The sequence below is a fragment of the Brevibacillus sp. NPDC058079 genome (genome assembly GCF_042885155.1).
Taxonomy (GTDB): Bacteria; Bacillota; Bacilli; order Brevibacillales; family Brevibacillaceae; genus Brevibacillus.
On record NZ_JBHVSO010000016.1, the window covers coordinates 57,672 to 99,995 of the forward strand.

Genomic DNA, 42,324 nt, shown 5'->3' on the forward strand with positions numbered 1-42,324 from the left:
CGTGACGCGTATCGCGCACGGCTTGCCAGTCGGTGGAGATTTGGAGTATGCCGATGAAGTGACGCTGACCAAAGCATTGGAAGGCAGACGCGACCTGTAGGTCCCCTACACTCCGCTCCTCCTTCTTCAGGTTCTCGCCACTTTCTCGGTGCTGAAAGGACGACTTTTTAAATATCATCCTAGAGTACGATAAAGATAGAAAAGAAGACGGGGGCTGCCTGTCTTTTTTTCGTTTCGAGAGGAGGATACAGTATGCCGGTTATTCGTATGGAATTTTTGATAGATGCTCCGCGACAGGTCTGCTTCGATGCTGCCAGAAGCATTGATTTGCATATGGAATCGACCGCCAGCACGAAGGAAAGAGCGATTGGAGGAGTAACGAGCGGACTGATAAACCTGGGGGAGACTGTTACTTGGGAAGCCATTCACTTCGGTATCAAGCAGAATTTGACGGTGAAAATCACAGAGATGGAGGCACCGCGCTATTTCGTGGATGAGATGGTTTCTGGCGCATTCAAACGGTTTCATCACACGCATGAGTTCATTCCGATAACGGACAATCAGACGAGGATGATCGATATTTTTGACTACACATCTCCGCTGGGTGTTTTGGGGAAGCTCGCGGATTGGTTGTTTTTGGAGGCATATATGACGCGGTTTTTGCGGACGCGCAATGAATATCTCAAGCAAGTAGCAGAAGTGCAGATAAAAGCTTTGCCATCCTGATAGAAATGCCGGACTTTTTTGAATGGACGAGACATACAGTGAAATAGGAGCGTGAGGAGATGCTGACAGGACCAGGACTGTCGCTTGCGAGTGGGATACGGCGACAAAAGTCCACTCCATGGGCGATCATGCTGTTTATTGGGTATTGGCTCATGTTTGCTGCGGAGTTATCCATGATTCGTTTTCACAAGGGTGAAGACGGGAAGTGGGTCGCTACCACTATCGGGCAACCGGAGGTATGGCTAGGATTACTTGCATTTGCAGTGACGGTATTTAGCTTCATTGCGACCGTTGGTTTCATTGTGAGCTTGCTAAGAGAAAGACGGCAGAAGACGTCATGGCTATGGCAATACGACGATCTTTCAGGGAATGATGTGCTGCATATTGTAGCTTGGCTGCATGTGTTTCAAACGGGCGTACTGTTGTTGTATGGGTTTTTACTGGAAGGTACCTTCTTTTCCACCGGTACGATCGGAGGGATATTGGAATCAGCTATTTTCCAACTGTTCCTGTTGATTTTGATTCCGTTGTGGTTTCGTGGACGACTGGGGGAAATCGGCGTTCGCCGACCTGTACGACTAGGCCGGATGCTGTTGATGCTCGCTGCTCTGTTTCTTTTGATTGCACTGGTGCTGGATGCGGTGGTGACTAACCCGATTGCGGACTGGTTTGGACTGTCTCTGTCATCAGAGCGAGAGCAACAGATCGAAAAAGAGATTGTGCAGGCGAAAGAAACGGACATTTTGGCGGCGCTCACCTCACTTTTGGTCATTGGCATATTGGTTCCGATTGCGGAGGAGATTTTGTTTCGCGGCGTGATTCAGACCTATCTGGTTCAGAGAATCGGGCCCATTATGGGTATCTTCCTGAGCAGTCTCTGGTTTGGGCTCCTGCATATGGATCTCGCTTTGTTCGCTCCACTTTTTGTCATTGGACTTTTACTCGGATTCGTTCGACATCGGTACCAATCGATCTGGGGAGCAGTTTTGTTGCATGCAGTGAACAACATGACAGGAGTACTTTACTACTTTCACTGAGGGGGAAGCTTGCAGGTGAGTAGGTGGAGAAAAAAAGCGCGGTTCGTGGTGGAATGGAATGATGCGAGCTTGGATGCAGCAGTCAATCAGGCCCGAATAGACTGGCAGCATGCTCGCCATCTTGCGGAGATCAGTGAACCGGATGGCGGCTTGGATGATGTCATTTATTATTTGCATGTGACCGAAAAGCGGTATATGTATTTACTCGCGCAAGCAAAGCGCGAGAGGAATCGCCAACAGGCATAGGAGGAAAAGCCGATGACTACAGGGTGGGTTATAGCACTGATTGTAGTTGGAATTTTGCTGGTGATTGCCGCCAGCAAATCTGTCACGGGCCCGATCAGGTGGATTGGATTTGGGATCATGCAAGTCGTGATTGGCGCACTATTGCTGTTTTTCACCAATCTGGTTGGAGAGTTGGCTAACTTCCACATCCCGATCAACCCGGTGACGGCTCTGCTCGTCGGACTTCTCCGTTTGCCTGGATTGGCAGCGTTGATTGTCATCAAGCTATGGGTTATGTAGAGGTGTATCGATTCGGTTATCCATCGGTAAGCAAAAAAGCAACGCCGCGATCCTCGTATTTCACCCGGCTACGACTTGGCTGACGAAAGGAAGCAAGGAGGGCGAGGAGGCGTGGCAGCGCAACGATCAGCGTTCCGGTGATCAAGGTGAGCGCGTAACCTTCCGAAAGCCACACATAAGTCCCTGCTGCTATCGCCATACTTCCCACGATTATCGTGAGCTCACCGCCCCGATAGACAGATAGCGGGATGGGAAGTGGATAGCCTGCACCCCACCACGGAGAAACGAGCATATCAGCAGTTGTCTTTGGCTTATGGCTGCGTAGAAGGGCATACAGTCGAAATAAGACCAAATGACAGATTGGTATCACGGGTAGAATCGCTAACGTCACAATCAGCGTATAAGCGGGAACTTGTAGCATGAATGAGTGCGAAATAAGGGACAAGCCTATTAACAACAGTTGAAAAAGGTAGCCGACAAATCGCCAACGAAAACGATAGAGCAGCTTGTAGCTATAGATCGTATGGGCGGCGGTTTCCTTCATGAGAAGTCACTTCCTTTTACAGCGTCTGGATGAATGAAAGTCTGCGTTTCCATTATCGCACAGTCGCAAATCTTGAGAAAGCTTATACAACGAATGATATAGGCCGTTTGTCTAGCATGACTGGACTGACGGCTTTTTGTTATGGGTAGGATAAAAGGAATGATATGGAAACCGATTCGGTAGGGCGTGATGAGGAGGGAAGGGAAGCGTGAGGCTATGGGTCATTTCAGAGGAGGTCGTAGCCAGATGCGGCAATGAGCTTGGAGCGTGTGGGATTGAGCTGACTGTTTACCAAACAGATTTCTCAGATGAAGTCGCTGATGGATTTCTGCTGACAAAAGAGAGTGATGGCAAGCTTTTGCAGGGAAGGATGCAACAGCTGGGAACGGGGCCATGGCTCACACTTGTCTATGGTAGTGACGTGCCGTACGGCTGGGCGAATACTTTACATACCCAATACAAGCACAACGGAGAGCATGAGGTCATTCGCATGGCGTTATTTACCCACGATCGTGCTTTGCTTGGAGGGGAATCCAATGGGAGGTGGATGCGGTTCCTCTGTAAGCAGCTCGCTCGCTATTCACTGGTGACGATGGTTTGCGGGATGCGCGAAGTGGATGAAGCGCTTCGGCAATTACCGCGCTATTTGGCGTGGAAGGAGCAGTTTTACATTGAACTTGGTGCCAGCTGCGATGAGAAAGGGATTTCTTTGCTGCAAGTTAGTCGCGCGCTCGGTATGGATAAACGAGTCGGTCAGGGCTGGCTCTACCCTTCCCGCCAAGACTCTTCCCGTATAGTTCGATGGCTCGAAAAAGAATGCAGGCTCGTTCTACAAAAAGCGAATATACAGCGGATCGTACTTTGGGGAAAGGATTCGTTATGGGAGCATATGTCTTCTGACTGGTTGGCTGAAAAAGACGTTGCGGTGTACATGGGGGAGGACAAGCCAATTCCGAACAAAAGGATGACGGGTTGGACGCTGTACGATTCGTGGCAAGATGCTGTAAAGGATGCAGATTTGCTCGTGATCGGAAATGCTGCGGGTACGACCATTGCTGAACTGCCGTTACCCGAGCTGGTTAACGTGATGAGGCAGTCCTACGTCATTGATGCGGCAGCTTGTTTCCCTGTGCAGGAAGCCCAGTCCTATTTCCAAGCCTACCGAGCTATCGGCGAAAACACGAACGTTTGGGAATGATGCTGATTATAATGGGGTATAATGGTTGATATATTGAGGAAAAGGGCAGGCGTTTTCACTATGGAAAAAGTTGCTCAGCGATGTATCGTCTGTGAACAAGAGCAGAATGACGGAATCGCCATTTGTGAGCAGTTTATCTGTCAGCGGTGCGAACAGGAAATGGTCAATACCGATGTACAGGATGAAAAGTATCCATTTTTTATTCATCAGATGAGACGCATTTGGTTGCGAAAAGATGCGTGAAGAAAGAAGGCATCGGTGCATTCCGGTGTCTTTTTTTTGCTGGACTCATGCATGTCCAAATCATGCTAAAATAGGGGAATAAAAATAAAGGACGTGAGTCGCGCGTGTTGGAGAGAGATGTTGAATTTCGGGAGCGACAAAAGCGAGCGCCCCTTTATGAACAGCTTGAACGGCACGCCAAGCATCGGCCGCATCCGTTTCATGTGCCAGGACATAAAATGGGCCACAGCTTTGACAACCATGCCAAAAATCGCTTTCAAGACATCTTGGAGCTGGACGTAACGGAAATTAGCGGGACAGATGACCTGCATCAGCCACAGGGTGTCATTGCAGAAGCGCAGGCTTTGGCGGCGCAAGCCTTCCATGCGGAACAGACCAAGTTTTTGATCGGAGGCAGTACAGTAGGAAATATCGCCCTCATCATGACGGTATGCAGACCGGGCGATAAGATTCTCGTACAACGCAATTGCCATAAGTCTGTATTCAACGGCATTATGATGGCGAGAGCAACCCCGATCTTTTTAGTACCTGCCGTCGATTTGGCAACAGGAGTCGCTGCGGGTGTAAGGCGCGAAGATGTAGAGCGTGCGCTGCTTGCACACCCCGATGCCAAGGCAGTTTTTTTGACGAATCCGACCTATTATGGAATGGGTATCGATATGGCGAAAATGGCGGCTACTGTCCATCGGTTTGACGTACCGCTTTTGATAGACGAAGCTCACGGTGCCCACTACGGGTTCCATCCTGCCTTTCCGCGTTCTGCAATGCAGGAAGGTGCGGATGCTTCGGTCCAATCGACACACAAAATGGGAACGGCGATGACGATGTCCTCGATGCTGCATATTCAGGGAGAGCGGATTGATCGTGAACGGTTGTTCCGTCATCTAGCCATGCTTCAATCTTCCAGTCCATCGTATGTGCTAATGGCCTCACTCGATGTAGCTAGGCGTCATCTGGCGCTTGCGGCGACCGAAGAGTGGAACAGGTTGTTGCCGCTTTTGGACAAGTTTCGGGAGCGACTCGATCGACTGGAGTGGCTGGATTGGCCGCGACTGTCCACGAACAGCGTATACGCTACGCTTGACCCGTTGAAGCTGTTTTTCCATTTGCGAACGGCCCGATTCAGTGGGTTTGAGTTGCAGAAATGGATGGAAAAGCACGGGATTTTCTCGGAGCTGGCGGATGACTCTCATGTACTCCTCGCAGCCTCGACAGGAACATCCTCCCGTGACCTGGACGCCTTGTGGAAACTGCTTGAATCGATGGCGCCACAAGTAGAACCGGGGGAGGAACGCATACTTTTGACGGGAGTCGTATCTTCCCATTATTTGCGCGAGCAGGCATTGCCGATGCATGAAGCCGTTGACTGCCCGAGGGAGTCGATTCTTTTGGAGCAGGCTCTGGGACGAATTGTGGCAGAGATGGTGATTCCATATCCGCCAGGGATTCCAGTGCTGGTGCCAGGCGAGCGGATCGATGAAGAAAGTCTGGCGATGTTGAAGGAATTGGCGAGAGGACAAACGCGATTCCATGGCGTACAGGACGACCAGCTACAAACGATACAGGTTTTACGATAATCTAAGCAACTGGCCTGCTACAACAGGGGTGGAAGGAGTATGGAAGTGGCAACAGGAAAGAAAGGCCGATTTATTACGATAGAAGGCGGAGAAGGGGCCGGGAAATCTACCGTCATCGCCAAGCTGTACGAAGAGCTGAAGGCGCGGGGAGTCGATGTACTTTTGACTCGTGAGCCCGGTGGAATTGATATTGCTGAAAAAATCCGGGAAATTATTTTGAATCCGGCCCACACGCAGATGGATGAAAGAACTGAGGCTCTCTTGTATGCGGCAGCACGTGGCCAGCATTTGGCGGAAAAGGTGTTACCTGCTTTGGCAGAGGGCAAGCTGGTACTATGCGACCGTTTTATCGACAGTAGTCTCGCCTATCAAGGACATGCGCGGGGATTGGGTATTGATGCTGTCTACCAGATTAACCGATTTGCTGTCGGTGACTGCATGCCGGAATTGACCTTGTTCTTTGATGTGCAGCCCGAAATCGGATTGGCGCGGATTAATGCCTCCCGTGGGCGCGAAGTGAATCGTCTCGATCTGGAAGGGATGCGTTTCCATGAGCTTGTTCGGGAAGGGTATCAGCTGGTTATGGAACGCGACCCAGAGCGCTTTGTCGTCATTGATGCCGAGCAGCCGATGGAACATGTATATCAATCTGCTCTACAGGCACTGTTAGACAGATTATAAGGTTCCCTGTACCGCAGGATGACGTACATGCTGTATAATATGTTTAAGCGAAATAACGTACCAAGCCTACGTGTTTTTCATACAATGAAGAAGTCAAATTGGGAATTGATCATGGGAGAAAGGGTGATAGCCGATGAAAATGGTAGTTGCGGTCGTCCAAGATAAAGATAGTGGTCGTCTGTCTCAACAACTGGTGAAAAAAGGTTTTCGTGCTACGAAGCTGGCTAGTACGGGTAGCTTTTTACGCGCCGGTAACACAACTTTTTTGATCGGTACGTCTGACGAAAGCGTGCCGGAAGTAATCGACATCATTGCGCATAATTGCAAATCCCGCAAACAAATGGTCACTCCCGTCTCTCCGCTCAGTAATGCTGTAGACTCATTCATGCCATATCCGCTGGAAGTACAGGTGGGTGGTGCGGCAGTATTCGTATTGGATGTCGGAGAGTTCCACTCATTTTAACGTGGTTCCTTCTCTCTTTTTTCGTAACTTTCGTATATACTTGATCTCACGGGGATAAACCCTGTATTGGATCGGGCGACGGAGGTGGCGATATGAAAATCAGTGATGGGTTACGGCCTAAACTGGACTTGATTAAAACGACGGATTCACGCAAGAATCCTCAACTGGAAAAGCTGAATTTTGGCACGATGATTCAAGGAGAAGACGAACGTATGTCTCAGGAGAAGCTTACCCGGCTACTGACAGACATAGACAGGCAGGGACAGATTCTTGCTCGTTCCCGCGCCGTTCGTGACTTCTATGCTTATAAAAATCTCGTCAAGCAGTTCATGGAAGAGGCTGTGAAGTTCGGTATTGCCTTAGACGATAGACGAGGAATGAATCGACGTGGTCGCAGTAGGCTGTACAAAATCGTCAAAGAGGTGGATGCAGAGCTGCTCAAACTGACAGATGAGCTCTTGAGCGAGCAGGCACCAACGATTGATTTGTTAGCTAGGATTGGCGAAATCCGCGGCATGTTGATCAATTTGTATTTTTAGTGGGTGTGAAACCATCATGACATGGACCCGTTTTTCTCAGCAGCCACGAGCACAAGAACTGCTGTATCATAGTTTGCGCAACGAACGACTGGCACACGCCTACTTGCTGGCGGGTCCCAAAGGTTCAGGTAAAAAGCAGATGGCCCTGCATCTGGCGAAGTCCCTTTTTTGTTCGGAAAGGGAGGCAGACGCCTGCGGGGCCTGTGTTACATGCAGGCGCATAGAGGGTGGTAATCACCCGGATGTGTTGTTTATTACGCCTGATGGGGCTTCGATTAAAATCGACCAGATCCGTTCGCTGCAAAAAGAAATGGCGATGCGCGCCGTCGAGTCATCACGCAAGGTATATATCATCGAGCACGTCGATAAAATGACGACACAGGCTGCCAACAGTCTGCTCAAGTTTCTGGAGGAACCGCCCGCTGGTGTACTGGCCCTGCTTTTAACAGAGCATAGCCATGCGATTCTTCCTACGATTTTATCTCGATGCCAAATCGTTCAATTTTCACCACTTTCTGCAGAATCGATTGCGGAAAAGTTGCGTGCAGAGGGCGTTTTGGCGGGAATGGCGCAGGTTGCTTCCCACATTACGACAAATGTGGAAGAAGCCATGACACTCAGCCAATCAGAATCGTTTGCACAGCTAAGAAATCTAGTGATACAATTGGTGCAGGAGTGCAAACAGCGCAATTCATCTGCACTCTTAACGATCCATGATATGTTGCAAAAGAGCGACAAAAGTAAAGAGGAACTACCCCTCTTTTTAGATTTGCTCATCCTTTGGCTGCGCGATATCCTGTATTTGCAAGTAGGCAGGCATGCCCATCTCATTAACAGCGACCAACAGGATGTGCTGCAAGGACAAGCACTGGTATGGACAAAAGCTGAGCTCTTGCGTGGGATAGATTTGGTCATGGAGACGAAAAATCGGATAGAGCGAAATGCCAACGCACAGTTGGCTCTTGAGCGGTTGGTTCTTCAATTCCAGGAGGGATAACCCTTGTACGAGGTTGTTGGGGTCCGCTTTAAGAAAGCGGGCAAAATATATTACTTCGACCCTGACCGACTGCCGATTGAGCAAGACTGCACCGTCATCGTTGAAACGGCGCGAGGGGTCGAATTTGGCAAGGTCGTCATTGGCAAAAAAGAAGTGGCTGAGTCTGATGTCGTATTGCCGCTGAAAAAGGTCATTCGGATGGCAGACGAGCGAGATGCAAAACAGGTGGATGAAAACAAGCAAGCCGCCAAGAATGCTTTTGCTGTATGTCAGACGAAGATCAAAGAGCACAAGCTCGATATGAAGCTGGTCGATGTGGAATACACGTTTGACCGCAACAAGATTATCTTTTATTTTACCGCTGACGGTAGGGTTGATTTCCGTGAGCTGGTAAAAGACCTCGCCTCCGTATTCCGTACCCGAATTGAGCTTCGCCAGATCGGTGTGCGTGACGAAGCCAAAATGCTCGGCGGGATCGGGCCTTGTGGCAGGTTGCTTTGCTGTTCGACGTTCCTCGGCGATTTCGAGCCTGTCTCGATCAAAATGGCCAAGGACCAAAATCTTTCGTTGAATCCAGCTAAAATCTCTGGTCTGTGTGGCCGGTTGATGTGCTGTTTAAAATACGAGAACGACAACTATGAAAGCTCGAAGGATGAGATGCCGGACGTCGGCAAATTGGTCACCACCCCGATGGGGAATGGACGAGTCGTTTCCGTAAACGTACTTGATCAATCTGTCCAAGTAGAGCTTTCAATCGACAAACGTGTCACCGAATTCGGATTGGATGAGATTGCGATAGGTCTCCCCACTTTTGAATAAAGCGTGGGGGTAGGGGAGAGGTGAGCTAGTGGACAAACGGGAAATCTTCGTCAAGATGGCGAGTATTGAAGAACGTATTGGTGACCTTTATAAAGAAATTGGTGAACTGAAAGACGTCATCGTTGTTTTGATGGAGGAAAACGCCCAATTACTCGTTGAAAACCAGCACCTTCGCACCCGACTAGACAGGAAAAAGACCGGCTCCCAAGCAAAACAAAAGGGAACAAGCCCTGTCGCGAAGGAAAAAGCCAAAAAGGCAGTGGTTGGAGAAGGATATGACAATCTCGCTCGTTTGTACGCGGAAGGATTTCATATCTGCAATGTGCATTTCGGCAGCCTGCGAAAAGAAGGGGATTGCCTGTTCTGTCTCTCATTCCTGAGCGGCGGCCCTCAAAAATAAGCGGTGAGTAACCAGCACCACATGAAAAAGCGACCTGGGCCACGTGTCAGGTCGCTTTTTTCCGGATAGGAATAATAAGACAAGAACAAAAGGGAGTACGAGCCGTAGATGGAACCTGTCACCAACGTGCCGCTTTACGAAACAGAGCGCATCGATGATTTATTGACACATGAAATGAAAATAATCCAAAGCCACGAAGTTTTTTGCTTCTCGATGGACGCGGTTCTTTTGGCGCGATTCGCATCGGTGCCAAAGCGCGGAAAAGTATTGGATATGTGCACGGGCAATGGAGCTATACCGCTCATTATGACCACGCGTACGCCAGAAGCCAGTTTTGATGGAATCGAAATTCAAGATCGTTTGTTCAGTATGGCAAGCCGCAATGTGATATTGAATGGTTTGAACGAACGAATTACGATGCATCATGGCGATGTGAAGGATGCGGTGTCGTTGTTTGGGCACGGGAATTTCGATTTGATCACGTGCAATCCGCCGTATATGCCTGCGACCAGTGGGGAGAAAAACATCAGCGAGCACTTTGCGATCGCCCGTCATGAGATTATGCTGTCCTTGGAGGATGTCATTCGCGTGGGGAGCCAGTTGCTAAAAAACGGCGGGAAGCTGGCGCTCGTGCATCGATCCACACGTTTGATTGACATCGTTTCGCTTATGCGCCAATATGGCATCGAGCCGAAACGGATGCGTCTGGTTTATCCGCGTAAGGAAGCAGAGCCGAATATGGTTCTGATCGAGGGAATAAGGGGTGGAAAGCCGGAGCTGAGAATTCAGCCGCCGCTGATTGTGTATGAAAATGGAGAGCAATACTGTGAAGAACTACAGGAAATCTATTATGGCAGACGAGATTCCCTCGAGTAAGAGTCACTATGTCTACATCCTCTCCTGTGCGGATGGGACACTCTACACCGGATATACGACAGAGCTGATCCGTCGCTTGGCTGCTCATAATGAAGGAAAAGGTGCCAAGTACACGAGAGGACGCGGGCCAGTGGAGTTGTTCTATTGGGAAGAAGGAGCAGACCGTTCCTGGGGACTCAAGCGTGAAGAGAGCATCAAACGATTAACGCGCAAGAAAAAAGAAGAATTGATTGGAGGGGCCTCCGAATGAATGTGCAACGCAGTTTTGCGTCAGAAGAAGCAGGAGTCCTTTATTTGGTGGCTACACCCATTGGCAATCTCGATGATATCACGGTGCGGTGTCTAAATACGTTGCGTGAAGTCGATGTCATCGCGTGTGAAGATACGCGCCAGACCAGAAAGCTGCTGAATCATTTTCAAATCGAAAAACGTACGGTCAGCTATCACGAGCATAATAAGGAAGCAAGTGGAAATGGGTTGTTGCAGTGGCTTGCCGAGGGCAAGAAAATTGCCTTGGTAAGCGACGCTGGCTTGCCAGCAATTTCCGACCCGGGTGCTGAGCTAGTACGAGATGCGACCGCAGTGGGATTTTCTGTCATCCCCGTTCCAGGTGCCAATGCGGCATTGACAGCTTTGATTGCTTCTGGTCTTCCTACTGATCGCTTCCTATTTTGCGGATTTATGGGACGCGAAAACAAAGAAAGACGCGAAGAGCTGGAACGACTGAAGCGATATCCAGAAACGCTGATTTTTTATGAAGCTCCCCATCGAGTGGAAAAGACGCTTGCTGCCATGCGGGAAGCGTGGGGGAATCGGCGAGCTGTCCTGGCGAGAGAGCTGACAAAGCGCTACGAAGAATTTGCGCGCGGGACATTGGATGAGCTGCTGGAATGGCTCAGAAGCGGCGAGGTGCGCGGTGAGTTTTGTGTCATTGTCGAAGGGAACACAGGGCCGTTGGAAGCGGAAGTCGATGATACATGGTGGCAATCGCTGAGTATCGTGGAGCACGTGGATCATTACTGTGCACAAGGCATGGGGAAAAAGGAAGCCATCAAGCAAGCAGCCGATGATCGAAACGTATCCAAACGAGATGTTTACAACGAATATCATCGTGAATAGAAGGTAAGGAATGAGCGAAGCTGGCCGATACGGTCGGCTTTTTTCTTTTCGTCATCTCGACGGGTACGTGAATACGATGGTAAGGGGCGCTGCCGGTGCTTTCGGAAGGAATGGAAGGGGGATCAGCAGTGAGTATTCGTGATTCTCGTTTTATTGTGAACACAGACGAAAAAGACGATCACTTCATATTTACGCTGCCGGTTACATGGAACAGTAGACCGTACGAATATGCATGGGCCAAACAGTTTGCCAATCCGAATGACGTTGTGCTTGATTCGGCAAGCGGGATATGCCACCCATTCAAATTTTATTTGGCTGATCATTGTCGAGAAGTACACGCTTGTGATCTCGATAATCGGATACTATCTAAGGAAGCGATCTATCAAGATATTGTGGACGTATTTGGGAAAAGGGTAGCAGACAGCTTGCCTGCGCATTATTTTGACGGTATTCATTATTGTCGAGCCAATTTGACCTACTTGCCGTACTCGAATCAAAAGTTTGATACTGTATTTTGCATCTCTGTTCTCGAGCATCTCGAAGACCCGATTATGATGCAAGCATTTCGCGAATTTCACAGAGTGTTAAAAGACGATGGGCAGCTCGTACTCACTTTTGATTACCCACTGATCAATTTAGCTCGACTGCAACATGTTTTGACAGAGGTTGGGCTACAGTTTTCTGGCGATGTATCCTTTGAAATGCCGGCAGATGTGGTCTATTCTGATTTGTATGCGCCTAGGCTGTTCTTCTTCCGAGCGCTGTTGAAGAAAAAATAGCAAACAAATAGCCTTTGTGAGGCTCGTCCCACAAAGGCATGTTTATGTAATCAAATGATATTAGCGTTTAACAGGCATTTCTGTCAGGCAATCTTGGCACACAATTTTACCTTTAAAGTGAGATACTTTGTCAGCGTTTCCACAGAAGATACATGCAGGCTCATACTTTTTCAGGATGATGCGCTCTCCGTCAACGTAGATTTCCAAAGCATCTTTCTCAGCGATACCCAGAGTGCGGCGCAATTCGATTGGAATAACAACACGACCCAATTCATCTACTTTGCGAACGATACCGGTTGATTTCATCATAGTTAAAATCTCCTCCCAAAATCTGTATATGTCGATGCTATTGTTATACGCTCATCATTTATCGTCAATATTCGACATTTTCTGTTGGAATAATCATACCAGCCATTCCCAAAGGTGTCAACATGATTTTGACAATTCCTTGAAAAGTAAAATGTTTTTTCAAATCGAAAACGCTGTTATATCGGTGTTTCTCAAAGTGTTGGAAGCGATATGGAAATTTTTATGGATAAAATTTACTGGAAGAATTGGGTGTCGAATAAGTCGACGAATGTCGAATCCCAACATGTCGATTCGACAAAAACTCCAAGTTTTCTCTTTTCTTCTTGTATTTTGTAAAGTTGGTGTGAAGCGAGCGATAAAATTCCTCAGGAAAATGGGCTTGCCGAGGATGTTTACAAAACAGGTTGGTCGTGTACAATAGAGGATAAATAAAGCAAATGATAGCAAACGACCATGATGGGAAGAGTAAGCCGATCCTCCTTATTTCAGAGAGCCGGGGTAGCTGAGAACCGGTATAAGTGAGCAAGCTGAACATGGACCCTGAGTCTTGCAGATGAACAGTGACGGCATAGACCGTACCCTAGTAGTTTGTGACGTAAGCCCACGTTACGGGTAGAGTCATGTTTTGACTCACCAAGTCCGTTTTCCGTGAGGGGACGGAGTGTTTGGGTGGTACCGCGAGATAGAGCTCGCCCCAATTTTTTTGGGGTGGGCTTTTCCTTATTTTAATAAACGTAAACAGGAGGGGAATAGTTGCAATGAAACCTACTTATTACATCACAACACCGATCTACTATCCAAGTAACAAACTCCACATCGGTAACGCCTACACCACAATCGCGTGTGATGCATTGGCTCGTTATAAGCGTTTGCGCGGCTATGATGTGTATTATCTGACAGGGACAGATGAGCATGGACAAAAGCTCCAAGAGCGTGCAGCCGAAGAAGGCAAACAACCGCTCGAATTCATTGACCCGATTGTCGATTGGGTAAAGGATCTGTGGCAAAAGCTGGACATCTCTTATGACGATTTCATTCGTACCACAGAGCCTCGTCATAAAGAGGTCGTACAAAAAGTGTTCCAACGCCTGCTCGACCAAGGTGATATTTATTTGGGCGAGTACGAGGGCTTCTATTGTGTACCTTGCGAGGCTTTCTGGACAGAAACCCAAGCGAAAACGGACAACGGGTATGCTTGCCCAGACTGTGGTCGCGAAGTGAAAAAAGTGAAGGAGAAAAACTACTTCTTCCGCATGTCCAAGTATCAGGACAGATTACTTGCGCACATCGAAGCAAACCCTGAATTTATTCAACCGGAGAGCCGCCGCAACGAAATGATCAACAACTTCCTGAAGCCAGGTCTCCAGGATTTGTCCGTATCCCGCAGTACATTTGACTGGGGAATCAAGGTGCCAAGCGATCCAGAGCACGTTATTTACGTATGGATCGATGCATTGACGAACTATATTTCTGCTCTCGGCTATTTGTCCGAGGACGACAGCAAATACCGTAACTTCTGGCCAGCCAATGTTCATATGGTTGGAAAAGACATTTTGCGCTTCCATACGATCTACTGGCCAATCCTGTTGATGGCACTGGATATCCCGTTGCCAAAACAAATTTTTGGTCATGGCTGGCTTCTGATGCCGGATGGAAAAATGTCAAAATCCAAGGGCAATGTCATTGACCCGAAGGTTTTGATCGACCGTTACGGTTCTGACGGCGTTCGCTACTTCCTGCTTCGTGAAATCAACTTCGGTCAGGATGGCATCTTCACGCCAGAATCGTTCGTACAGCGTCTGAACTACGACTTGGCTAATGATATCGGAAACCTGCTGAGCCGTTCCGCTACGATGATTGAGAAATATTTCGATGGTATCGTTCCAGCTCCACAAGATGCAGGAGAGCCGGATGACAGCTTGATCGGCCTCGCGATGAAAACGAAGGCGCTGGTGGAAGAGCACGTGGAAGAAATGCGCTTCTCCAATGCACTGGCTCACATCTGGGAACTGGTGGGACGTACAAACAAATACATCGACGAGACTATGCCATGGAATTTGGCAAAATCCGAAGACACCAAAGGTCGTCTGGCAACCGTTATGTACAATTTGGTGGAAAGCATCCGCATTAGCTCCGTGCTGATCCAACCGTTCATGACCAAAGCACCAGCGAAAATTTGGGATCAACTGGGTATTTTGGGCAATGAAGAAGCAACCAACTGGGAATCTGCAAGTGTCTGGGGTGGATTGCCTGCTGGAAGTACCGTTAGCCGCAAGGAACTGCTCTTCCCTCGTCTGGATGTCCAAGCCGAACTGGCTTTCATCGACGAATCGACAGCAGAGGCACGTCGCCAAGCGGAGGAAAACAAGAAAAAGCAAGCAGCTTTGAAAGGGGAAGCACCTGTGAGTGAAACAAACGCTAACCAAACAGAAGCAGCAACGGACAAACCAGCTGATGCAAAAGAAGAAATCAGCATCGACGATTTTGGGAAAGTAGAGCTGCGCGTCGCACAGGTAGTGGAATGTGCCAAGCATCCAAATGCTGACAAACTGTTGGTTCTGCAATTGGATCTCGGCTACGAGAAGCGCCAGGTTGTTTCTGGTATCGCGAAATACTACTCCCCAGAAGATATGGTCGGCAAAAAAGTGATCCTCGTAGCCAACCTGAAGCCAGTGAAGCTTCGCGGTGAGCTGTCTCAAGGGATGATCTTGGCAGCATCGGCAGGAGATCAGTTGACACTTGCGACTGTTGACCCAAGTATGCCAAACGGAGCAATCGTGAAGTAACGAGGGCAAGGAAAGGAAGGACCCATCTTGTTATTTGAAACCCATGCTCATCTAAATGCGAAGGAATTCGATGAAGATCGTGCAGAGGTCATTGCTCGTGCGCAAGAAAATGGCGTCAGTACGATTGTGAACATTGGATTCAACGCTGAAACAATTCCAAGCTGCATGGATTTGGCTCATGCGTATGACTTTATTTACGCTGTCATCGGTTGGCATCCACAAGACGCCAAGGACATGACAGACGAACACCTAGAATGGATCGAGGAACTCAGTCGTGATCCGAAAGTAGTGGGATTGGGTGAAATGGGCTTGGACTACTACTGGGATACGTCGCCGCGTGATGTGCAGGCAGAGGTATTCCGCAAGCAGATTCGTCTGGCTCGCAAGCTCGACATGCCGATCATCATCCACAATCGCGATGCGCACCAAGACGTTTTGACGATCCTGAAGGAAGAGAAGGCAGCAGATGTTGGCGGCATCATGCACTGTTTCTCTGGCAGCTGGGAAACAGCGAAGCAGGCACTCGATATGAATTTTTATATTTCGTTCGGTGGTCCGCTAACATTCAAAAATGCCAAGCAGCCAAAAGAAGTAGCAGCGAAGGTACCGCTAGACAAGCTGTTGATAGAGACAGATTGCCCGTATCTCACTCCGCATCCTTTCCGTGGAAAGCGAAATGAGAGTGGATATGTGCGTTATGTCTGTGAGGAAATGGCGAACATTCATGGTTTGTCTTACGAGGAAATGGCACAAATTACCGCAGACAACGCTAGACGTCTTTTTCGCATGAACGGTTAATAAAAACGGGAAATCACGATTCATCACGTGATTTCCCGTTTTTTTGTGTCAGTTAACCGGGTTCTACTCCATTTTGTCGACGCATACGATGAACAATGTGTCGAACGATTATTGTCCATCCGACATGGTTTCTCGACAGGTTTCTGCTACCATTCGCCATGCATATTTTGCTAGTCTGGTACCATTATCGCTTCAGCCAAAAGGGAGGGTAAATTTGACAAAGCCGGGAAAGTGAAATACAATCAAAGCCGACCTTGTGAAGTACCGGCCACTTCCAGAATATTAGTGCAATTACATCGACCCTTACCTGGCTAGACAAGAAGAGCCTTGTGCTTTTCTAGGAAAAGGAGTGTGGGAAATGGAGTTACGCGCGATATGGGAAAGGTATAAGAATCGTGGGCTAGTCATGTTTGGCTGCCTTGCTCTTGTGCTCGTTCCCATGATTGGCTATTTCTCTGCCCAGGCTACTCAGCCAAAACAGGTCACTTTTTCGTTGGACGGAGAAAGCAAGACGGTCGCTACAAAAGCCAAGACCGTTGAGCAGTTCTTAACCGAGAGGAACATTACGGTAACGGAAAAGGATTCCCTTCAACCGACACCTGAGACGAAGCTATCAGACGGAGCACTCATTACTTTATATACGACCTGGTCCATACCAGTCCAGGTTGACGGGCAGAAAAAAACGATAGAGACACTTAGTCGTGATGTTGCTGGTGCGTTGAAGGACGGCGGCATCGTGCTAGGTGAGAAGGACCGGGTAGAACCGGCATTGACCGCTACACTTACCAAGGACTCCTCGATCAGCGTAAAGCGGGTTGTTGAGAAAATGGTAAAAGTCGATGAGCGAGTCACCTTTCAAGAAATACGCAAAAATGATCCAGCGCTGGAAAAAGGTAAGACCCGCGTATTACAGAGCGGGCAAGAAGGTAAGGCAATTGCACACTATAAGCTAGTCATGGAAGATGGAAAAGAAGTCTCCCGTGATCTGGTCAAAAGAGATGTACTTGTACCGAAGAAAGATAATGTCGTAGCCATGGGTACCGCAATCCCAATGTTGCAGAAAAAGGGTCAACCAGATCGGGTCCTGGTTGCTTCTGCAGCGGGTCCGGTCTCGCGTGGTGGAAAAGTGTTTAGGCCGAAAAAAGTACTGAACGGGGTTACCCTGACTGCATATACTCCTTCGGGAGGTGGCAAACACCCAAGCTCTCCGGGATATGGACGCACATCGACAGGGGTAAAAGCCAAGACAGGTCACACCATCGCTGTAGATCCTAAAGTCATTCCGTATGGATGGTGGGTGTACATTGAAGGTATTGGGTATCGTCGAGCTGAAGATACGGGTGGAGCCATGAAAGGTGGCAAAATCGACGTATTCGTAGGCACGGAGTCCGAGGCGAGGAAATTCGGTCGCAAGCGAAACAAAACTGTATATATCATTGGACCACAGAAGCCTTAGGACAGGAGCGATTGCTCCTGTTCTTCTGTTTCCTCCAAGGTTATTGTGATAAGCTGTTTGTTAGTTAGACGATCCTGTTTTACCAAATGTTTCATGTATTTTTTGCTTGAGGTACGGTTTTTTTTGGAACACTAGTATCGTACCGACTTTGTACGAAAGTGGGAGCACATGATGAAGATCAAGGAAGTCATCGTGGTGGAAGGTCGAGACGATACCGCAACAATCAAGCGTGCGGTTAATGCCGATACGATTGAAACTGGCGGTTCTGCCATTCATAAAAGAACGATTGAAAAAATCAGGCTGGCGCAACAAAAACGCGGTGTTATTATTTTTACAGACCCCGATTATCAAGGGGAGCGCATCCGAAAAATTATCAGCAAGTCAGTTCCAGGCTGCAAGCATGCATTTATTACCCAAGAGGACGGGACCAAAAAGGGCGACATCGGCGTCGAGAATGCGACACCTGATGTGATTATTCGTGCGCTCTCAGAAGTACGTACCGAAATGGCGGAAACGGCTGGAGAGATTACCTCTGACGATCTGTTGACAAATGGCCTGACGTCCGGAGTAGATGCCAAAGAACGCAGAATTAAGCTGGGAGAAGCATTGGGGATCGGATACGCCAACGCCAAGCAAATGCTGCAGCGGCTCAATGCCTTCCAAATTAGTCGAGCAGAATTCGAAGCGGCCATTACGGCCATCAACAAAGAGAGGGAGTAAGCCATGACCCAAATAGCGGGCAAGGATATTGCCACACCTACGCGCACAAAAGAAATATTGGAGAAGTACGGCTTTTCTTTTAAGAAGAGTCTGGGCCAGAACTTCCTAATAGACACCAATATTTTACATAACATTGTTTCAGAGGCAGACCTTACCAAGGAAAAGGGAGCGATTGAAATTGGGCCCGGTATCGGTGCGCTGACGGAGCAATTGGGACGAGCAGCCAAAAAAGTGATGGCGATCGAAATCGACCAGCGTCTTTTACCTATTTTGCAGGACACGCTGTCACCCTATGAAAATATTGAAGTTGTTCATGGGGACGTACTGGAGCTGGATCTGAAGAAGTTAATAGAAGAAAAGATGACAGGAGTGGAAAAGCTGAGCGTAGTGGCGAATCTGCCTTACTATGTGACGACACCAATCTTGATGAAGCTGCTGGAAGAGAGATTGCCTCTCGAAAACATCGTGGTCATGATTCAAAAGGAAGTGGCAGAGAGAATTGCAGCCAAACCAGGAACGAAAGACTATGGCTCTCTTTCAGTCGCAGCTCAATTCTATGCAGACACAGAAGTAGCGATGATTGTGCCTGCAAGTGTGTTCATTCCGCGTCCGAATGTCGACTCGGCAGTGATTCGCTTAAAGGTAAGAGATCGTCCGCCAGTGGATGTAGACGACCAGGATGTGTTTTTCCGGGTGGTACGCAGCTCGTTTGCACAGCGCCGTAAGACGTTGTTGAACAACCTAATGAACGGACTGTTTCCTAAAACCCAAAAGGATGAAGTAATACAGATGCTCACTGACATCGGGATCGATCCGACTCGGCGTGGTGAAACACTCAGTTTGGACGAATTTGCCCGCCTAGCGAACGAAGGTATGCGCCGCGGACTGATTACGTAAATCGTGTAGACAACCCCTTTATTTTTGGGCGAGATCACCCAAGAATGGGGGTTTTTGTGTATTTATGCCCTTTATGCATATCTTTTGACAAATATCTACGTTTTTTATGAAAAAAACCCCGTTGACAAAATATCTGCCGGGTTGCTATAATTTTTTATTTCTTTGACAAAATATAAGTGAGCTGTTATAATAGATGTAAGCGAGGTGGATGGAACAATGGCAAGAAACGCGTTACTTGACATTAAACGTAGTTTAGACGGACACATTGGTGAGCGCATCCTGCTGAAGGCTAATGGCGGTCGCCGCAAAACCGTTGAACGTAGTGGCATCCTCGAAGAAACTTACCCATCTGTGTTTGTGGTAAAGCTGGATGACGACCAACTCTTTGAGCGGGTATCTTACAGCTATGCTGACATCTTGACGGAAACAGTAGAATTGACGGTGTGCCGCGAAAACGAGCACATCCGCATCACATTTGTACAACAGTAGAGCCCTTTTGGGTTCTACTGTTTTGTTTTTTATATCGAAAAGCTCTGAACATTTGGTTGAGGCAATAAAAAGAGCGGCATGGAGCACACTAAGCCTGTCAACGAGAAGGAGGGTGCTATGGGTCGCAGACGAGGAATGATGTCAGAGCAGTTTAAGATGGAGCTGGCCAAAGAGCTTGGGTTTTACGATACGGTAAAAGCCGAGGGTTGGGGAGGCATCACGACACGGGACGCGGGTAACATGGTCAAGCGTGCTGTTCAGCTTGCTGAGGAAGCATTAGCCGCTAAGCGATTGTAGCGTTTGGTTTGATCGTACGGACGTTTCTCACCATATAAACACTCGTTGACAAGGCCGGGGCATCCCGGCTTTTTTCTATAAAGAGAGCTGAATTTTCGAAATACCCATAATGATCTCGATCCTATTCTTTTTAATTGATCAAGTGGCATGGGAGAGTTTGCCTATGCTACAATAAGAGACTAGGAAATTTAGAAAGTAGGCAGAGGTGAATTACGTGCGTATCTCGGTCAAAGCTCCGGCCAAAATAAATTTGACTCTCGACGTGCTTGCCAAACGGCCGGACGGTTATCACGAAGTAGAAATGGTGATGACAACCGTAGACTTGGCAGATCGTGTGGACATGACTCTACGCGAAGATGGTGAGATAACGCTGGACTGTTCTGCCAGCTTCGTACCGGATGATATCCGTAACCACGCATATAAAGCGGCAACGCTCATGAAAGAAAAATTTCAAGTACGCCAGGGCGTACACTTGTATATCGACAAGCAAATTCCGGTTGCGGCTGGACTGGCAGGTGGCAGCAGTGATGCAGCAGCAACACTGCGCGGCTTGAACCAATTGTGGAATCTCGGGCTGACCAGAGATGAGCTGGCTAAAATCGGCGCGGAAATTGGCTCTGATGTGCCATTTTGCGTTTATGGAGGAACAGCGCTGGCGACGGGGCGTGGTGAACAGATTGCGCATCTGGGAGCGCCTGCGCCGTGCTGGGTCATTCTAGCCAAGCCGCCTCTCGGAGTATCTACCCCGGATGTATACGGAAACCTGCGTGTGGCCCAGATCGATAATCATCCCGATACCAAACAAATGCTGCAAGCCATCGCGACCCAAGACTTTTCACTCATGTGCCAATCTCTTGGGAATGTGTTGGAGAACGTCACGCTCTCGCTCCATCCACAAGTAAAACAGATCAAGGATCTCATGGTCGCTTCGGGGGCAGATGGTGTCCTGATGTCTGGCAGCGGTCCTACTGTGTTTGCTCTTGTGCAAAAGGAAGCGAAAGTACATCGGATTTACAACGCGTTGCGAGGTTTTGTCAAAGATGTGTTTGTTGTCCGAATGTTAGGCGCTCAAGATGGGGAAATACTTGCATAAACCCGTATGGAAATGATACATTAACAGCATAATATTCGGTTTTGGAGGAAGAGCCATGAAGAAATTGCGCAGAAGTGCACGTCTGGTTGACATGACGCAGCACTTGCTCGCCCATCCCCATACGCTGACTCCTCTCACTCTGTTCGCGGAACAATACGGCGCAGCGAAATCATCCATCAGTGAAGACTTGTCTATCATCAAAGAGGCTTTTGAAGTCCAAGGGGTAGGCTTGTTGAAAACGGTGGCGGGAGCGGCAGGCGGAGTGAAGTATATTCCACAGGTCAAAACGGAAGAGGCCCTTCACTTCATGCGCGAACTGATCGGTCAACTTGCTAATCCAGAGAGACTTTTGCCAGGTGGATACTTGTACATGTCCGACATTCTCGGAAATCCACAAACGATGGCGAAGATCGGAAAGCTCTTTGCAACCGCTTATGCGGATAAAAATGTGGATGTCGTCATGACGGTGGAAACAAAGGGGATTCCACTTGCGTATGCGACGGCTATGTTTTTGAATGTGCCTGTTGTGATTGTGCGCCGTGACAACAAGGTGACGGAAGGTTCAGTAGTGAGCATTAACTATGTATCGGGTTCCAGTAAACGAATTCAAACCATGTCACTCGCTCGCCGCGGTTTGGCCGAGCAGTCTCGCGTCCTCATTGTAGACGACTTTATGAAAGCTGGCGGGACATTGCGGGGCATGATTGATCTGTTGCAGGAATTCCGTGCAACCGTAGTAGGATGCGGCGTACTGGTAGAAACGACAGCGGATGTTTCTGAGCGTTTGGTAGATGAATATGTATCGCTTGCAAAACTGCAGGATGTAGACTTCAAGGGCAAGCAAATTGAAATAGAGCTGGGCAGTTTTTTTGAAAATAGAGGGGAGTAGATAGGTATGGCAATCTCTTTTGTTTCAACTGACAAGGCTCCTGCCGCTATTGGTCCTTACAGCCAAGCTGCAAAGGTAGGTCCATTTCTTTTTGCATCGGGTCAAATTCCGCTGCGTGCAGACGGCACTTTGGTAGAAGGTGACGTCGTGGAGCAAACCCATCAGGTTTTTTCCAACATTCAAGCGGTACTGGCAGAAGCCGGTGGCAACCTGACGAATGTAGTGAAAGCGACTGTATTCATCAAGGACATGAATGATTTTGGTCAACTGAACGAAGTGTACGGCCAATATTTTGGCGATCACAAGCCAGCTCGTTCCACTGTAGAAGTGGCACGTCTGCCGCGTGATGTAAAAGTCGAAATCGAAATCGTAGCATATATCGAATAAAAAAAATGGAAAACAGCCTGATGCCGCGCGCATTGGGCTGTTTTTGTACTTGCAGAAAATGTTTCCAAAAAATTACATATAAACATATTTATATATTTTTTCAAATATTGCATAATGATAAGCAGGAATATTTACCCAGCGGGTGGAAATAATCCTAAACGCGTTACATAGATAAAGGGAGTGAACTAGATGGAAGTAACAGACGTAAGACTTCGTCGAGTGAATACGGATGGTAGGATGAAAGCGATTGCATCCATTACAATTGACCATGAATTTGTGGTTCATGATATCCGTGTCATTGACGGAAACAATGGTATGTTTGTAGCTATGCCGAGCAAGCGTACACCAGATGGAGAATTCCGTGATATTGCACATCCGATTTCTTCGACTACCCGTGAAAAGATTCAGGCAGCAGTTCTCACAGAATACGACCGCGTAGGTCAAGAGGAAGAAAGCACTATCGAAGCTGGTGCTTAAAAAGTCCTTATACTCAAAGCACCCTGTCACTTACGGCAGGGTGCTTCGGCGTCCGTTAACCATAACACTTTTTTAGATCGTTCAAAATAATTTCTCGGTCCATTCCTTCCCCGATGAAGACAGCTACCATTTTCGGTCCGAAATTTTCAAAAGGGAATAGGAGCACCTGATTATCAGTATGTTGAAACGAGATCAGCTCGGGCTTTCCGTGGAACTGGACGTAGCCTTTTGCCCGATAGACGTTTTTGGGGAGATCGTATAGAAAGTCCTCGAATTTTTTCGCGTCTACGGGTCCGGTGAATACATAGGAAAACGTTTCGATACTATTGTAGAGAGAGGGTTGGCTTGTTTTTAGGCCAAGGGATTGCTTGAGCCTGTCCATCGTGGACATTCGGCCGATGCTTTTCTGCACGGCAATGGGGCGGCTTGTCTCGTTGTCGAGCGGGCGCTCATGAACGGTGCGTTTGACAGACAAAAGCCGGGAGACTTCTATTTCTGCCTGAACAGTAGCGTGTATGGGTGCAGTCGGATTGATTTCACTGAGCTTTTGACGGACCCGCTCTATGACATCAGGGCTGGTCAAATCGGTTTTGTTCAAAAGAAGCAGGTCTGCGTAACGCACTTGGTTTCGAATCGTTTTGACCAGAGTGGCAGTCGAGGAGAATCGTGAGTTGAGGTCCAGAAAGCGAGAGGCGTCGACAACACTAATGGTCCCTTTTAATTCCAGTCGATCATACAGCTCTGGATGGGTAATCGTATCGATGACATCAAGTGGATCGGCTACGCCAGTAGTCTCGATGAGGATTCGGTCTGGCGCAATGGCGTTCATAATATCTTTCAAGCCCTCCGTCAGCTCGCCCTTGATCGAGCAGCATATGCAACCATCGAGCATTTTTTTGACAGGAAAGCCGAAGCCTTGCAATTGTTCCCCGTCAATATCTTCCTCCCCCATTTCATTCATCAAGACGACTACTTTCTGGTCTGTGATGCGCAAATGAGTCAGCCATTTTTGCAAAAGGGTGGTTTTTCCACTTCCTAAATACCCAGTCAGCAAGTATACCTCTGCGCTCATCTAATCCTACCTCCTTCAAATAACCCCTTTCGCCCAACAATATATCACATTTTTGTCAGAAAATTAAATGTTGTCTGGCATGTGTCTAACTACTGGCAATGCAAGGAATCAAGTATAATCCTGTATCGATTGTCTTGAAATTCACATATGAATTAGGATATAGTCATTGTGGAACTTCTACGATGGAGGGTTGACATGTCTAAGATCCATGCCGTGGTTCTGGCTGCTGGTCAGGGTACACGGATGAAATCGAAGCTGTACAAAGTCTTGCACCCTGTGTGCGGAAAGCCTATGGTTCAGCATGTAGTCGATACGATGGCGTCCATGCAGGTTCAGGATATCGTTGTCGTCGTAGGTCATGGTGCTGACGCTGTCCGCGCCAAACTAGGCGATGACATCACTTATGCACTGCAAGAAGAACAGTTGGGAACGGCACATGCCGTTTCGCAGGCAGCACCGTTTTTACAGGATAAAGAAGGAACTACGTTTCTTTTATATGGAGACGTTCCCCTCTTGTCAGCGACTACGTTGTCGGCCTTGCTGACCTATCACGAGGAGCAGCAAGCGGCTGCAACTGTATTAACCGCCGTATTACCTGATGCAACAGGTTATGGGCGTATCGTGCGCAATGAGGCGGGCGAAGTATTGCGAATCGTGGAACATAAGGACGCTACTGAAGCGGAACGGGCGATCAGTGAAATTAATACGGGCATATACTGCTATGACAACCGAAAATTATGGAAAGCCTTGGCGGAAGTGAAAAATGACAACGCACAAGGCGAATACTATGTAACAGACGTTGTCGGTATTTTGCGTGATGCAGGTGAAAAGGTAGTTGGATACGAAGCGATTGACCCAGAGGAAACAATGGGTGTTAACGATCGTGTACAGCTATCGGAAGCAGAAGCCTACATGAAAAAACGTATTATGACTGGTCACATGCGAAATGGTGTGACAATCATTGATCCAGCGTCTACGTACATCGAAACTGATGTGAAGATTGAGGCAGATACCGTGATCCACCCAGGTTCTTTCCTGCGTGGACAAACAACCGTTGGAGCTGATTGTGTAATCGGACCCCAAGCGGATCTGACGAATGTGGAAGTAGCGAGTGGCGTGAACATTTCTTACTCGGTGATGGTTGATTCGAGTGTGGAAAGCGACTCATCTGTAGGGCCATTTGCTTATGTTCGACCAGGATCACAGATTGGAAGCAATGCCAAAATCGGTGATTTCGTGGAATTGAAAAATGCGAAAATTGGTGACGGTACGAAGGTTCCTCATCTCAGCTATGTAGGAGATGCGGAGATCGGAGACCGAGTCAATATTGGCTGTGGAACGATTACCGTCAACTATGATGGGGCAGTGAAGCATAAAACAACAGTAAAAGATGGAGCATTCATCGGATGCAACAGCAATCTGGTTGCGCCCGTTACAGTTGGACAAAATGCTTATGTAGCTGCAGGATCGACCATTAATGAAGATGTGCCAGATAATGCGCTTGCGATCGCACGTGAGCGTCAAGTAAATAAAATCGATTACGCGAACAAAATGCCTCGCAAGGGCAAAAAGCAATCATAAACGGGAGGTTCTTGAGAAGATCATGGCTAACTACCGCGACCCAAAACTGAAGGTATTTACGTGCAACGCAAACCCGGAACTGGCAAAAGAAATCGCCGAACACATCGGTGTACCACTCGGAAACGCACAAGTAGTGCGCTTTAGTGATGGCGAATGCCAACTCAAACTCAATGAAAGCGTTCGCGGTTGTGACGTATTTGTCATTCAGCCAACATCTGCTCCCGTTAATGAGCATCTGATGGAGCTGTTGGTCATGGTCGATGCATTGAAGCGCGCTTCGGCTAAGAGTATTAACGTGGTAATTCCTTACTACGGTTATGCTCGTCAAGATCGTAAAGCACGTGCACGCGATCCAATCACGGCCAAGCTGGTTGCGAACCTGATCGAGACAGCAGGTGCACAACGTGTGATTACGATGGATCTGCACGCAACACAAATCCAAGGCTTCTTCGATATTCCAGTTGATCATCTGCTGGGTGTGCCTATCTTGGGTAAACACTTCTCTGAAAAAGGTTTGAAAGATATCGTTGTCGTATCTCCAGACCACGGTGGAGTGACCCGTGCTCGTAAATTGGCAGAACGTCTGGAAGCGCCTATTGCCATTATTGACAAACGTCGCCCAGAACCAAACGTAGCCGAAGTAATGAACATCGTAGGTAACATCGAAGGCAAAACAGCGATCATCATCGACGATATTATCGATACCGCTGGAACGATCACATTGGCTGCTAGTGCACTTGTAGAAGCAGGCGCACGTGAAGTATATGCATGCTGCACGCACCCAGTTCTGTCTGGTCCTGCTATCGAGCGTATTGCTAACTCGAAGATCAAGGAACTGATTGTAACCAACTCGATCCCGCTGACAGAAGAACAAATTATCGATAAGATTACCGTTCTTTCCGTAGCGCCAATCATTGGTGAAGCAATCATTCGTGTTCACGAAGAGCTTTCCGTAAGTAAATTGTTCGATTAATATACAATCCCCTGTTTGGGGATTGAACTAAACCTCCGATGGACAAGCTAGTGAGGAAACTTTTACTAGCGGTCCGAAGGAGGTTTTTTTGTGGAACAATTACAGGCACAGTCTCGCGAAAAAAAGACAGGCAATGCTGTAAAGGTACTGCGCAAGGAAGGTTGGATTCCTGGTATTATGTACGGCAGCGAAGTGGGCAATAAGCCGATTCAGCTCAAAGGAAGAGAGCTGGATGCTGCCCTGCGTCATCAGGCGACGAACAAGCCATTCCGGTTGAGTGTAGACGGGGACACGCACGATGTCATGGTTTATGAGCTGCAACGGCATCCTTTGCAGGGGAACATTTTGCATGCAGATTTTAAGAAGATCAATATGAATGAAAAAATACACACGTCCGTTCCTGTCCTCATGACAGGAGATCCGGAGTTGGGTGTGGCTACCCTTGTCCGCCACAGTGTGGAAGTGACTTGCTTGCCAGGTAATATACCAGAATCGTTCCTGGTCGATGTCGACGGGTTCAATATCGGGGATGTCGTTTTGGTAGCGGATCTGACTGTCCCACCAGGAGTCGAGCTAGGGCTTGATTCCACGGAAGTGCTGATCAGTGTCCTGCCAGTTAAGGTTAAGTCCGAAGAATCGATTGATGCAGAGCAAGAAGCAGAAGCAGTGGCCGAAAAAGCAGGAACCGCTAACGAATAATATCGTGGCATAAATAAAGAAGGGCGAGGTGATTTCATCTCTGCCCTTTTCCTTTTGTTCACGTGACCATTCGAGTACAATGGGAAGAGAGTAGGAGGGAATAAGCGTGAAAGTCATAATTGGATTGGGCAATCCCGGCAAAAAATATGAAGACACCAGACATAATGCTGGCTTTATGGCCATAGATAAGATTAGCGACAAATGGGGAATTCCTGTTACGCAAAACAAGTTTCGTGCCCTCGTGGGCGAAGGCCGAATCGAAGGCGACAAGGTGCTGCTGGTGAAGCCACAGACATACATGAATCTCTCCGGTGAATCGGTAGCGGAAGTCCTCAAGTTTTACAAGCTGATTCCGGACGATCTCGTTGTCATCTACGACGATCTTGATTTGCCGACTGGACATCTTCGTCTGCGAGAAAAAGGCAGCGCTGGTGGGCACAACGGCATCAAGTCGATGATTCAGCATTTGGGCACACAGGAGTTTAAACGAATCAAGGTCGGAATCAGTCGTCCTGAACCAGGGCGGAGCGTCAGCGACTATGTTTTGAATACGTTTCCAGTGGCGGAAAGAGCCGACATTCAAGAAGCGGTGAGCTTGGCTGCTGATGCATGCGCCATGTGGACAAGAGAGTCGTTTTTAAAGGTCATGAACCATTACAACAGCTTGAAGAAGTAGTATGATTTCCCACCCAATCGTCCATACTAACCGATAGGAACAGTATGGGGGTGGTATGTGCATGAGCATACGCTATACATGTCGTTGCTGCGGCATGAAGATTGCAGAATTTGACGAATCGCAAGTAACAGAAGCGCAGCTCGGGTTTGATTCCTTGACCCCGGAGGAACGTGCTCTTATAATATCGAGAGAACAAAGTGGAGATACGGTCGTCAGCATCACGTGCGACTATTGCCGTGAAGCGCTGATTCAGCATCCAGAGCTTTCGCTAGTCGGAAACCCACTTCAATAAGTGGATACGCATTAGGAAGGCTTGCACTGACAAGGCCTTAGCTTGGGGAGCTAAGGCTTCTTTTCGCATGGCTGACCTGCGGTTGTTGTGAACGTAAGCGAGGGTCTGATTTTAGTTCACAGAAGAATTAGAGAGGGGATTAGTGAATGCAAGTCATCATTAACCCGATGAAACAGGACACGAACGTCGGGACAATCGTGGCTGGCTTGGAGAAGGGGCTACATGAGCAGCTTGTCTCTGGCTTAGCTGGTTCCGCACGGCAAGTATTGATGGCGTCATTGCAACAAATGTCAGATCGTCCGGTCTGCGTAGTGACGCATAACATGTACCAAGCACAAAAAGTATACGAAGATTTGATCGAGTTGGTTCCCTCTGATCAGGTGTTGCTTTATCCCGGTAATGAGCTGATTGGCTCTGAGCTTGCCATTGCCAGCCCTGAAATGCTGGCGCAGCGAATTCATGTATTCAACCGTCTGGCCCAAGGCTTTACGGGTTTTTTGGTTGCACCTTTTGCTGGCTTGCGTCGCTTGGTCGTTCCCCCGCAAGTATGGAAGGAAGCACAAATTCAGTTATCCGTCGGTGATGAGCTCGATATCGAGTCCTTTTTACTCCGATGTATTGAGCTTGGCTATGAGCGAGTGGACATGGTCGAGCGCAAGGGAGAAATGAGTATTCGCGGCGGAATCATCGACTTGTATCCGATCGATTCGGAGTGGCCGGTGCGGATTGAGCTTTTTGATGTGGAGATCGACTCGATCCGTACATTTGACATGCTCTCCCAACGGTCATTGGAATCCGTCCAGACTTACATTCTCGGTCCGGCAAAAGAAATGATCGCTTCGACTCCGTTATTGCAGGAATCGGCTGTTCGTTTAGAACAAAAGCTGGGAGAAACCATCGCCAATTTGAAGGATGGGGCTGCCAAGGAAAAGGTCATGGAGCGAATCGGCTCTGATGCAGAGAGAATGAAGCAAGGACAGCGTTTTGCACAGCTGTATTCGTACATCTCTGTCATTTACCCGACGGGTGATACATTATTGTCCTATATGCCTTCCGATACCTTGCTGATCGTTGATGAGCCTTCTCGTGTGTTGGATACGGCAGCGCAATTGCAAAAAGAAGAAGGGGAATGGCTGACAGGACGTATCATCCAGGGCGAATATATGTCCAATCTCAGCCTGTCGCGCACGTACGACGATATCGTGTCGACGAAAAAGCGACAGATCGTTTACCTCTCCCTATTTTTGAGACAATCACCGAAGACCCAGCCGCAAAACATCGTGAATCTGACTTGCCGCACCATGCAAAACTTCCACGGACAGATGAACGTACTGAAAACAGAACTGGCCCGTTGGAAGAAGTCCCAGGATCAGATCGTCTTTGTCGCAGCTGATTTGGAGCGTGCGAAGCGACTGGAGCGTGTCCTGCATGACTACGAAATGGAAGCGGACGTTTTAACAGATGCAGTGGAGACGGTGCCTCCGGGGCGTCCTACGATCATTTTAGGAAACCTCCAGACAGGCTTTGAGCTGCCGCTAAACAAGCTGGTTGTTATTACGGAAGGTGAAGTATTTACCGCGAAACAGCGCAAGGCACGCAAAGTGCAACAGACGATGAACAACGCGGAGCGTATCAAAAACTACCTTGAGCTCAAGCCTGGTGATTTCGTCGTCCACGTCAATCACGGGATTGGAAAATACCTTGGAATTGAAACCAAGGAAATTCTCGGAATTCATAAAGATTACCTTCATATTCAATACGCCGCAGGAGACAGTCTGTTTGTTCCGATTGATCAAATCGACCATGTGCAGAAGTACGTGGCGAGCGAAGAGGCACAGCCGAAGATATACAGCTTGGGTGGCAGCGAGTGGAAACGCGTCAAAAACAAAGTCCAGTCGTCTGTAAAGGATATCGCCGAAGATTTAATCAAGCTGTACGCAGCCCGCGAATCGGCTGTCGGTCATATATTCTCTCCCGACACGACAGAGCAGCGTGAATTTGAGTCGATGTTCCCGTATCAGGAAACACAAGACCAGCTCCGCGCGATTTCTGAAGTGAAAGCGGACATGGAGCGCAAACGTCCGATGGATCGCCTCGTTTGTGGGGACGTGGGTTACGGGAAGACAGAGGTTGCGATTCGTGCGGCCTTCAAGGCTGTCATGGACGGAAAACAGGTAGCCGTTTTGGTTCCAACTACGATTCTGGCACAGCAGCATTACGAGACGTTCCGTGAGCGTTTTGCGGAATATCCAATCCGCGTGGAGGTATTGAGTCGATTCCGTTCGCGCAAAGAGCAGAATGCCACACTAAAAGGACTGAAGGAAGGCACAGTCGATGTCGTCATCGGTACGCACCGTCTGCTTTCCAAAGACCTGACATTCCGCGAGCTCGGTCTGTTAATCGTAGACGAGGAGCAGCGCTTCGGCGTGAGCCACAAGGAAAAGCTGAAGCAGATCAAAACGAATGTGGATGTCATGACTCTGACCGCTACGCCGATTCCACGTACCCTGCACATGTCGATGCTCGGTGTGCGTGATTTGTCTGTTATCGAAACACCACCAGAAAATCGTTTTCCGGTGCAGACGTATGTGATGGATTACAGCCCTGCCCTCGTTCGCGAAGCGATTGAGCGTGAGATGGCTCGTGATGGGCAAGTGTTCTTCCTCTACAACCAAGTACAAGGAATCGAACAGATGGCGGAGCAGATTTCTATGCTCGTTCCAGATGCGCGTATCGCTGTAGCGCATGGGCAGATGAACGAGAGCGAGCTGGAAGGCGTCATTCTCGACTTTTTGGAAGGGAATTTTGACGTATTGGTCAGCACGACGATCATTGAGACCGGGGTGGACATCCCGAACGTCAATACGCTGATTATTTACAATGCAGATAAAATGGGCTTGTCCCAGCTGTATCAGCTGCGTGGACGTGTAGGTCGTTCCAATCGAATTGCGTACGCTTACTTTACGTATCAACGGGACAAGGTGCTGACAGAGGTAGCGGAAAAACGTCTGCAAGCCATCAAGGAATTTACCGAGCTCGGCTCTGGTTTCAAGATCGCGATGCGAGACTTGTCTATTCGTGGAGCGGGTAATTTGCTGGGCGCCGAGCAGCATGGTTTTATTAATACGGTCGGATTCGACTTGTACAGCCAGATGCTGAAAGAGGCCATTGATGAGCTGAAAGGCGAAGTCAAACACGAAATTGTCACACCTGTGGAGATTAATCTGCAACTGGATGCCTATATTCCGTCGATGTACATTACGGACAGCCGACAAAAAATCGAGATGTACAAAAAGTTTGTCGCGGTGTCTACCTTGGACGACGTCGACGATTTGGCAGAGGAGCTGCTGGACCGTTTTGGACCAGTTCCGAAGCCAGTTGATAATCTGTTGACCATTTCCCGTATGCGTGTGTATGCCTTGAAGCACCACATCACCGAAATTAGCCAAAAGAATCCAGACGAGATTAAATTGTTCCTGCACCCTAGTCAGAACAACAACATCGATGGTGGAGCCTTGTTTGCGCTTACCAGCAACTGGAGCAAGAGGGTTGGGCTGTCGGGTGGACAACAGATCACGATTGCTGTTAAAGTAAAGGGGTTAAAAGAAGATGAGGGCGTGCAGTTGGTTGAAAAGCTGCTGCGTCAATTTCACCAGGTGCGAAGAGACACCGGTACGGAGAGCCCTGTGTCCTAACTGACAAAATGGGCTTGCCCGGGAAGGGAGAACCTTATTTATGAAACGTTCTGTAGCGATTCTATCTTCGGCTGTTCTGGTCGTGGCACTCATGACTGGTTGCGGCGGAAAAGCAGAAGAAGCGAAACAAGATTCAAAAACTCCAGCGAATCAGACAGATGGCGGCAATCAAGCTGCTAATGATCCTTTGGTACAATTCCCTAAACTCACTCTGCCTTACGCAGCAGACCAGAAAGCGGTCATTGTGGAGTATCAAGGAGGAACTGTAACAGGAAATGAGTTCGAAGAGTTCCTGCGTGTCATTAACTTCATGAACCCACAACAAGGCACTATGATTGAAATGGCTGATAGCAACTCACTGAAAGCTTTTGCGCGTGAGTATACAGCTACCAAGGTTTTGGCTAGCCGTTCTGACGATGCTATGAAAAAAGAGTCCAAAGAACTCGCTGAGAAAACCTTCGAGAAAATCAAAACGCAGTACATGGGCTTTTTGGGCAAGGATGAAGCTCAATTCAACAAGCTCATGGAAGGCCAAGGCGTAACCAAGGACATGATCGTAAATCAGATGGACCTGATCAACCAGTCCATCAATGTGATGAAAAAGAATATCGACGATGCTACGCTGAAGCAAACCTATGATCAAATGGACAAAGCTTCCCGTACCGTTGCTTCTGTTCGCCACATCCTGATCTCTACCGAAAAGCGCAAACCAGAAGAGGCGTTGAAAATCTCCAATGACTTGGTAGCGCGCCTGAAAAAGGGTGAAGACTTCGCGAAGCTGGCAACAGAATTCACAGATGACCCAGGTAGCAAGCAGTCTGGCGGCTTGTACGAAAATGCGGATGTAACGCAATGGGTACCAGAATTTAAAGAAGCATCCCTGACGCAAAAAGTCGGTGAAGTTGGCCCGCCAGTAAAAACTGATTTTGGTTACCATATTATTAAGGTCGAGAATCGCAAAGAAAAGACCTTTGATGAGATGAAGGAACAGCTCCGCGCGAGTTCTTTGGAGAAAGCCTACGATGCTTTCGCCAAGAACGAGCTGGACAAGCTCATTACGAAATTCAACATCCCGCAGTCCAAAAATGACGCTCCGGCGAAGAAATAAGAAGTCAGAAGAAAAACAGGGAATTCGTTTCCCTGTTTTTTCGTTTTCTCGCATATTCTTCAAGCATGGGCAAATACTATTATCACTCGCTACCACCCGGGGGAGAGTAATTGAGGTAACTGGTAAAAATTGATACCATCACCCATAGTTAAAATTAGAATTTGAGGAAAAAATACAACTAACCAACCACCATCTATTCACTACCCACTTCTCAGGGAAAGCGAGGCAACAAGACATGAAAGCAACTGGTATCGTTCGTCGAATTGACGACCTCGGTAGGGTCGTGATTCCTAAGGAGATTCGTCGTACACTGCGCATTCGTGAGGGCGACCCGCTTGAGATTTTTGTGGATCGTGACGGAGAAGTCATTCTCAAAAAGTATTCACCGATTGGAGAATTGGGTGATTTTGCAAAAGAGTACGCGGACTCTTTGTATGAAAGCATGAATCATACCGTACTGATTTCAGACAGGGATACTGTCATTGCTGTGGCGGGGGCCTCCAAAAAAGAATACTTGGAGAAACCAATTGGTAGTATTGTTGAGAAATGCTTGGAGGAAAGAAAGACCCGACTGGAGAAAAACGCAGGCTCTTATGAAATTTGTCGTGATTTGAACGAGACGATGGGCTCGTTCGTCATCGCACCGATTGTTGCAGGAGGAGATCCAATCGGGTCCGTGATCCTCCTCAATAAAAACGAGTCAACGAAGATGAGTGATTTGGAGATCAAAATGTCGGAAACAGCGGCCGGTTTCCTGGCAAAGCAGATGGAGCAATAGCATAGGATTTTCAAAAACAGCCTCGTACCCCGGGGCTGTTTTTCTTGTGCCTATGGCCTTGTGGTATAATGAACGAAGTTTTAGGTTGGAGAGGAGAAATTTCACGCACATGGCTCAAGAAAAGGCTTCCGTTCAATTTGTGAAAGGCGCGGCGATACTTGGAATTGCCGGTCTTGTCTCCAAGCTGTTAGGCGCTGTATACCGCATCCCATACCAAAACATTGCCGGAGATATCGGCTTGTACGTATATATGCAAGTATACCCGCTGTACACCGCGTTGTTGATTCTAGCGACGGCGGGTTTCCCCATTGCCATCTCCAAGATCGTCTCAGAGCGCATCGCTGTCGGGGATGCGATCGGGGCGCGCAGGGCGTTTCGAGTAGCCAGTATATCGCTGGTCGTTCTCGGGATCTTTTTCTTCTTACTGTTATATGGAGGGGCACCTATGATTGCCCGTATGATGGGTGATGAGCATTTGATTACCCCGCTCCGAGCAGTAGCTTGGTCACTGCCATTGGTGCCGATGGTTGCGATCTTGCGCGGCTATTTTCAAGGGCATCAAAATATGATGCCGACCGGTGTCTCTCAGGTTGCTGAGCAGTTCATTCGCGTGATTTTCATTCTGGTTGCTGCATTCTGGGCGATGAACGTGTATCAGGACCCTTACCTGGCTGGTACAGGTGCCGTTTTTGCTGCTTTTCCAGGTGCCATTGCTGCTATTCTCGTCTTGCTTTGGTATTGGAGAGCGGACAAGAAGATGGGGCAGCTGTCCATCAGTCACGTACAGCAATCGGCAGCGCAATCGTGGACCAATCGTCAAATATTACGTCATCTCTTGACCTACGCCGTTCCGATTTGTATGGGCGCACTGGTTCTGCCGCTTGTACCACTTGTAGACTCGATGACCGTCGTCAATATGCTGCAATGGAGCGGGACCCCGGAGGACATGGCCAAGCTATTGAAGGGTGCATTTGACCGTGGACAGCCACTCATACAGTTTGGTACGTTTTTCGCCACGTCCTTGTCGCTAGCATTAGTGCCTGCAATCAGTGAAGCTGTTGCCCAGCGTCAGCATCAATTGATCTCTCATCGTTCCGAAATCGCGATTCGACTCACCTTCCTGTTGGGATTACCTGCTTCCTTTGGACTTGCTCTGTTGGCGGAGCCGATCAACGTTATGCTCTACGGAGACAGCAACGGTACCGAGGCCCTCGCCGTACAGTCCTTCACGATTATTTTCGCCACAGTGAGTATTGCCAGCGCGGGGATTTTGCAAGGCTTGGGACGCGTAATGCGACCTGCCCGCAACCTGTTTATTGGTGTATTGGTGAAGCTCATCCTCAATCTGGCGCTCGTTCCGTTCTGGGGTATTTCTGGTGCAGCAGTGGCCACTGTTTTAGCTTATTTGGTCGCCATGGGACTGAACGTTCTTGCGGTAATCAAATACACGGGAGCAAATATTGGATTCCGCCAAACGGTGAAAAAGCCATTTGTGTCCGTCGTGGTGATGTCGATTGTCGTGCTGATTGTGGAGTGGCTCGCTAATACAGTGCTCGGCGGTGCCGGACTTTCAAATCGCTTGTTCTATACGCTGGTAGGCTTGATGGCTGTCGGTTCAGGAGCATTGGTCTATTTGCTGGCGCTTTTGAAAACGGGTGGACTTACGAGAAACGATATTCAATTTTTGCCAAAAGGAAAGCGAATTGCTTCGCTGTTAACGAAATATAAGCTCCTCCCAGCGGAGAAAGCAAGAATGAACGAAAAGGAGGCGTGACGAGTGGAAATGAAGAATAAGAACATTACCGTAGTCGGTCTTGGTGCCGGAGATTTGGACCAGCTCCCTTATGGCATCTATCGTACGCTCAAAGCTGCTAAACAGCTGTATTTGCGCACGAAAGAGCATCCGGTCGTAGCCGAGTTGATCGCAGAAGGCATCGCGATTGAGTCCTTTGATGATGTATATGAGCAGCACGATACGTTTTCGGATGTGTACACCGATATCGTGGAGCGGCTTTTTTCACGGGTAAACGAAGCAGGCAGTCTTGTCTATGCCGTGCCAGGTCATCCTTTGGTAGCAGAACGTACCGTGCAGCTGTTGTTGGCAGAGGGACCAAAACGTGGAGTAAAGATCGAAATTGGCGGTGGACAGAGCTTTATCGATCCGTTGTTTGCCCGCCTACATATCGACCCGATCGATGGATTCTCTTTGCTGGATGGGACGGCGCTCGCTGCTCATCAAGTATCACCGGGTCTGCATACGATTATCGCGCAAGTGTACGATGCCTTTGTGGCTTCTGATGTAAAGCTGACCTTGATGGAAGTGCTGCCGGACGATTACGAGGTGACGGTAGCGACAGCTGTAGGGGTAGCGGGGCAAGAAATCATTGAGACAGTGCCGTTGTATGAACTGGACAGACTCGATCATTTCGGGAATTTGTCCCTGGTGTATGTACCGCCAACGAAGGACGAGAAGGTATCGTACCGCCAATTCTCCTACTTGAAGGAGATCGTGGCGATCCTGCGCAGTCCGGATGGATGCCCGTGGGATCGCGAGCAAACACATCAAAGCATCCGCAAAAACTTGATTGAAGAGACGTACGAGGTTTTGGAGACGATCGACGACGATGATCCAGATGCGATGTGTGAGGAACTGGGTGATTTGTTAATGCAAATCATGCTGCATTCGCAGATGGCAGCCGAAGATGGATATTTTTCGGTAGATGATGTTGTCGCGACGTTGAATGAAAAGCTGGTTCGCCGCCACCCGCATGTATTCGGGGAAAAGAGCGCGAATGATTCCGAGGAAGCGCTGGCGAATTGGCAGGAGATCAAAGCACAGGAAAAAGCAGCAAAAGGCATCGATGTAACGGTTCAATCACAGTTGGCGGGAATACCGCGTGACTTGCCAGCATTGATGTATGCGTACAAGCTACAGAAAAAAGCAGCCCAAGTCGGCTTTGACTGGGACGATATTGCAGACGTGTACAAAAAGGTAGAAGAGGAGTACCACGAGCTGCAAGAAGCATCAGAGGAAGAACGCGCTGGCGAATTGGGTGATTTGCTTTTCGCGGTGGTCAATCTGGCGCGCTTCCTGAAGCTCGATCCGGAGGAAGCCCTCGCATTGACCAACAACAAGTTCAAGAAGCGCTTTTCCTATATTGAAGGCAAGCTGCAAAAGGCAGGTCGTACCTTTGAGCAGACAGACCTACAAGAGATGGACAAATGGTGGGAGGAAGCCAAGCATGAGACTCGATAAATATTTGAAAGTGTCTCGATTGATCAAGCGGCGCACGCTCGCTAAAGAAGTGTGCGACAAACAGCGTGTAGAAATCAACGATCGCCCTGCAAAGGCGTCCAGTAACGTGAAAATCGGCGACAAGCTGGCGATCCGTTTCGGACAAAAAATCGTGTCGGTAAAAGTAGAGGACATCAAGGAAAACCCGCGCAAGGAAGAAGCGGCTTCGCTGTATTCCGTCATTGGCGAAGTTCCCGTTCCGCGTGATGAAAAAGAAGAAGACGCCTACCTCAAAGGGTAATGTGCGCGCAAAAAGAGACTGCCGAGAGGGCAGTCTTTTTTTAGGCTTTTTTCCCAATCAAAGGATATAATGAGAGTACCTGAAGGCATTTCCGAAGGGATGTGTGCTGTATGCAACAAAACGGAGTTCGAACAGGCTACTTTTTGTCCATTTCGCTTCTGCTATCATCTATCCTGTACTTTTTTGCCTCAAACTGGCCGCTTATGGTCAGGGAGCAAAAGATCGGCGTCAGTGTAGCAATCCTCGTTCTTTTTTATTTATTATCCTATGGACTGCGTTTCATCAAACGACATACGTTTTTGAGCAATTGGCTTCTGGTGGCTGGAGGCTTGGCTTTTGGCATCAGTGTGGCTTTGTTGGGGCAAATATACAATAGTCATGCCGATAGCTATATGCTGTTCGTCGTATGGCTCATTCCGAATTTGCTGTTCGCGATTTTGACGCGGTATCAGCCATTCTATGTCATCAGCTATGTCCTTGCTCATTTGGCGATTTATTTCTTTCTCCATCCATCCGTCATTCGTGTAGCGCGTGAAGACGAGTGGTGGTTTATGATGTTTTGGTTGATTGCCTTGGGAAATATCATCTTGTTCTGGCTAACCTCTACGGGGAAATTGCGTTCCAAGCCGATTTACTACTTATCGTTTCTGACGTTTTCTGTCAGTCTTTTCGGTTCATCCTTCACCGAAGTGTATGGTCCGCTCCCTGAGCTTTTATATGTCCTGACGGGCGGGATCCTGTTTGTCACGTTTTTAAAATGGGTGCCGAGTCGCGGGTTTCTGATTGTGACGGCTTCGCTGCTCTCGCTGTTTGTGCTCGTTAAATTCATATCCTACATGGTGAAGTATTTCTCAGAAGGCTTCTTTGTTTTGATGCTGCTGCTGACCGCACTCATTGTTTGGGGGGCAGTTGCAGGGATTAATTGGCTGCGCAAGGAATCAGCGTATCAAAAAAGCAAATGGGTTGTGTTTTTTCAAGAGGCATTCACGGTTCTCGTCACGACTATCGCCGCGTCCATTGGAGCTATTTCGATAGCAGGTCTGCTTTTTCTGATCATTGAAGAGGATACCGTTATTGATTTACTGTTTTTCCTTTCATTAATTGGCTTTATTGGCCCTGTGGTGTTTATGAGTAGGATGAATGCAACGGTACGATATACGCTGCTCACAATGGGGTATATATTGGGTGTCGGTTCTGTTCTGTTTTTAGAAGGAGCTTACTGGATCGTTTTCCTGTTAGTACTGTTATACGTTTGGAAAGCTGTCTCTGCCATTCCGGCGCGGCTTTTGACACAGCTGACCTTTTTAGTCGTCCTGGCTACGAAGCTGGATGAGTATCTGCCTTCCTTTGAATATGTGCTCTTAATCATATTTGCTACGCAATTGGCGATGCATTACGTAAAGCAATTGCCTGTCGTTTTGCAAAACAGCTCGTTGGTGTACGCCTTACTCTCGCTTTTGATCCTGACTGAGGAAAGGTTTCAATCGGGATCCATGAATGTGGTAGTGAATTTGGCTTTTTTCGCAGTCAGCACATATTTGTTGTACCGGACATTGCATCAGCAAAATAAGGTGAGATTCGGAATCGTGCTCGGTTTCTGGTTTGCCTTTCTCCTCATGAAGTACTACGACATGCTATGGAGCTTGCTGCACAAGTCATTGAGCCTGCTTCTGCTCAGCCTGGTGTTTTTCATCGCTACCTTGTGGTGGGATCGAAGGTCGAAAATCGAGTGGCCGAAAAACGAGCCTTCCCTTTTTGTGAGAAAAGCGCTTATGTTGCTTCCTGTCATTTTGCTGCAATTTGTTTTGGGTGGCTATCAAGTATGGAGCAGTGAGACAATCCTGGCCAACGGAAAAACAGTGAAGCTAGAGCTGGTTCCAATCGATCCGCGTTCGTTACTGCAAGGTGATTACGTCAGGCTTGACTACACCATATCTACCCTGGACCAGGAACAGGTTGACTCAGGGGATAAGATTCGAGTCGTACTGCGTCAACAAGCAAATGGCTTGCACAGCTACAGTGGCTATTATGAGATTGATGGTCAATGGAATCGTACCTACGAGCCTCAGTCATCGGATGTGGTGATTAATGGAAGCGCGATCGGTATCAATCGGGTGGAATACGGCATAGAAAGCTATTTTGTCCCCGAAGGAACTGGACTTGAAGTGGAGCGGAATGCCAAGTACGCTATCGTGAAAATTGGTGAGAGAGGCGATGCCATCCTGGAGAGCCTGTCGAAACAGTAGATATTCCAAAAGAAGAAGCTGCCTGTGTCATCGGGCAGCTTCTTTTGCGTGTAAACGTTCTTTGGAATTCAACGGAGCCATTACTTTTCATCTACGGAAGCCAAACGGTTTTTTCTTGCATTTGGTATCTTGCATTGGGATGTCGATCTTGCCGTATGATGTGCCGTTTTCGGAGTCTGCAATTGTAGGGACAGGCTTTTCCTGTACCATGCGAAGCGATTCGATCACTACCATCCCGCCTTGCAAGGAATTGCGGTTGATTCGTTTGGATGGGTCGACTTTTCCAAGCTGTGGGTAAAATCATTCGTTACCAGTCTGTAACCCTTTCCTGCCGAACATTACCTATCATAGTAGGGAATTATAGAGAAGGAGGCGTTACCGATGAACAAAAGCGTAAACAAAGGGATCTCGGTGCTGCTGGCCACCGCGGTATTGGCAAGTCCACTGATGCTCGAGCCAAAGGCGGCTTATGCTCTCTCTATTGAGGATGTCTCTGCAGACGATACAGGTGTGGATGAGGAAACAGAATATACGATTGAGTTTGAAATCAATAAGGACCTATCATCGGGTGACAGTATTTTCGTTAGATTCCCATCCGAATATTCGGTGGATAAAAAATTGAAAACATCGGATGTCACGCTAAAAGATGACGATAAAAACAAGATTTCAATCGACAACGTATACGTAAGCAAAAATGTGGTTGAGGTCGAAGTTGATGAAAAGATCAAAAAAGGTACTGTACTCATACTGACTATTGATAATATCACCAACCCAGAAGACAAGGGCAGCTACGAAATTGAAGTAAAAACAAGCGCGGAGACCAGCTACAAGGGAGATAAGATTACGATCACCAAGTCTTCAAGCAGCAGCAGTAGCAGCAGCAAGGGCGACTTCGAGGCTTCCCACAGCAGTAAGAATGCCGAGGACACCATCTCTTTAACGCTCGGAAAATTTAATCTCACCTCGAAAAGCAAGCTGAAAGAGGGCAAATACATTTATGTGAATTTCCCCTCCAAGGACATGCTGCCAAAGAGCATCAACAAATCTGATGTGAAGGTAAACGGGTACAAACCGGATTACGTCTCGATTCTTGATAACGACTCGATTCGAATTGAGATTCCGAGTGGTGCAGACGGAGATAGCTACATAAAGCTGGAGTTTACCTCTTCAGCAGGGATTGTAAACCCATCCAAGCCAGACAAGTACTATTCGTATGAAGTGGAATATGACAGCAAGGAATACAAGTCAAAAGATGTAGAGATTACAAACACAAGCAATACGCCATTCACCGTTTCTTTGTCGGACAGTTCAGCGGGAGCGCGTACGAGCTATACGTTTGATGTAGATCTCTCCACCAAGCTGGGATCGAACGCAGAAATCGAGGTCGAATTCCCAAGTGGGGTAACCATTCCACCGATTCTTACCAGCAACAGCGTCACCGTCAATAATGCTCAAGTGACGAATGTAAGTGTGTTGGGGAATAAGGTTTATTTCCGCACGCCTTACGGATTCACTAGCACGAATCGCGCGACCATCAAGTTTGCATTCGAAGGCTACTTGACCACTCCGAGAACAGCGGGAACATATACCGTGACGGCTAAAATCGACAACAAGACCTATAAGTCGAAGGAGTTTCAAGTTATTGGAGTGACTCCACCAGTCGCGGTGGATAACACATTGGCAACGGTTGGGCTGACGAGAGCGACTGCCTCTACTCCTGCTGGTATTTCAATCGGCATCAAGGCGATGGGTGCTCCGATTGTTCGCAATCAAGGCTTCATTGAAGTCGTACTCCCAGTTGGTTTCCGTGTTCCAGCCTACCTGCCAGCGAACACAGTAACGGTGAACGGTGTGGCCGCTAGCTTTGTTGGTGTGCGCGGACAAAATCTGATTATTATTCCTGCCCAGGATATTCCGGCAAAAACAGCAGCTCAGGTCAATATCGCCGAGACGGCTGGCATTGTGAATCCTGCTACGCCAGGTGTGTACAGCATTGGCGTCTACAACTCTGAGGAGAGAGGCTTGCTCTTCTCTCGTCCGGCGACCATCGTGACTCTGAATGGTGTGAGCTTCAAGCAGAGCGTTGCTTCTTTTACGAAGGCTGGTAAAACAACCGGACTCGCAGTGGCACCGTATACTGTAAATGGCAACACGCTGATGCCAACTACGTTTTTCCGTGATGCGCTCGGGTTTTCGATCAGCTACACCAAAACGACTGCCAAAGTCGTGAGCGGCAATACGGTTATGCAATTTAAGGTCGGTTCAAACGTAGCGACCATCAATGGCCAAAATGTAACGCTGCCTGCAGCGGTTCAGCTGAAAAACAACGTTCCTACCCTACCTCTTAAAACCATCACGGAGCGTACCGGTTACAAAATCATCTATGTGAACGGGAACTACACCGTATACAAGTAAGGACAATTAGAAGAAAACCCCGTATTTATACGGGGTTTCAGGTTGTAGATAAACACTACTTTTTGTTTCAAGACAAAATTAGACTTGTGTGGAGTTAGGTCCGAAGGACAAAAATAAGATAGCGTTTCCGGT

The 42,324-nt window shown here is 48.2% G+C and carries 45 protein-coding genes and 1 other annotated feature (1 of these 46 cut by a window edge); of the genes, 42 read left to right on the plus strand and 3 right to left on the minus strand.

Features of this window, described 5'->3' with window-relative positions:
- From recR to ACFVS2_RS30495, 5 genes are all read left to right on the plus strand, one after another.
- On the plus strand, positions 1–100 hold the 3' portion of the coding sequence (gene recR / locus ACFVS2_RS30475; protein ID WP_012683846.1) for a recombination mediator RecR. It extends 497 nt beyond the left edge of the window; 100 of the gene's 597 nt are visible here — the last part of the coding sequence; the start codon falls outside the window, past its left edge; its stop codon occupies positions 98–100.
- A gap of 152 nt (positions 101–252) precedes the next feature.
- The gene (locus ACFVS2_RS30480) at positions 253–726 is read left to right on the plus strand and encodes an SRPBCC family protein (RefSeq protein WP_390240152.1); all 474 of its coding nucleotides are present in this window, start codon (positions 253–255) and stop codon (positions 724–726) included.
- A gap of 59 nt (positions 727–785) precedes the next feature.
- The gene (locus ACFVS2_RS30485) at positions 786–1,763 is read left to right on the plus strand and encodes a CPBP family intramembrane glutamic endopeptidase (protein ID WP_390240154.1); all 978 of its coding nucleotides are present in this window, start codon (positions 786–788) and stop codon (positions 1,761–1,763) included.
- Between the two features lie 15 nt (positions 1,764–1,778).
- Positions 1,779–2,009: a DUF2508 family protein gene (locus ACFVS2_RS30490; RefSeq protein ID WP_173620764.1), complete on the plus strand. Its 231-nt coding sequence runs from the start codon at positions 1,779–1,781 to the stop codon at positions 2,007–2,009.
- A gap of 12 nt (positions 2,010–2,021) precedes the next feature.
- Positions 2,022–2,288: a pro-sigmaK processing inhibitor BofA family protein gene (locus ACFVS2_RS30495; protein WP_007719887.1), complete on the plus strand. Its 267-nt coding sequence runs from the start codon at positions 2,022–2,024 to the stop codon at positions 2,286–2,288.
- A 16-nt stretch (positions 2,289–2,304) separates the two neighbouring features.
- On the opposite strand, the gene ACFVS2_RS30500 is transcribed toward ACFVS2_RS30495, so the two are convergent.
- Positions 2,305–2,832, minus strand: a complete 528-nt coding sequence (locus tag ACFVS2_RS30500; RefSeq protein WP_390240157.1) for a hypothetical protein — start codon at positions 2,830–2,832, stop codon at positions 2,305–2,307.
- A gap of 208 nt (positions 2,833–3,040) precedes the next feature.
- Between ACFVS2_RS30500 and ACFVS2_RS30505 the strand changes: the two genes are divergently transcribed.
- The 13 genes from ACFVS2_RS30505 (at position 3,041) to ACFVS2_RS30565 (ending at position 12,523) form a co-directional block, all read left to right on the plus strand.
- Positions 3,041–4,030, plus strand: a complete 990-nt coding sequence (locus ACFVS2_RS30505; protein WP_390240159.1) for a hypothetical protein — start codon at positions 3,041–3,043, stop codon at positions 4,028–4,030.
- A gap of 60 nt (positions 4,031–4,090) precedes the next feature.
- Entirely contained in the window at positions 4,091–4,273 is a 183-nt protein-coding gene (locus ACFVS2_RS30510) for a sigma factor G inhibitor Gin (protein ID WP_007719893.1), read from the plus strand.
- 104 nt (positions 4,274–4,377) lie between these two features.
- On the plus strand, positions 4,378–5,850 hold the full coding sequence (locus tag ACFVS2_RS30515) for an aminotransferase class I/II-fold pyridoxal phosphate-dependent enzyme (protein ID WP_390240161.1): 1,473 nt from the start codon (positions 4,378–4,380) through the stop codon (positions 5,848–5,850).
- A gap of 39 nt (positions 5,851–5,889) precedes the next feature.
- Positions 5,890–6,531 carry a dTMP kinase gene (gene tmk / locus ACFVS2_RS30520; protein ID WP_017246923.1) on the plus strand — a complete coding sequence of 214 codons (642 nt, stop codon included), beginning with the start codon at positions 5,890–5,892 and terminating at the stop codon, positions 6,529–6,531.
- A 133-nt stretch (positions 6,532–6,664) separates the two neighbouring features.
- Positions 6,665–6,994, plus strand: a complete 330-nt coding sequence (locus tag ACFVS2_RS30525) for a cyclic-di-AMP receptor (RefSeq protein WP_007719896.1) — start codon at positions 6,665–6,667, stop codon at positions 6,992–6,994.
- 92 nt (positions 6,995–7,086) lie between these two features.
- Positions 7,087–7,533 carry a YaaR family protein gene (locus ACFVS2_RS30530; protein ID WP_007719898.1) on the plus strand — a complete coding sequence of 149 codons (447 nt, stop codon included), beginning with the start codon at positions 7,087–7,089 and terminating at the stop codon, positions 7,531–7,533.
- Between the two features lie 16 nt (positions 7,534–7,549).
- Entirely contained in the window at positions 7,550–8,530 is a 981-nt protein-coding gene (gene holB, locus ACFVS2_RS30535; RefSeq protein ID WP_047074446.1) for a DNA polymerase III subunit delta', read from the plus strand.
- A 3-nt stretch (positions 8,531–8,533) separates the two neighbouring features.
- On the plus strand, positions 8,534–9,349 hold the full coding sequence (locus tag ACFVS2_RS30540; protein WP_012683857.1) for a PSP1 domain-containing protein: 816 nt from the start codon (positions 8,534–8,536) through the stop codon (positions 9,347–9,349).
- 28 nt (positions 9,350–9,377) lie between these two features.
- Positions 9,378–9,749 (plus strand): DNA replication initiation control protein YabA, encoded by a 372-nt coding sequence (gene yabA, locus ACFVS2_RS30545; protein ID WP_007719903.1) that lies wholly within the window; start codon positions 9,378–9,380, stop codon positions 9,747–9,749.
- Between the two features lie 108 nt (positions 9,750–9,857).
- Positions 9,858–10,625 carry a tRNA1(Val) (adenine(37)-N6)-methyltransferase gene (locus ACFVS2_RS30550; protein ID WP_390240165.1) on the plus strand — a complete coding sequence of 256 codons (768 nt, stop codon included), beginning with the start codon at positions 9,858–9,860 and terminating at the stop codon, positions 10,623–10,625.
- Positions 10,600–10,875: a GIY-YIG nuclease family protein gene (locus tag ACFVS2_RS30555; protein WP_390240167.1), complete on the plus strand. Its 276-nt coding sequence runs from the start codon at positions 10,600–10,602 to the stop codon at positions 10,873–10,875. The genes ACFVS2_RS30550 and ACFVS2_RS30555 overlap by 26 nt, the downstream gene beginning before the upstream one ends.
- Positions 10,872–11,744, plus strand: a complete 873-nt coding sequence (gene rsmI / locus ACFVS2_RS30560) for a 16S rRNA (cytidine(1402)-2'-O)-methyltransferase (protein WP_390240169.1) — start codon at positions 10,872–10,874, stop codon at positions 11,742–11,744. The genes ACFVS2_RS30555 and rsmI overlap by 4 nt, the downstream gene beginning before the upstream one ends.
- Before the next feature lie 128 nt (positions 11,745–11,872).
- Complete coding sequence (locus tag ACFVS2_RS30565) at positions 11,873–12,523, plus strand: class I SAM-dependent methyltransferase (protein ID WP_390240171.1); 651 nt, start codon at positions 11,873–11,875, stop codon at positions 12,521–12,523.
- Between the two features lie 60 nt (positions 12,524–12,583).
- On the opposite strand, the gene ACFVS2_RS30570 is transcribed toward ACFVS2_RS30565, so the two are convergent.
- Positions 12,584–12,832: an AbrB/MazE/SpoVT family DNA-binding domain-containing protein gene (locus tag ACFVS2_RS30570; protein WP_007719913.1), complete on the minus strand. Its 249-nt coding sequence runs from the start codon at positions 12,830–12,832 to the stop codon at positions 12,584–12,586.
- A 444-nt stretch (positions 12,833–13,276) separates the two neighbouring features.
- Positions 13,277–13,532 (plus strand) — a binding site (T-box leader).
- Between the two features lie 58 nt (positions 13,533–13,590).
- Between ACFVS2_RS30570 and metG the strand changes: the two genes are divergently transcribed.
- The 11 genes from metG (at position 13,591) to spoVG (ending at position 23,121) form a co-directional block, all read left to right on the plus strand.
- Positions 13,591–15,618 (plus strand): methionine--tRNA ligase, encoded by a 2,028-nt coding sequence (metG, locus tag ACFVS2_RS30575; protein WP_390240174.1) that lies wholly within the window; start codon positions 13,591–13,593, stop codon positions 15,616–15,618.
- Between the two features lie 27 nt (positions 15,619–15,645).
- Complete coding sequence (locus tag ACFVS2_RS30580; protein WP_173620756.1) at positions 15,646–16,416, plus strand: TatD family hydrolase; 771 nt, start codon at positions 15,646–15,648, stop codon at positions 16,414–16,416.
- A 358-nt stretch (positions 16,417–16,774) separates the two neighbouring features.
- Positions 16,775–17,872 carry a resuscitation-promoting factor gene (locus tag ACFVS2_RS30585; protein WP_390240176.1) on the plus strand — a complete coding sequence of 366 codons (1,098 nt, stop codon included), beginning with the start codon at positions 16,775–16,777 and terminating at the stop codon, positions 17,870–17,872.
- A gap of 171 nt (positions 17,873–18,043) precedes the next feature.
- Positions 18,044–18,592: a ribonuclease M5 gene (rnmV, locus tag ACFVS2_RS30590; RefSeq protein ID WP_390240195.1), complete on the plus strand. Its 549-nt coding sequence runs from the start codon at positions 18,044–18,046 to the stop codon at positions 18,590–18,592.
- Positions 18,593–18,595: 3 nt separating this feature from the next.
- Complete coding sequence (gene rsmA, locus ACFVS2_RS30595; RefSeq protein ID WP_007719925.1) at positions 18,596–19,489, plus strand: 16S rRNA (adenine(1518)-N(6)/adenine(1519)-N(6))-dimethyltransferase RsmA; 894 nt, start codon at positions 18,596–18,598, stop codon at positions 19,487–19,489.
- 216 nt (positions 19,490–19,705) lie between these two features.
- Positions 19,706–19,978 (plus strand): biofilm formation stimulator Veg, encoded by a 273-nt coding sequence (veg, locus tag ACFVS2_RS30600; RefSeq protein ID WP_005830485.1) that lies wholly within the window; start codon positions 19,706–19,708, stop codon positions 19,976–19,978.
- Positions 19,979–20,095: 117 nt separating this feature from the next.
- Positions 20,096–20,275, plus strand: a complete 180-nt coding sequence (locus tag ACFVS2_RS30605; RefSeq protein ID WP_173620753.1) for a small, acid-soluble spore protein, alpha/beta type — start codon at positions 20,096–20,098, stop codon at positions 20,273–20,275.
- A 214-nt stretch (positions 20,276–20,489) separates the two neighbouring features.
- A complete protein-coding gene (ispE, locus tag ACFVS2_RS30610; RefSeq protein ID WP_390240178.1) occupies positions 20,490–21,368 on the plus strand; it encodes a 4-(cytidine 5'-diphospho)-2-C-methyl-D-erythritol kinase in 879 nt (292 codons plus the stop codon).
- Between the two features lie 55 nt (positions 21,369–21,423).
- Positions 21,424–22,257, plus strand: coding sequence for a pur operon repressor (gene purR / locus ACFVS2_RS30615; RefSeq protein ID WP_007719934.1), 834 nt, complete (start codon positions 21,424–21,426; stop codon positions 22,255–22,257).
- 6 nt (positions 22,258–22,263) lie between these two features.
- Positions 22,264–22,644: a RidA family protein gene (locus ACFVS2_RS30620; protein WP_007719935.1), complete on the plus strand. Its 381-nt coding sequence runs from the start codon at positions 22,264–22,266 to the stop codon at positions 22,642–22,644.
- A 189-nt stretch (positions 22,645–22,833) separates the two neighbouring features.
- Entirely contained in the window at positions 22,834–23,121 is a 288-nt protein-coding gene (gene spoVG, locus ACFVS2_RS30625; RefSeq protein WP_007719936.1) for a septation regulator SpoVG, read from the plus strand.
- Positions 23,122–23,176: 55 nt separating this feature from the next.
- Here spoVG and ACFVS2_RS30630 read toward each other — a convergent pair whose 3' ends face one another.
- Positions 23,177–24,193, minus strand: coding sequence for a CobW family GTP-binding protein (locus tag ACFVS2_RS30630; protein ID WP_390240181.1), 1,017 nt, complete (start codon positions 24,191–24,193; stop codon positions 23,177–23,179).
- A 195-nt stretch (positions 24,194–24,388) separates the two neighbouring features.
- Here ACFVS2_RS30630 and glmU point away from each other — a divergent pair, with 195 nt between their 5' ends.
- The 13 genes from glmU (at position 24,389) to ACFVS2_RS30695 (ending at position 42,192) form a co-directional block, all read left to right on the plus strand.
- Positions 24,389–25,774, plus strand: coding sequence for a bifunctional UDP-N-acetylglucosamine diphosphorylase/glucosamine-1-phosphate N-acetyltransferase GlmU (gene glmU, locus ACFVS2_RS30635; protein WP_173620751.1), 1,386 nt, complete (start codon positions 24,389–24,391; stop codon positions 25,772–25,774).
- A 22-nt stretch (positions 25,775–25,796) separates the two neighbouring features.
- The gene (locus tag ACFVS2_RS30640; protein WP_007726399.1) at positions 25,797–26,747 is read left to right on the plus strand and encodes a ribose-phosphate diphosphokinase; all 951 of its coding nucleotides are present in this window, start codon (positions 25,797–25,799) and stop codon (positions 26,745–26,747) included.
- A gap of 90 nt (positions 26,748–26,837) precedes the next feature.
- On the plus strand, positions 26,838–27,446 hold the full coding sequence (locus tag ACFVS2_RS30645) for a 50S ribosomal protein L25 (RefSeq protein ID WP_173620750.1): 609 nt from the start codon (positions 26,838–26,840) through the stop codon (positions 27,444–27,446).
- Positions 27,447–27,552: 106 nt separating this feature from the next.
- Positions 27,553–28,122: an aminoacyl-tRNA hydrolase gene (pth, locus tag ACFVS2_RS30650; protein ID WP_173620749.1), complete on the plus strand. Its 570-nt coding sequence runs from the start codon at positions 27,553–27,555 to the stop codon at positions 28,120–28,122.
- 61 nt (positions 28,123–28,183) lie between these two features.
- Entirely contained in the window at positions 28,184–28,414 is a 231-nt protein-coding gene (locus ACFVS2_RS30655; RefSeq protein ID WP_007726431.1) for an anti-sigma-F factor Fin, read from the plus strand.
- A gap of 146 nt (positions 28,415–28,560) precedes the next feature.
- A complete protein-coding gene (gene mfd / locus ACFVS2_RS30660) occupies positions 28,561–32,109 on the plus strand; it encodes a transcription-repair coupling factor (protein ID WP_390240184.1) in 3,549 nt (1,182 codons plus the stop codon).
- A 40-nt stretch (positions 32,110–32,149) separates the two neighbouring features.
- Positions 32,150–33,217, plus strand: a complete 1,068-nt coding sequence (locus tag ACFVS2_RS30665; RefSeq protein ID WP_173620747.1) for a peptidylprolyl isomerase — start codon at positions 32,150–32,152, stop codon at positions 33,215–33,217.
- A gap of 235 nt (positions 33,218–33,452) precedes the next feature.
- Positions 33,453–33,995 carry a stage V sporulation protein T gene (gene spoVT / locus ACFVS2_RS30670; RefSeq protein ID WP_012683876.1) on the plus strand — a complete coding sequence of 181 codons (543 nt, stop codon included), beginning with the start codon at positions 33,453–33,455 and terminating at the stop codon, positions 33,993–33,995.
- A gap of 109 nt (positions 33,996–34,104) precedes the next feature.
- Positions 34,105–35,769 carry a putative polysaccharide biosynthesis protein gene (locus ACFVS2_RS30675; protein ID WP_390240187.1) on the plus strand — a complete coding sequence of 555 codons (1,665 nt, stop codon included), beginning with the start codon at positions 34,105–34,107 and terminating at the stop codon, positions 35,767–35,769.
- A 9-nt stretch (positions 35,770–35,778) separates the two neighbouring features.
- Positions 35,779–37,251 carry a bifunctional methyltransferase/pyrophosphohydrolase YabN gene (gene yabN / locus ACFVS2_RS30680; RefSeq protein ID WP_390240197.1) on the plus strand — a complete coding sequence of 491 codons (1,473 nt, stop codon included), beginning with the start codon at positions 35,779–35,781 and terminating at the stop codon, positions 37,249–37,251.
- A complete protein-coding gene (locus ACFVS2_RS30685; RefSeq protein ID WP_007726420.1) occupies positions 37,238–37,531 on the plus strand; it encodes an RNA-binding S4 domain-containing protein in 294 nt (97 codons plus the stop codon). The genes yabN and ACFVS2_RS30685 overlap by 14 nt, the downstream gene beginning before the upstream one ends.
- Before the next feature lie 110 nt (positions 37,532–37,641).
- On the plus strand, positions 37,642–39,777 hold the full coding sequence (locus ACFVS2_RS30690; RefSeq protein WP_390240189.1) for a GDYXXLXY domain-containing protein: 2,136 nt from the start codon (positions 37,642–37,644) through the stop codon (positions 39,775–39,777).
- Between the two features lie 381 nt (positions 39,778–40,158).
- Complete coding sequence (locus tag ACFVS2_RS30695; protein ID WP_390240191.1) at positions 40,159–42,192, plus strand: copper amine oxidase N-terminal domain-containing protein; 2,034 nt, start codon at positions 40,159–40,161, stop codon at positions 42,190–42,192.
- Positions 42,193–42,324: the final 132 nt, after the last annotated feature.

Coding starts and splice junctions, on each gene's coding strand:
- ACFVS2_RS30480 (WP_390240152.1), top strand. CDS start 253: ATGCCGGTTATTCGTATGGAATTTTTGATAGATGCTCCGCGACAGGTC.
- ACFVS2_RS30485 (WP_390240154.1), top strand. CDS start 786: ATGCTGACAGGACCAGGACTGTCGCTTGCGAGTGGGATACGGCGACAA.
- ACFVS2_RS30495 (WP_007719887.1), top strand. CDS start 2,022: ATGACTACAGGGTGGGTTATAGCACTGATTGTAGTTGGAATTTTGCTG.
- ACFVS2_RS30500 (WP_390240157.1), bottom strand. CDS start 2,832: ATGAAGGAAACCGCCGCCCATACGATCTATAGCTACAAGCTGCTCTAT.
- ACFVS2_RS30510 (WP_007719893.1), top strand. CDS start 4,091: ATGGAAAAAGTTGCTCAGCGATGTATCGTCTGTGAACAAGAGCAGAAT.
- tmk (WP_017246923.1), top strand. CDS start 5,890: ATGGAAGTGGCAACAGGAAAGAAAGGCCGATTTATTACGATAGAAGGC.
- ACFVS2_RS30525 (WP_007719896.1), top strand. CDS start 6,665: ATGAAAATGGTAGTTGCGGTCGTCCAAGATAAAGATAGTGGTCGTCTG.
- ACFVS2_RS30530 (WP_007719898.1), top strand. CDS start 7,087: ATGAAAATCAGTGATGGGTTACGGCCTAAACTGGACTTGATTAAAACG.
- holB (WP_047074446.1), top strand. CDS start 7,550: ATGACATGGACCCGTTTTTCTCAGCAGCCACGAGCACAAGAACTGCTG.
- ACFVS2_RS30550 (WP_390240165.1), top strand. CDS start 9,858: ATGGAACCTGTCACCAACGTGCCGCTTTACGAAACAGAGCGCATCGAT.
- ACFVS2_RS30555 (WP_390240167.1), top strand. CDS start 10,600: ATGGCAGACGAGATTCCCTCGAGTAAGAGTCACTATGTCTACATCCTC.
- rsmI (WP_390240169.1), top strand. CDS start 10,872: ATGAATGTGCAACGCAGTTTTGCGTCAGAAGAAGCAGGAGTCCTTTAT.
- ACFVS2_RS30570 (WP_007719913.1), bottom strand. CDS start 12,832: ATGATGAAATCAACCGGTATCGTTCGCAAAGTAGATGAATTGGGTCGT.
- metG (WP_390240174.1), top strand. CDS start 13,591: ATGAAACCTACTTATTACATCACAACACCGATCTACTATCCAAGTAAC.
- ACFVS2_RS30585 (WP_390240176.1), top strand. CDS start 16,775: ATGGAGTTACGCGCGATATGGGAAAGGTATAAGAATCGTGGGCTAGTC.
- rnmV (WP_390240195.1), top strand. CDS start 18,044: ATGAAGATCAAGGAAGTCATCGTGGTGGAAGGTCGAGACGATACCGCA.
- rsmA (WP_007719925.1), top strand. CDS start 18,596: ATGACCCAAATAGCGGGCAAGGATATTGCCACACCTACGCGCACAAAA.
- veg (WP_005830485.1), top strand. CDS start 19,706: ATGGCAAGAAACGCGTTACTTGACATTAAACGTAGTTTAGACGGACAC.
- ACFVS2_RS30605 (WP_173620753.1), top strand. CDS start 20,096: ATGGGTCGCAGACGAGGAATGATGTCAGAGCAGTTTAAGATGGAGCTG.
- purR (WP_007719934.1), top strand. CDS start 21,424: ATGAAGAAATTGCGCAGAAGTGCACGTCTGGTTGACATGACGCAGCAC.
- ACFVS2_RS30620 (WP_007719935.1), top strand. CDS start 22,264: ATGGCAATCTCTTTTGTTTCAACTGACAAGGCTCCTGCCGCTATTGGT.
- spoVG (WP_007719936.1), top strand. CDS start 22,834: ATGGAAGTAACAGACGTAAGACTTCGTCGAGTGAATACGGATGGTAGG.
- ACFVS2_RS30630 (WP_390240181.1), bottom strand. CDS start 24,193: ATGAGCGCAGAGGTATACTTGCTGACTGGGTATTTAGGAAGTGGAAAA.
- glmU (WP_173620751.1), top strand. CDS start 24,389: ATGTCTAAGATCCATGCCGTGGTTCTGGCTGCTGGTCAGGGTACACGG.
- ACFVS2_RS30640 (WP_007726399.1), top strand. CDS start 25,797: ATGGCTAACTACCGCGACCCAAAACTGAAGGTATTTACGTGCAACGCA.
- ACFVS2_RS30655 (WP_007726431.1), top strand. CDS start 28,184: ATGAGCATACGCTATACATGTCGTTGCTGCGGCATGAAGATTGCAGAA.
- mfd (WP_390240184.1), top strand. CDS start 28,561: ATGCAAGTCATCATTAACCCGATGAAACAGGACACGAACGTCGGGACA.
- ACFVS2_RS30665 (WP_173620747.1), top strand. CDS start 32,150: ATGAAACGTTCTGTAGCGATTCTATCTTCGGCTGTTCTGGTCGTGGCA.
- spoVT (WP_012683876.1), top strand. CDS start 33,453: ATGAAAGCAACTGGTATCGTTCGTCGAATTGACGACCTCGGTAGGGTC.
- ACFVS2_RS30675 (WP_390240187.1), top strand. CDS start 34,105: ATGGCTCAAGAAAAGGCTTCCGTTCAATTTGTGAAAGGCGCGGCGATA.
- yabN (WP_390240197.1), top strand. CDS start 35,779: ATGAAGAATAAGAACATTACCGTAGTCGGTCTTGGTGCCGGAGATTTG.
- ACFVS2_RS30685 (WP_007726420.1), top strand. CDS start 37,238: ATGAGACTCGATAAATATTTGAAAGTGTCTCGATTGATCAAGCGGCGC.
- ACFVS2_RS30690 (WP_390240189.1), top strand. CDS start 37,642: ATGCAACAAAACGGAGTTCGAACAGGCTACTTTTTGTCCATTTCGCTT.
- ACFVS2_RS30695 (WP_390240191.1), top strand. CDS start 40,159: ATGAACAAAAGCGTAAACAAAGGGATCTCGGTGCTGCTGGCCACCGCG.